This is a genomic window from Arthrobacter sp. P1_D12 (assembly GCF_056406175.1).
Genome location: NZ_JBFUAR010000022.1, coordinates 1 through 56,749, shown reverse-complemented (window position 1 = coordinate 56,749; position 56,749 = coordinate 1). Strand labels below are relative to the sequence as shown.

General features: G+C 62.5%; 51 protein-coding genes and 2 pseudogenes (1 of these 53 cut by a window edge). 21 read left to right on the top strand and 32 right to left on the bottom strand.

Annotated features, from left to right (window positions below; genetic code table 11):
* Positions 1–2,256 carry the 3' portion of a hydantoinase B/oxoprolinase family protein gene (locus tag AC1DZV_RS16375; RefSeq protein WP_476954125.1) on the top strand. 1,575 nt of this gene lie to the left of the window's left edge, so only the last 2,256 of its 3,831 coding nucleotides appear in the window; its start codon lies off the left edge, out of view; the stop codon is at positions 2,254–2,256.
* 35 nt (positions 2,257–2,291) lie between these two features.
* Entirely contained in the window at positions 2,292–3,656 is a 1,365-nt protein-coding gene (locus AC1DZV_RS16370; protein WP_476954124.1) for an MFS transporter, read from the top strand.
* Between the two features lie 210 nt (positions 3,657–3,866).
* Here the strand turns inward: AC1DZV_RS16370 and AC1DZV_RS16365 are convergent, their stop codons facing one another.
* Positions 3,867–3,989 (bottom strand): hypothetical protein, encoded by a 123-nt coding sequence (locus AC1DZV_RS16365; protein WP_476954123.1) that lies wholly within the window; start codon positions 3,987–3,989, stop codon positions 3,867–3,869.
* Positions 3,990–4,178: 189 nt separating this feature from the next.
* Between AC1DZV_RS16365 and AC1DZV_RS16360 the strand changes: the two genes are divergently transcribed.
* The gene (locus AC1DZV_RS16360) at positions 4,179–4,757 is read left to right on the top strand and encodes a GNAT family N-acetyltransferase (RefSeq protein WP_476954122.1); all 579 of its coding nucleotides are present in this window, start codon (positions 4,179–4,181) and stop codon (positions 4,755–4,757) included.
* A 549-nt stretch (positions 4,758–5,306) separates the two neighbouring features.
* On the opposite strand, the gene AC1DZV_RS16355 is transcribed toward AC1DZV_RS16360, so the two are convergent.
* Complete coding sequence (locus AC1DZV_RS16355) at positions 5,307–6,386, bottom strand: TRAP transporter substrate-binding protein (protein ID WP_476954121.1); 1,080 nt, start codon at positions 6,384–6,386, stop codon at positions 5,307–5,309.
* Between the two features lie 1,915 nt (positions 6,387–8,301).
* Between AC1DZV_RS16355 and AC1DZV_RS16350 the strand changes: the two genes are divergently transcribed.
* Complete coding sequence (locus AC1DZV_RS16350; RefSeq protein ID WP_476954120.1) at positions 8,302–8,592, top strand: hypothetical protein; 291 nt, start codon at positions 8,302–8,304, stop codon at positions 8,590–8,592.
* Between the two features lie 145 nt (positions 8,593–8,737).
* Here the strand turns inward: AC1DZV_RS16350 and AC1DZV_RS16345 are convergent, their stop codons facing one another.
* Both AC1DZV_RS16345 and AC1DZV_RS16340 read right to left on the bottom strand, forming a co-directional pair.
* Positions 8,738–9,079, bottom strand: a complete 342-nt coding sequence (locus tag AC1DZV_RS16345) for a transposase (RefSeq protein ID WP_476954119.1) — start codon at positions 9,077–9,079, stop codon at positions 8,738–8,740.
* Positions 9,080–9,114: 35 nt separating this feature from the next.
* The gene (locus AC1DZV_RS16340; protein ID WP_476954118.1) at positions 9,115–9,969 is read right to left on the bottom strand and encodes a hypothetical protein; all 855 of its coding nucleotides are present in this window, start codon (positions 9,967–9,969) and stop codon (positions 9,115–9,117) included.
* Between the two features lie 199 nt (positions 9,970–10,168).
* Between AC1DZV_RS16340 and AC1DZV_RS16335 the strand changes: the two genes are divergently transcribed.
* Positions 10,169–10,546 carry a hypothetical protein gene (locus tag AC1DZV_RS16335; RefSeq protein WP_476954117.1) on the top strand — a complete coding sequence of 126 codons (378 nt, stop codon included), beginning with the start codon at positions 10,169–10,171 and terminating at the stop codon, positions 10,544–10,546.
* Positions 10,547–10,828: 282 nt separating this feature from the next.
* On the opposite strand, the gene AC1DZV_RS16330 is transcribed toward AC1DZV_RS16335, so the two are convergent.
* Positions 10,829–11,194, bottom strand: coding sequence for a ClpX C4-type zinc finger protein (locus AC1DZV_RS16330; RefSeq protein ID WP_476951250.1), 366 nt, complete (start codon positions 11,192–11,194; stop codon positions 10,829–10,831).
* A 142-nt stretch (positions 11,195–11,336) separates the two neighbouring features.
* On the opposite strand from AC1DZV_RS16330, the gene AC1DZV_RS16325 reads away from it, so the two are divergent.
* Positions 11,337–12,599: an MFS transporter gene (locus AC1DZV_RS16325; protein WP_476951251.1), complete on the top strand. Its 1,263-nt coding sequence runs from the start codon at positions 11,337–11,339 to the stop codon at positions 12,597–12,599.
* Between the two features lie 353 nt (positions 12,600–12,952).
* Here AC1DZV_RS16325 and AC1DZV_RS16320 read toward each other — a convergent pair whose 3' ends face one another.
* The 4 genes from AC1DZV_RS16320 to AC1DZV_RS16305 all read right to left on the bottom strand — a co-directional run bounded on the left by AC1DZV_RS16320 (position 12,953) and on the right by AC1DZV_RS16305 (position 18,943).
* The gene (locus AC1DZV_RS16320) at positions 12,953–13,717 is read right to left on the bottom strand and encodes a DUF6994 family protein (protein ID WP_476951252.1); all 765 of its coding nucleotides are present in this window, start codon (positions 13,715–13,717) and stop codon (positions 12,953–12,955) included.
* 968 nt (positions 13,718–14,685) lie between these two features.
* Positions 14,686–17,310, bottom strand: a complete 2,625-nt coding sequence (locus AC1DZV_RS16315) for a GH32 C-terminal domain-containing protein (protein ID WP_476954116.1) — start codon at positions 17,308–17,310, stop codon at positions 14,686–14,688.
* Positions 17,311–17,596: 286 nt separating this feature from the next.
* Positions 17,597–17,890 carry a putative quinol monooxygenase gene (locus AC1DZV_RS16310; protein WP_028275207.1) on the bottom strand — a complete coding sequence of 98 codons (294 nt, stop codon included), beginning with the start codon at positions 17,888–17,890 and terminating at the stop codon, positions 17,597–17,599.
* A 54-nt stretch (positions 17,891–17,944) separates the two neighbouring features.
* On the bottom strand, positions 17,945–18,943 hold the full coding sequence (locus AC1DZV_RS16305) for a LacI family DNA-binding transcriptional regulator (protein WP_476951254.1): 999 nt from the start codon (positions 18,941–18,943) through the stop codon (positions 17,945–17,947).
* Positions 18,944–19,108: 165 nt separating this feature from the next.
* Between AC1DZV_RS16305 and AC1DZV_RS16300 the strand changes: the two genes are divergently transcribed.
* The 4 genes from AC1DZV_RS16300 (at position 19,109) to AC1DZV_RS16285 (ending at position 23,260) form a co-directional block, all read left to right on the top strand.
* On the top strand, positions 19,109–20,227 hold the full coding sequence (locus AC1DZV_RS16300) for a substrate-binding domain-containing protein (protein ID WP_476954115.1): 1,119 nt from the start codon (positions 19,109–19,111) through the stop codon (positions 20,225–20,227).
* A 115-nt stretch (positions 20,228–20,342) separates the two neighbouring features.
* Positions 20,343–21,389: an ABC transporter permease gene (locus tag AC1DZV_RS16295; RefSeq protein WP_028275204.1), complete on the top strand. Its 1,047-nt coding sequence runs from the start codon at positions 20,343–20,345 to the stop codon at positions 21,387–21,389.
* Positions 21,386–22,180, top strand: coding sequence for an ATP-binding cassette domain-containing protein (locus tag AC1DZV_RS16290; RefSeq protein ID WP_476951256.1), 795 nt, complete (start codon positions 21,386–21,388; stop codon positions 22,178–22,180). The genes AC1DZV_RS16295 and AC1DZV_RS16290 overlap by 4 nt, the downstream gene beginning before the upstream one ends.
* Positions 22,181–22,300: 120 nt before the next feature.
* On the top strand, positions 22,301–23,260 hold the full coding sequence (locus tag AC1DZV_RS16285) for a carbohydrate kinase family protein (protein WP_476944998.1): 960 nt from the start codon (positions 22,301–22,303) through the stop codon (positions 23,258–23,260).
* A gap of 383 nt (positions 23,261–23,643) precedes the next feature.
* Here the strand turns inward: AC1DZV_RS16285 and mmuM are convergent, their stop codons facing one another.
* Entirely contained in the window at positions 23,644–24,651 is a 1,008-nt protein-coding gene (gene mmuM, locus AC1DZV_RS16280) for a homocysteine S-methyltransferase (RefSeq protein ID WP_476954114.1), read from the bottom strand.
* A 322-nt stretch (positions 24,652–24,973) separates the two neighbouring features.
* Between mmuM and AC1DZV_RS16275 the strand changes: the two genes are divergently transcribed.
* Genes AC1DZV_RS16275 through AC1DZV_RS16265 form a run of 3 tightly spaced genes read left to right on the top strand, consistent with a single transcriptional unit; the run spans position 24,974 to position 26,980 of the window.
* Positions 24,974–25,423, top strand: a complete 450-nt coding sequence (locus tag AC1DZV_RS16275) for a hypothetical protein (RefSeq protein WP_476954113.1) — start codon at positions 24,974–24,976, stop codon at positions 25,421–25,423.
* The gene (locus AC1DZV_RS16270) at positions 25,420–26,172 is read left to right on the top strand and encodes a cyclase family protein (RefSeq protein ID WP_476951259.1); all 753 of its coding nucleotides are present in this window, start codon (positions 25,420–25,422) and stop codon (positions 26,170–26,172) included. Before AC1DZV_RS16275 ends, AC1DZV_RS16270 begins: the two co-directional genes overlap by 4 nt.
* Positions 26,173–26,203: 31 nt before the next feature.
* Complete coding sequence (locus AC1DZV_RS16265; protein ID WP_476951260.1) at positions 26,204–26,980, top strand: IclR family transcriptional regulator; 777 nt, start codon at positions 26,204–26,206, stop codon at positions 26,978–26,980.
* Here AC1DZV_RS16265 and AC1DZV_RS16260 read toward each other — a convergent pair.
* The 3 genes from AC1DZV_RS16260 to AC1DZV_RS16250 all read right to left on the bottom strand — a co-directional run bounded on the left by AC1DZV_RS16260 (position 26,977) and on the right by AC1DZV_RS16250 (position 30,498).
* Positions 26,977–27,777 carry an IclR family transcriptional regulator gene (locus AC1DZV_RS16260; RefSeq protein ID WP_476951261.1) on the bottom strand — a complete coding sequence of 267 codons (801 nt, stop codon included), beginning with the start codon at positions 27,775–27,777 and terminating at the stop codon, positions 26,977–26,979. The genes AC1DZV_RS16265 and AC1DZV_RS16260 overlap by 4 nt on opposite strands.
* Positions 27,778–27,814: 37 nt before the next feature.
* The gene (locus AC1DZV_RS16255) at positions 27,815–28,867 is read right to left on the bottom strand and encodes an alanine racemase (protein ID WP_476954112.1); all 1,053 of its coding nucleotides are present in this window, start codon (positions 28,865–28,867) and stop codon (positions 27,815–27,817) included.
* Between the two features lie 200 nt (positions 28,868–29,067).
* Positions 29,068–30,498 (bottom strand): amino acid permease, encoded by a 1,431-nt coding sequence (locus tag AC1DZV_RS16250; RefSeq protein WP_476951263.1) that lies wholly within the window; start codon positions 30,496–30,498, stop codon positions 29,068–29,070.
* 301 nt (positions 30,499–30,799) lie between these two features.
* Here AC1DZV_RS16250 and AC1DZV_RS16245 point away from each other — a divergent pair, with 301 nt between their 5' ends.
* Both AC1DZV_RS16245 and AC1DZV_RS16240 read left to right on the top strand, forming a co-directional pair.
* A complete protein-coding gene (locus AC1DZV_RS16245) occupies positions 30,800–31,852 on the top strand; it encodes a homoserine dehydrogenase (RefSeq protein WP_476951264.1) in 1,053 nt (350 codons plus the stop codon).
* Positions 31,845–33,257 (top strand): aldehyde dehydrogenase family protein, encoded by a 1,413-nt coding sequence (locus AC1DZV_RS16240; RefSeq protein ID WP_476954111.1) that lies wholly within the window; start codon positions 31,845–31,847, stop codon positions 33,255–33,257. The genes AC1DZV_RS16245 and AC1DZV_RS16240 overlap by 8 nt, the downstream gene beginning before the upstream one ends.
* 215 nt (positions 33,258–33,472) lie before the next feature.
* Here the strand turns inward: AC1DZV_RS16240 and AC1DZV_RS16235 are convergent, their stop codons facing one another.
* A complete protein-coding gene (locus AC1DZV_RS16235) occupies positions 33,473–33,940 on the bottom strand; it encodes an Lrp/AsnC family transcriptional regulator (protein ID WP_476850815.1) in 468 nt (155 codons plus the stop codon).
* 75 nt (positions 33,941–34,015) lie between these two features.
* On the opposite strand from AC1DZV_RS16235, the gene AC1DZV_RS16230 reads away from it, so the two are divergent.
* The gene (locus AC1DZV_RS16230; protein WP_476954110.1) at positions 34,016–34,777 is read left to right on the top strand and encodes an HAD hydrolase-like protein; all 762 of its coding nucleotides are present in this window, start codon (positions 34,016–34,018) and stop codon (positions 34,775–34,777) included.
* Positions 34,778–34,911: 134 nt separating this feature from the next.
* Here AC1DZV_RS16230 and AC1DZV_RS16225 read toward each other — a convergent pair whose 3' ends face one another.
* Together AC1DZV_RS16225 and AC1DZV_RS16220 are read right to left on the bottom strand one after the other, a co-directional pair.
* Positions 34,912–36,435, bottom strand: a complete 1,524-nt coding sequence (locus AC1DZV_RS16225; protein ID WP_476954109.1) for a glycoside hydrolase family 43 protein — start codon at positions 36,433–36,435, stop codon at positions 34,912–34,914.
* Positions 36,436–36,735: 300 nt separating this feature from the next.
* Positions 36,736–37,011, bottom strand: a complete 276-nt coding sequence (locus AC1DZV_RS16220; protein WP_476951270.1) for a hypothetical protein — start codon at positions 37,009–37,011, stop codon at positions 36,736–36,738.
* A gap of 255 nt (positions 37,012–37,266) precedes the next feature.
* Here AC1DZV_RS16220 and AC1DZV_RS16215 point away from each other — a divergent pair, with 255 nt between their 5' ends.
* On the top strand, positions 37,267–37,617 hold the full coding sequence (locus AC1DZV_RS16215) for a TRIC cation channel family protein (protein ID WP_476951271.1): 351 nt from the start codon (positions 37,267–37,269) through the stop codon (positions 37,615–37,617).
* A 70-nt stretch (positions 37,618–37,687) separates the two neighbouring features.
* Positions 37,688–38,974 (top strand): amidohydrolase, encoded by a 1,287-nt coding sequence (locus AC1DZV_RS16210; RefSeq protein WP_476954108.1) that lies wholly within the window; start codon positions 37,688–37,690, stop codon positions 38,972–38,974.
* A gap of 363 nt (positions 38,975–39,337) precedes the next feature.
* Here the strand turns inward: AC1DZV_RS16210 and AC1DZV_RS16205 are convergent, their stop codons facing one another.
* The 3 genes from AC1DZV_RS16205 to AC1DZV_RS16195 form a co-directional block, all read right to left on the bottom strand.
* The gene (locus AC1DZV_RS16205) at positions 39,338–40,027 is read right to left on the bottom strand and encodes a nucleoside/nucleotide kinase family protein (protein ID WP_476954107.1); all 690 of its coding nucleotides are present in this window, start codon (positions 40,025–40,027) and stop codon (positions 39,338–39,340) included.
* 983 nt (positions 40,028–41,010) lie between these two features.
* Positions 41,011–41,271, bottom strand: coding sequence for a hypothetical protein (locus tag AC1DZV_RS16200; RefSeq protein WP_476951274.1), 261 nt, complete (start codon positions 41,269–41,271; stop codon positions 41,011–41,013).
* A complete protein-coding gene (locus AC1DZV_RS16195; protein ID WP_476951275.1) occupies positions 41,268–41,474 on the bottom strand; it encodes a ribbon-helix-helix protein, CopG family in 207 nt (68 codons plus the stop codon). Before AC1DZV_RS16195 ends, AC1DZV_RS16200 begins: the two co-directional genes overlap by 4 nt.
* Here AC1DZV_RS16195 and AC1DZV_RS16190 point away from each other — a divergent pair.
* Positions 41,473–41,769, top strand: coding sequence for a hypothetical protein (locus AC1DZV_RS16190; protein WP_476954106.1), 297 nt, complete (start codon positions 41,473–41,475; stop codon positions 41,767–41,769). The two genes, AC1DZV_RS16195 and AC1DZV_RS16190, sit on opposite strands and share 2 nt — an antisense overlap.
* Positions 41,770–43,285: 1,516 nt before the next feature.
* On the opposite strand, the gene dprA is transcribed toward AC1DZV_RS16190, so the two are convergent.
* The 13 genes and pseudogenes from dprA to AC1DZV_RS16125 form a co-directional block, all read right to left on the bottom strand.
* On the bottom strand, positions 43,286–44,194 hold the full coding sequence (gene dprA / locus AC1DZV_RS16185) for a DNA-processing protein DprA (protein WP_476954105.1): 909 nt from the start codon (positions 44,192–44,194) through the stop codon (positions 43,286–43,288).
* A 328-nt stretch (positions 44,195–44,522) separates the two neighbouring features.
* Positions 44,523–44,951: a hypothetical protein gene (locus AC1DZV_RS16180; protein WP_476954104.1), complete on the bottom strand. Its 429-nt coding sequence runs from the start codon at positions 44,949–44,951 to the stop codon at positions 44,523–44,525.
* A gap of 713 nt (positions 44,952–45,664) precedes the next feature.
* On the bottom strand, positions 45,665–45,952 hold the full coding sequence (locus AC1DZV_RS16175) for a hypothetical protein (RefSeq protein WP_476951279.1): 288 nt from the start codon (positions 45,950–45,952) through the stop codon (positions 45,665–45,667).
* Positions 45,949–46,470: an HNH endonuclease gene (locus AC1DZV_RS16170; RefSeq protein WP_476954103.1), complete on the bottom strand. Its 522-nt coding sequence runs from the start codon at positions 46,468–46,470 to the stop codon at positions 45,949–45,951. The genes AC1DZV_RS16175 and AC1DZV_RS16170 overlap by 4 nt, the downstream gene beginning before the upstream one ends.
* A gap of 1,271 nt (positions 46,471–47,741) precedes the next feature.
* Positions 47,742–48,935 carry an IS110 family RNA-guided transposase gene (locus tag AC1DZV_RS16165; protein WP_476954102.1) on the bottom strand — a complete coding sequence of 398 codons (1,194 nt, stop codon included), beginning with the start codon at positions 48,933–48,935 and terminating at the stop codon, positions 47,742–47,744.
* 547 nt (positions 48,936–49,482) lie between these two features.
* Positions 49,483–50,056: pseudogene (locus AC1DZV_RS16160) on the bottom strand (recombinase family protein).
* Positions 50,057–50,330: 274 nt separating this feature from the next.
* Positions 50,331–50,969, bottom strand: a complete 639-nt coding sequence (locus AC1DZV_RS16155) for a DinB family protein (RefSeq protein WP_476954101.1) — start codon at positions 50,967–50,969, stop codon at positions 50,331–50,333.
* 121 nt (positions 50,970–51,090) lie between these two features.
* On the bottom strand, positions 51,091–51,459 hold the full coding sequence (locus AC1DZV_RS16150) for a VOC family protein (RefSeq protein WP_090582409.1): 369 nt from the start codon (positions 51,457–51,459) through the stop codon (positions 51,091–51,093).
* Between the two features lie 78 nt (positions 51,460–51,537).
* Positions 51,538–52,044 (bottom strand): MepB family protein, encoded by a 507-nt coding sequence (locus AC1DZV_RS16145; protein WP_476951283.1) that lies wholly within the window; start codon positions 52,042–52,044, stop codon positions 51,538–51,540.
* Between the two features lie 116 nt (positions 52,045–52,160).
* Positions 52,161–52,349 carry a hypothetical protein gene (locus AC1DZV_RS16140; RefSeq protein ID WP_414645509.1) on the bottom strand — a complete coding sequence of 63 codons (189 nt, stop codon included), beginning with the start codon at positions 52,347–52,349 and terminating at the stop codon, positions 52,161–52,163.
* A 19-nt stretch (positions 52,350–52,368) separates the two neighbouring features.
* A pseudogene (locus AC1DZV_RS16135) lies at positions 52,369–52,522 on the bottom strand (ParB/RepB/Spo0J family partition protein); the annotation flags it as partial.
* 235 nt (positions 52,523–52,757) lie between these two features.
* Positions 52,758–53,165, bottom strand: a complete 408-nt coding sequence (locus tag AC1DZV_RS16130; protein ID WP_216699090.1) for a YybH family protein — start codon at positions 53,163–53,165, stop codon at positions 52,758–52,760.
* 413 nt (positions 53,166–53,578) lie between these two features.
* On the bottom strand, positions 53,579–54,475 hold the full coding sequence (locus AC1DZV_RS16125) for a LysR family transcriptional regulator (protein ID WP_476954100.1): 897 nt from the start codon (positions 54,473–54,475) through the stop codon (positions 53,579–53,581).
* A 113-nt stretch (positions 54,476–54,588) separates the two neighbouring features.
* Here AC1DZV_RS16125 and AC1DZV_RS16120 point away from each other — a divergent pair, with 113 nt between their 5' ends.
* Together AC1DZV_RS16120 and AC1DZV_RS16115 are read left to right on the top strand one after the other, a co-directional pair.
* Positions 54,589–55,413 (top strand): alpha/beta fold hydrolase, encoded by an 825-nt coding sequence (locus tag AC1DZV_RS16120; RefSeq protein ID WP_476954099.1) that lies wholly within the window; start codon positions 54,589–54,591, stop codon positions 55,411–55,413.
* 495 nt (positions 55,414–55,908) lie between these two features.
* Positions 55,909–56,718, top strand: a complete 810-nt coding sequence (locus tag AC1DZV_RS16115) for a recombinase family protein (RefSeq protein WP_476954098.1) — start codon at positions 55,909–55,911, stop codon at positions 56,716–56,718.
* The last annotated feature ends 31 nt before the right edge of the window (positions 56,719–56,749 follow it).

Below are 56,749 nucleotides of genomic sequence, written 5' to 3'. Positions count from 1 at the left end.
CAACTCGATGCCGAGGATGTGCCAGCCGAACGCCGCAAGCTCGAATGGCTCGCCGACGCGCGCTACGAGGGCCAGGGGTACGAGATCCGCTTCACTGCGCCCGCCGGACCGGTTAACCAGGTCTGGCTGGAAAAGGCCGAGGCAGCCTTCCACGACGCCCACTTCGAGGAGTACGGCCACCGCTTCAAGAACGGCACCGTGGAAGTCATCAACATCCGCGTGGAGGCCAGCGCCCTGATGGATGACCTGCCCACGCCGGAAGCGATCAAGTCCGGTTCCCTCGAGGACGCCCTGGTCGAAACCCGCCCGGTGACCTTCGAACAGGATGGCAAGCCGGTCACCCTGGACACCGGCTTCTACGACCGCGACAGGATGGGCGTGGGAATCACCTTCACCGGCCCCGCCATCATCGAGCAGTACGACTCCACCACAGTTATTCCTCCGGGATTCTCCGGAGCGGTGGATGCAGCCGGCAACCTCGTCATCGACTGCCCGGCCGCCACCCAGAGCGCCGAGAAACTGGCCACCCCGATCCTGATGCGCGTGATCGGCGGCGCCCTGAACTCCGCAGCCAAGGAAATGGCATCGGTGCTCTTCCGCATGGCCTACTCCTCGATCATCCGTGAGTCCGAGGACCTCGGTGCAGGGCTCTTCGACAAGGACGGCAACGTGCTGGCCGAGTCCGACTCCACGCCAATGTTCATGGGCTCGATGCCCAAGATCGTCAAGGGTGTGATCTCGGTCCTCGGCGACGACATCCACGACGGTGACATCATCCTGCACAACGATCCGTACCTCGGCGCCACGCACTCCCCCGACGTCGCGATCATCGAACCGATCTTCCACGACGGGGAACTCGTCGGCTTCGCCGGCGCCTCGGGCCAGCTGATCGACAACGGCGGTGCGTACTCCGGACTGATGGTGGATATCCAGGACATCCAGTCCGAAGGCACCATCTTCCGGGCAGTGAAGATTTCCGAGAAGGGCGTCCGCCAGGAATCGCTGATCCGGCACATCCTCAACAACACCCGGACACCCACCTCCAACGAGGGCGACTTCCAGGCGATGATCGCCGCCTGCGAGCTGGCCAAGTCCCGCTACATCGCCCTCATCGAGCGGTACGGCTTCGGCGCGGTCCGCGAAGCCGGGCAGAGCTGGATCGACTACTCGGAGCGGATGCTGCGCCAGGAGATCGCCAAGATCCCCGACGGCGTCTACGAGACCGAGGTCGGCTACCTGGACGACGACGGCCGCAACTACGGCAAGAAGTTACCGATCGTCGTGAAGGTGATCATCGAGGGTGACGAGATTACCTACGACCTCACCGGATCCTCCGAACAGGTGCCCACTGCCTACAACTGCGCTTTCGAGGGTACGACGGTCTCGGCATTCACGTTCATCACCCGGATGATATTCCTGGACGAGGTTGCCTTCCCGGTGTTCGTGCCCCAGAACGAGGGCATGCTCAAGCCGCTGAAGGTCATCGCCCCGGAGGGCACCATCTTCAACCCCACGTACCCGGCCGCGACCTTCTCGCGGTTCTCCCAGGTACAGCGGGCCGTCGACCTGGCCCTGCGGGCCCTGGCCCCCGTCATCCCCGAGCGCGTCACGGCCGGCAACTCCGCCCACATCCACTTCATCTCCTACTCGGGATGGGACGAGAAGCAGGGCGAGTACTGGGTCTACCTCGAGGTCAACGAGGGCTCCTACGGCGGCCGCGCAACCAGCGACGGGCCGGACTCCGTGGACAACCTCATCGCCAACACCCGCAACAACCCGATCGAGGAGCTCGAGTGGCGGTTCCCGATGCGCACCGACCGCTACGAACTGCGCTCCGAGCCGGCGGCGGCCGGTGAATTCCGCGGCGGCATCGGCATCGTCCGGGAGAACACCTTCCTGACCGACACCGCGATCACCTGCGAGGGTGAACGCCACGAGTCAGACGTGCCGTGGGGAGCCTTCGGCGGCCATGACGGCCTCAACGGCTCGCTCGTGAAGAACGTCGGCCGGGCGGGCGAGGAGTCCTGGCCGTCCAAGGTCACCGGACGTCAACTGCTGGCCGGTGACTCCCTGCAGATCACCGTGCCCAGCGGTGGTGGCTTCGGCGACCCGCACAAGCGGGACCCGCTGAAGGTCCTCGAGGACGTGCTGGACGGCTTCACGACCGCCGAGGCGGCCGCCCGTGACTACGGTGTGGTCAGCCTGGAGCCAGCTATTGACGCTGGTCTCCAGGCCGCCCCCTTCGTTCCCTACTGATCACATCCCACCATCCCCGTGAATTAGGAACCGTTATGACCACTGCCCCAACCTTTCAATTTGTCGAGTCTGATGTCACGCCCAAGGACGTACGGCTGGCCACCTGGATTTGCTTCTTCGCCTGGACCTTCGCCGTCTATGACTTCGTCCTGTTCGGCAACCTCCTGCCGGTGCTGGCCGCAGACCTCGGCTTGAGCGCGGCCCAGTCCACGGGGATCAATACCTGGGTGACCGCCGGCACTGCACTCGTGGCCTTCGGGATCGGCCCGATCGTCGACCGGATCGGCCGCCGCAAGGGCATCCTGATCGCCGTCGTCGGTGCCGCCGTCGCCTCACTGCTGACCGCCACTGTCGGCTGGGTTGTGGGCATCGCGGCCGGCCTGGGACTCGTCTTCCTGGTCCTCGTGCGTTCACTGGCCGGCCTCGGCTACGCCGAACAGGCCATCAACGCGGCCTACCTCAACGAGATGTTTGCCCACAACAGCGATCCCGCCAAGGCCCGCCGCCGCGGTCTCATCTACTCACTCGTCCAGTCCGGCTGGCCGGTCGGCTCCGTCCTGGCTGCCGGGTCCGTCTACCTGCTGTTCCCCATCGGCGGGTGGGCGCTCTGCTTCGCCGTGGCCGCCATCCCCGCCGTCTTCATCGTCATCGCCGGACGCTGGCTCAAGGAGAGCCCCCAATTCGCCCACCGTCACCAGATCGACAAGATGATCAAGGACGGCAGGGTGGAAGAGGCGCAGCAGCTCGGGGAGAAATACGGAATCGACGTCTCGGAGAAGGCCAGTCCGCTCGTCTCGGTCTTCCGTGGGGAGTCGCTGCGGTCCACCCTGACGATCGGCGGAGCCTTCCTCCTGAACTGGCTCGGCGTCCTTGCATTCGCGATCCTCGGCACGTCGCTGCTTACCGCACCGGACGGCAAGAACATCGAGTTCGACAACGCGCTGCTGGTACTCATCATCTCCAATGCCACGGCCTTCGCCGGCTACCTGTTCCACGGCTGGCTCGGCGACCGGATCGGGCGCCGCAACGCGATCGGGATCGGCTGGATCCTGTGTGCCGCCTCCTTCTTCACCATGCTCCAGGCACCGAACGGGAACTTCCCGCTCATCATCGGGCTGTACAGCGCCGGGCTGTTCTTCCTCATTGGCCCCTTCTCCGCCCTGCTGTTCTTCACCGGCGAAAGCTTCCCCGTCCACACCCGGGCAACCGGAAGCTCCATCATCAACGCCTCCGGCCAAGTCGGGGCGATCATCGGCGGCCTGCTGATCACCGCCACCCTCGCCGCCGGCGCCGGCTGGATCAACGCCACCCTATGGTGGGGCGTCCTCCCCATCCTGGCCTCCGGCCTGCTCATCTTCGCCGCCCGGAACGTCGACCCCAGCAAGGTCCGCCAGGACTGACAGGGACGAACCCGCACCACAAACACCATCCGCACGGCGGGAACTCCCTGGGACCACGGAGTTCCCGCCGTGCAGATGACATTAATCCGTAGCCCTTATCGAGTGGACCGCGACGGCAAGGCCCGGTTGCTGCTGCCCACCTCCCCGCCTCAGGTGAGCAGGAGGTGACATGCCGAGTTGCCCAGAAGGCTGTCGGGCCTGCTCGTCCCGCTAAGGTTCTTTGCGCAGCCTTGCCTGTTCCACCAGTTCGGTCATCCAGGGCCGGTGCCCGCGGTGCAGCGCCATGCTCTTGGGCAGCCCTTGGACGGAGGTGGTGGAACCGGAAATGTCCATGGTAATCCGGCCGCCGGCCATGGGGCATTGAGAGGCCGTCCTGTATACCTCCCCGCGGACCAGGGCCTCCAGATAGTGGGTGACGGCGCACGAGTGGCAGCACTCCGGTTCCTCGGAGCGTGTCCAGCGACGGTAATCCGACCTGCCCGATCGGTGTGACGGGTCTTCCCCCGGTGCGAGAATGTCTGCATGCTCACCTTCCTGGAGACTGAACGACTTCTGCTCCGGCAGTTCACCCCCGACGATGCCGAGCTACTCGTGGAACTGGACAGCGATCCGCGCGTGATGCGGTACATCACCGGCGGTATCCCCACCCCCCGGGGCGAGATAGAAGGCGACTTCCTCCCGGCATTCCTCGACTACTACCAGCGCTTTCCCGGCTACGGGTTCTGGGCCGCGATCGAGAAGACGACCGGGGAATTCCTCGGCTGGTTCCACTTCCGGCCCGGCCCCGACGATCCACAAGATCAGCCGGAACTCGGCTACCGGTTACGCCACGCGGCCTGGGGAAAGGGGCACGCGACGGAGGGATCGCGGGCACTGATCGCCAAGGGGTTCACCGAGTTCGGGGTGCAACGGGTTGTAGCCTCGACCATGGCAGTCAACACGGCCTCCCGAAGGGTGATGGAGAAATCCGGCATGCGCCTTGTGCGGGCCTTCGTCGCCGACTGGCCGGTGTCCGTTCCGGGCGAGGAGCACGGCGACGTCGAGTACGCGATCACCCGAGATGAATGGGAGGCTGACGATTCCCGCCTTCGTCCCCAGTGACCCGCCCATATCAGCCGGCCGGACATAAGACACCGCAGCGAGGTCCGCGATCGACTCTGAGGCGATTCAACCAGGCCCGACCAGCGCGACCATCACAGCGGAGAGGGCCGGACTGAGACCGAAAGCACCCCCCTGCCCATCGCCCAGGTTGAATCGACCGTCTTTTGGGGCCGGCCAGCTCTTTTCGCCGCATGGAACCGAAGGGACGGCGCTGCGGAAGAGGATGGGGACTCCTGAACCTCGAGAGTTTGCCCGACCCGGATCTCAGCCTTGCGCGTCTCCGGGGAACTCGGGCCGTCTCGAGCGTTCATGGGGGTCATGGCCGGCGGGCGGCCGCCGAGTCTGCCTTGGCTTTCGCGGTCGCTTGGCCGGCCTTCGTGCCTTCGTGCAACCGCGGTCGTTCGTACGCTGCACGAGACGCGAACATGTCGAAATTTAGCTTCCGGTGCGATCTTGTTGTGTCCGGCCAGGGTTCGGTAGGTGACCGGAAACCTATCTCTCGACGTCCAAGAACCCAGACCCTTCGACTCCGGACCAAGTGGCCGCCCGCTAGCCGCCGGCGCTGCACGGGGCAATGGATCGAGGCGCAGGTTCGGCCGCGGCCAGATCCTTTATCTTGGCTATGCGGGCTTTGGTATCCGGGTCCGCCTCGAGTTTCGTGTAGACACGGGCACCGGCAGCTTTGAAGGCGACAACCTCGGCCACCGTCGCTACGACCACAGTTCCTCCGTCTTTGCAGAATTTCGCCGCATCGTCCGCCGTCTCGGTCATTGTTTCCACGGCCCACGTGCGGGTGGCTGCCGCCGCGTCTTTCAGGGCCTGCCGCTGATCCTCGCTCAAGGCTTGAAAAGACTTCGTGTTGATGACAAGGGAGTTTAACTTGGAGTAGAGGATCATGTTGCCGGTCGCGGTCGTGGCCTTCGGGAGCGACCCGGCCAACGCGAACGACGATTCCGCCGCCACCACCGTTCCCGCGGCCATACCGTCATAGAACTGTTCGCCCACAAGATCGTCCGGAGTGGCACCCATCGACTTCAGCAGATCGTAAGTCGTGTCGGACCGGGGAGCCCGTACGGTTTTCCCGGCAAGATCAGCCGGCGTCAGTATCGGTTCGAAGAAGGAGAAGAGCATTCGCGTGCCTTCTGGGAACAGGGCAAGACCGGACACACCGACCTTGTCCAGCCCTGCAAGCATTTCGTCCGCGACTGCCGGGGCGGAGACCTTCGCCATCAGGGCATTGGATGTCACGAGGAATGGCGCGTGAAGTGCCGAAAAGGAACTCACCCCTTCGGTGTCCCAGGCCCGGGCAGGGACGAGTCCCATATCGAAATCACCGGTAACCACTGCGCGTGCCACTGCTTGATCCGGGTCGTCCTTGTCCTCACCCACGGCTTTCCACACCGGTTCGATCAGGACCTTGCCCCCGGAGTGTTCCTTCACGTTGCGGGCGAATTCCTCAATTTGGGCGGCCGCCGGGCGGCCGGGCTCATCATCGGTGGCTATCCGCAGGGTCTTGCTCTGTTCTGCCGCCGGCGGCGGGCTGGCCGTCGTCGAGCTGCATCCCGCGGTGGTCAGAAGTGCTGCTAATCCGAACCCTACAGAAGTCATGAAGTTGAACGGATTTTTCATAACCACCCGCCTTCCGGACGATGAACCAGCGATGCAGACTTTGGGACGGGAGACTGGTGACGCAGCACAGCAGGAAACGTGCGTCTCCGCAAGCTACGCCCAACGCCGCAGCGAAGCAATAGGGGACGGCAACGCCGGACCGCCGTCCTGTTGCGCAGCGAATCTTCCGCTGTGCTGGCCCAACCGAGGACAGTTCGGGGCCCGTTTAACGGTGTGGACTATCTACACATCACGTACGGCCCCACATCCCAGCATGCTGAGGACCTACAGCCAAGGCGCCTGACCCCGCCACCCACAGTGGCTGGCGGAGACGGCAAATCCGTGGGTTAGGTGATCTCCTCGCATGGTGGTGCCGGCTGAGCGGTTACTACTTGGGTATTCGGATCGTACTCTAGGGCCGGCCTTCCGGCCACGATCACTGTAGCGCGCTCCCACGGCCGGTCTTCAAGTAGGAAGGGAATTTCTTGTTCTTCCCACTCCCTGTGCAGGTCTTCTTCTTCGTGGCCATCTCGTTCCAGGAGGCGACGGCGGGCTTCAAAGTTGTCGCACTGCACCCAGATTGAAGCGTCGACTATGTCGGAGAGAGCATGGCGTGATGATCCGCTCCCTTCCACCCACACCACAGAACGCCCGGCGGGTAGAGCTATGGCACCTGGACGTTCTCGGGCCACCCACCCCGGCGGACGGTAATGGACTGCCTCGCCTTGGAGCAGGGGTTCGAGGACACCGTCACGGAGTTCATCGGCCCAGTCAAAAAACGAGAGATGCCACGCTACATCGTCCGTGTGAACGACATCTGAGTCCGGCACCCAAGCTAACAGTCGATCGACCAGGGTGGTCTTGCCTGCCCCGCTCCTTCCATCTACCGCTACAATCCAGGGGCGGTTCAGACGTTGTCCTGCCGCGGGCAGTAACCGCCGCACGAAGCCTTCCAGTGACTCGGCTTGCCAGGGTCCCCCATCGGGTTCGCCGACTTCCGGTTTCATATCCATGGTTACCTCGACTTCGAATATCGGTCCGCCCAAAGCTGCCTTGTATGGAGTCTCGAGAGTTGCTCTGTTTAGCGCAAGCTCTTTTCGTGGCCGAGGATGGCTGGTGTGCTAATCTACGCGGGGCTGCCGTGTTGCGCAGTTCCGGGCCGGTGTGGCAATGGACGAGGCGGATGCTGCCAGCGGTGCTGTCATCAACAGTACGGAGGCGCTGATGAATGCGAAGATTGCCTTTTTCATGTTTGATCCTTCGTTCAACCGGCGGTAGGAGATACCGCTGAAGGATGCGTTTCCGGCGCCCTCGCCCTCACCCAGAAAGAGCGGGGTCGGGCTTCCGCAGCATCCGGACCGGGTTCCGCGATTGTGGAACGTGACTTTCATTGGCGGCACGTCATCCGGATCTGATGGACGTGGCCGGTTGCCGTGAACTTTCGGGACAATGCCCTGACTGCGGCGTGGCGATATGCCGCCAAGTGACCGGGTCTGCCGGCACAGCGGTCTGAGCCCAACCGAGCGAACCTGCCAGCCCCAGAGTGGGGACTACCTGTCTTAAGAGTGCTGGCTACCTGCTCGGGCGTATCCCCATTGTCCCGTCGCAGAGGTGGCGTCCAGACTTACGGAATTGGTTAAAGAAGTTTCGTCCAGAGAACGAGTCCGAGGAGCCTGAGGCGGATTGACGCTCGGCGAAAGTGCGATTGACCCCGTGTCCCCCAAGATCGCCGAGATCCGCATCGAATCCGCCGGCACAAAGCCAGTATGGACGACATCCCAGCAGTCAGTGTGGTCGCACCAGTGGCCCGTCGGGTCGTCCCGGGAAGACCGCCGAAGGACCAAAAGGCAGCAGGCTGAGGCATGGATCGGCCGACATGACGACACGCGCGGCGCAAGTTCCTCTCATTGTCGATAGCCGGTGCCACCATCGAGATATGAGCACTCCAACAGTGGAAGCAGCGATCAATGAGCTCATGGATTGGGAGTGGCACGCAGTCGAGGAGTTACTCGCGAAGCGCGGCCTCCTGGGCGACGGACTCCTAGTTGAGGACTACACCGGACTGATGTCATGGCTCGAATCAGTGACCCGGTACACCGTCGTGCATTTCGCGTCAGTGGCCGTCCTATTCGTGAACTCCTTCCCGGTCGATGCCATCTCCTTCCACCGCGACCTTCTTGGCTCCGACGATCCGAAGTCGTTCTTCACCCTCATGCCGCGGACGTAGAGGCTCAGCGGCACGCGGACAGGCGCGTCGACTGGCACCTTCGGCCGGTCATGCCTTACAAATGATGGCTATGACGACCACGACCGAAGCGCCGGCCTTTCACGGCTCTTCAAGGTTCATGGGGAAATTGATTCCCGGATGAGTGTCATGCCGCCGTCCGGACGGCACTTCTCATGAGAATAATCGATTTGTAGTTCCCTGCGTTGCGGTAGCCGCGAGCAGTGCGTTTGATGTGCTTGATTCCGGTGTTGTTAGATTCGACCTTGCCGGTGGTGGCGCCGGTGACGATGAGGACTTCGATCTCCTTCCACCACCGGCAGACCGTGCGATAGAGCTTGTTCGTCTCCGGCCGCCCCGCGGCCTCAACGAGGGCCTTGAGTTCCTCTTTCGCCGAGGCGGCGTCGGCCAGGGAGTTGGTGCGCAGCAGGGTCCGCAGCTGTTCCTTGCTGGTCAGATTCGAGCTTCTGCCGGGCGGGATCTCAATCACATGCGCCAGTAGCCAGCCCGCGTATGGCAACGGCGTTATGAAGCTTTGATAATGACATCGTCGACATAGCTGTCGCCCACCTGCCGGGGGTGCTCCGCCCCCAGCTGCACCCGGGTCAGCGTCGTGAAGCCTGTGCCCACCTGGTGGCTGGAGTAGAGGAGGCTGGCGTCGAACCAGACCTGAACGGTGGAGGCGGCACCGTTGGCCACCACGCGCATCACCACCTTGTGCCAGGAGCCGAGCTGTACCGCCAGTCCAAGGTTGGTGTATCCGTAAATGCCCGAAGGGGACGCTACTCGCAGCCACAGCTGGCCGTTGCCGTTGTCGCGGAAAACATCGGCCACACGGGTGCCACCATTGAAGAACCGGAAATACGGGACGTTGTTTCCTACGTTGCCCGCCGTCGTGATATTGAACCAGCCGTCGGCGTAGGCGCCCGAGGAGCCCGCCGGCAGGGTTGCTGACATCTTGGCCACCGAGCCTGAGTCATCCGTGACGTGCAGGAAGGCCGCGCAGCCCCCTGAATGGTGCTGGTCGGAGGTGACAGAGGCCGTCCCGGTCCCCGACGTGCTGGCAATAAACCCCTCCAGCGTTCGGGATTCGAAACTGGTTGCCACCACGGGTACGCCCGGGTACTGGCTGGAAGGTGACGGCGTGCCGGGCTGGCAGACCGGGGCCGGGGCCTTCTTGTTGTTCTTGTTTTTGTTCTTGTTGTTCTTGTTTTTGTTCTTGTTGTCGTTGTTGTTGTTTTTGTTCTTGTTGCTGTTATTGCTGTTGTTGCTGTTATTGCTGTTATTGCTGTTATTGCTCACTGTGGTGGCTGTTGCGGCCATCGGGGCGGCGAACATCAGTGCGATTGCTGTGGCGAACGCGAGCAGGGTTTTTTTCATGGTCTCTCCCCGGAAAATGTGTCACCGGTGTTTATTGGGGCTGTGAAGCCAGGCGCGGTGAGACCGGATCCTTCAGGCGCCGGATCTTTCCGGCGCCTGCATCATAGAACACGGTTGCTCTCTCTGTCACGAGTAGCGGGTACTCGCTCTAGAAAACCCATCGATGCTCACATTGGCCCCGGCAGTGAAACCGGAAAACTTGGAAGTCTCCAGAGTCTATGCCCGGCTGGCCCTTTTCCGGAACCTGGGAGCTATCGCCGATCCGGTTGCCGCGGGTGTATTCATCGCGGCCGGTTCGGTCCAGCGGGCTCTTGTCGCGGACGCCGTTTCCTCTGTCGCTTTGGCGGCGGTAATCCACCTGGCCCGGTTGCGTGCCATCCCGGAAGAGCTAGCTGCCCAGGGGCCGGTGACGGCTTCCCGCGGCGGCCGGTCAGGGGTGCGCAGGCTTCTGCAGTCTGGGGGTGGAGTCGGAGCCTCTGTGTGGATGCTTGCGATGGCCATCTTGTTCACCGCGGCGTTGCCAGTGGCACAAGCTCATTTCTTACTCAAGGACCTCTCCATGAGCCCGGCCCTCTAGGGTGCGGTCCTGGCAACCTATGCCGCCGGGCGGCTGGCCGCATCGATTCTTTCGTCCTTGGCTGCGCTCCCCGGACTAGCTGATACTCAGCTCGCGGGCGCGTGCCTTCTTTATGGGAGCAGCTCTCGCGTCGGCGGCACTTATCCCCGTAGTTCCAGTCGTCTTCGGCCTGTTCTTCCTCGCCGGCGCGGCCAATACACTGCAAGTACTCTCGATCAGGACCATCGTCCACGACCCACAGGCCAGCCTTGCAGCGGACGACGACACTCTGACGTCGGGCGATCATAGATGTTCCTTGAATCTCTCCCAGGCCGACTGACGAGTGATATCCAGGGCCGCTCCAATTTGGGACCAAGTGATCTTTCGTTCTCGGGCAGCGCGGACCCAGATGCGAAGCTGCTCTTCGACCTTGAGGCTTACCCGGGAAATTTCGGGCAGATGCTGCAGTATTTCCGCGTCTGACATTTGGTCCCAGACCGGCCCCATCGACTTGGACGGCCCCTCGGCGCTGGTGTCGTGCAGGATCTTCCCTGCCTCGGCAACGCACAGTTCGCAAATGGTGACTCCAGGCCCGGCTATGAGCCGGGTTCCGGAAGGCGGCGTCAACCCGCAGAAGGTGCAGAAATCGCGAGGGCAGATATTAGGCATAGATACGTTCTCCAGACAGGCGAGTTCCTACCATGAATGTCAGGTTAAGCCTGACTATAGTCAGGTATGACCTTACGACTCATGGCTTTCATCAAGAATACGGGCACCCGAAGAGGCGTCGGACGAGCGGGTTGGATTCGTCATGCCTGAGGCTTTCCGAAAGCTGTTCACAGCAAGCATTGGGGACGGAATCGGCGACGATGTGCTCCGGTCGATGTTGCCGGTTATCGCTGTTGCCGTCCTTGGCGCAGGGGCGTTCCAGACGAGTGTTCTGAACGCGCTGGGCATGGCGGCATTCTTGCTGCTCGGAGTGCCGGCCGGTGTTCTCGTGGACAGGTGGTCCAAGAAATCCACGTTGGTTCTGGCCAACGTTGTCCGTGCCGCCGCAGTTGCCTCGGTGCCGATTGCTTATGTCCTTGGAGCGCTCAGCATCTGGCACCTCTTTGCAGTCGCTGCCGTCGTCAGCGTGGCTGACGTCGTTTTCACGACGGCACAGTCCGCCATGATGCCGCTGCTGCTGAGGGGAAGCGAGCTGGGTGACGGCTACGCAAAAATGCAGTCCGTGCAGAGCGGCCTGGCCATAGCCACACCGGGGATTGTGGGTCCGATTGTCAAAGTAGTGTCCGCTCCGGCCATGCTCCTCATTGCCGGCGCAGCCTACTTGTTCTCAGCGGTCATGACCGGCAGACTCCCACAAGATCGCCCCTCCCGAGCAAAGACCCCGGACAAGTTCTGGTCCGAAGCACGCGATGGCCTCGGCTACACCTTGAGCCATCCCTTGATTCGCTCCTTGATGATCTCCGTTGCCCTGGTCAATGCCGCAAGCATGTTCGGCGCCGCCGCCAAAGTCATTTTCGCCCTGCAAATCCTGAACATCCCCATGGATCAATTCGTAATCCTGGGCGCACTGTCAGCAGCAGGGGGGCTGCTCGCTTCCATGACAGCCACTCCCATCACACGACGTCTCGGCGTCGGGAAAACCAAGATCGCCGCGAGCCTGGCCAGCGCCGGATTCGTCATCATCGTCCCTGTCGCACCTTTTCTGGGACTGGCTCCGGTCGTGTGGGTTGGTATCTCGGGATTTGGCTGGTCCTTCTTCGTCATTCTGTCCGGCCTGGCGGGGGCCGGCATCATTCCCCGGCTCGTTCCGCACCATCTCATGGGGCGAGTCATGTCCACCTACCGGCTCTTCACCCTTGGGATCATGCCCGTGGCCAGTATCGGCGGCGGAGTCCTGGCACTGGCAACCGGCGTCATTCCCATGCTCTGGCTCTGGGCGCTGGTTGCCGCCGCATCCGCCATCCCCATCCTTCTCTCACCAATTCGGTCCTGGACGGAATTTCCCGAGGCACTCGACGTCCACTCACAAGACAATCCGGAAGTCGTACCGGCTGCGGCACCGTAGTCCCACACCCGAACAAAACCCAAGGGCGCGCACGGTCAGCGCTGCTCGTTTTCGACGGTCATCATCTTCGTAAGGTGGGGCCAGCTTCAACCGTCCTTACGGGGCCAGAAATACTTGACACGATCACCGATCCGCTTGGCTGCGTCCGTCGGCCATAAAGCGCTGCGGAAACCACGCCTTTTACCGCTGCGATCCACATGGTCTTTTTCCGGCTTCCGCAACACGATTGGGCGAGGGTCTAAACACGATGCAACGTCGAGCTGCCGCACCGTCCCGTTAGTGGGATCGCCTGAGTGTCCGGAGGGTTAGGCGCCTTTTCCTCACAAGTCGTCAGGGGCTGGTGTAAACGTTGTTCATTGCCGGACGACCTTGATGTCGGGGTGGTTCTTCTCGACCCAGTCGGCCATCCGGTTGCCCCGCAGCGTTATGAACTTCAGCGAGGCCTCCCGAACCTTGACGTATTCGTCCTTCGTGGTCGGGACGCCGGGGCGCTTGAAGTTCTCGTCCTCCTCTAGGAAGAAGTCGATCTTTCCCTCCGGCGTCACGAGGTCCTGGAGGTGGAAGAACTCCACGAACTGCGTGAATGTGCAGAAGACTTTGAAGAAGTCCGCGTAGTTAGTGGTGACATCGGCGAGGGGACTGCCTGGCTCCTCGGCGTAGTGGCGCCGGATGCATTCCAGGGTCAGGTCCATCCGGTCCGCGATCCGTAGTCGCATTCCTCTGGCGGTGTTTAGGGTGGGCTGGTGTATTTTCCTGACGGGCCAGATCATGGCACTGCCGATCGTGTACGGCGGGTTGAAATAGCGGCGCTTCTGCTCCTCGCTCAACTCGGCCTTAGCCTCGACCAAGTTCCTCGGCTTCCCCCACTTGGTGTAGGAGTTCGTGATGGCGTCACTGCCGAACGTGAACCTTTTGTACGGGGTCTGCTCGAACATTAGGTAGTTTTTACGACGCTCCTTTGGCTCTGCCGGGACCTGCACTTTGAACAGTTCCCCGTCGCATAGCTCCTTGGTCCAGAGCAGCTGATGGTCAGCCTTGAGCACCGGACTATGGGAGTCCGGGTCCTTTCCTGGAGGGGTGTCGACCTTGTAGTTGAAGTTGATGTCGAAGACGCGCATGGAAGGGAGTATATGTGCGAGCCTATTTCGAACCGCGGAACCTACAGCTGAAACAACCGCAGTCGTCGCAGGCACTTGCTACTTCAGCACACGTCGCTGGCCGAACCGGACCGCCAGGCTCCGGACAACATCCACGCCTACGTCATTGATGGCGGCATCACACGTACACGGGTGTGTACAGTGTGCACGCCACCTTTGGCCGGACAAAGAGGCATCACCCGGTCCCCGCGCCGGCCGGGAGCGGGGCGATCCCCCCCGGAAACATCCGCAATCCAACAGATACCATTTGGCAGCACCGAGAGCGCTTCGATCGTCCGTTCCWACATTTCCCCCGGAGCCAGRGGTCGKTTCACGCCCTTCTACGGYCTCGCCCCTGGAAAAACGGGTGCGGAGTCCTAACCGGACGGCGCTGACTGCCACATTTTGCGGAGGACGGCGGGACCTCCCGCCGTCCTCCGTTGTGCTCTTGCGGCCGGAATCTCACACCTTCCACTCCTCGTCGACAGCAGCAAATCACGAAAAGGCTCGGCGTCACCGCCACTCCCCTGGATCAGGCGCTCAGCGAAACACTTCTCATCTATAGCAACCCGCAAGGCGCCCCAGCATTGTTATGACCATGAACCAGCCGATGCCTCGCCAGCCGTCAAAGCACAGCAGTTCCGCGACCCTCTCGCATCACCAGTMGAACCTCAGATGTTGACGGCAGCAGTTGCAGCGGCGCTCGGCAATCTTTCGGTAGCCGTGCTACCAGAAACCACGCGTAGATTCTTCGGGGATTGGTCTCCTACGGGGAGGACTGGCGCCCCCCAGCCTTCTGTTGTGTCAGCTGACCTGCTGGAGCCAGGTCAGCACTGAGATGTTTCGGCCGCCGGGGTATGGACGAACTGAAGGGATTGAGCCCGGTGCAATACGGGGCGCAATCCCTTCAGTTCCGGCTCCTTGGGGAGCCCGTCAGGCGGCGGGTTGGGTCACTTCTTTTCAGCCAGGAACATTGCCTTTTCAAGCGGTGTCACGGTGAGTGATTTGAGCTGGGCGGTACCGCCTTCTGCGAAGAGGGCCATCTTGTCGGCTCCGGCGTTGGGGAATACCTGGTCGGTGATGGTCCGCAGACCATCCTGGGCGAACACTTCAACTGAGGAGCGGTCGAGGAAGACCCGAAGGGTGACGTAGCCCTTCTTGTCCAGGGTGACGGGGGTGTCCTCGATGGAAGCGAAGGCCGGGTGGAACGCGGTGTTGCCGGAGTTAGTGCGGTCAACGAAGAGCTTCCCGGTCGTGGCGTCGTAGCCGATGACGGTGGACGCGGCTCCATCGCCCAGCACGGTGATGCCGGATTTCTTGGCCGTGCCCGGCGCGAAGGTGATGTCGACTCGTTGGACCTGACCGGAGGCGGCCGCGGGCAGCGGGGTTGTTCCCTCCTCGATCGGGATGCCCTTCGTCGTTGAGTAGCTTGGCTCTTGGGCCAGCTTGTCGACCTGCTTGACGGCGCTTTGGGTGAGCCGGGGCCCTTCCGGGGTCTGGGTCAATTTCACTTCGCGCGGCAGGGCCATGGCGCTGCGCCACGGGTTGGTGGGGATGTTGTTGGCGTAGTCCCAGTTGTTCATCCAGCCCAGCATGACCCGTTTGTTTTCGGGCATGTTGGCGAAGGACACGGAGGCGTAGTAGTCGCGTCCGTAGTCCAGCCAGTCATAGGTCTCCAGGGCCGACTGTGCCGGTTTCGAGGAGAGCATGAAGTCGTCCGCGAGAATGTGGCCCCAACCGAATCGGTTATTGTCGACCACTTTGATATGTGCTTGTTGGCCAACGAATTCTTTGACATTCCATGATGCCCAGTCAAGCTTTTCACTGTCGTTTCCGGTGGCCGTGCGGACCACTTGTCCGTTGACCACGAGGTTTACCGATTCCTCGTCAGACCGGGGAACGGCCGGGCCGTCAGTCAGCATGACGTGGTCAAGGGTCAGGTGTCCCCACCCGCCGGTGGCCTGGTCAACTACACGCAACTGTGCATTCTGTCCCGCGAACTCGGCGACATCCCAGCCTTTCCAGTTCAGGATTCCGGAATTGTCTCCTGCGAGGGAGCGGACCACCTTGCCGTTGACGAGCAACTGGGCGGCCAGGATCTGTCCGGAGTCCGCGGAGCGGTTGCCGCCGCCGACCAGCATGCTCATGAAATTCTTGGTGATGGGGAATTCCGGTGATGTCAGGGTGCCCTGCCGGTCATCGCCCGGTGCGGTGCCGGTCTCGAAGGTGTTGATCCGTTTGGCCCCGAGGTAGAAGTCCCCGCCGCTGGTGGAGGGCTGGAAGTTGGGGGTGAGGTCGCCGGTCCCGGTCCAGCCGGTGTCGGCCAGCGATGTCCCGGCGGGAACCTCGAAGCCGTCAAACTTGAGCTCCCCTTCGGGCGGGGTGTTGTCCAGCTTGTCGGAGACGCGGGGGTGCTTGCCACCGCCCACGAGGAAGTTCAGGTAGTCGTCGGTCACGGTGAAGTTAGGTGACTGCATGGACCCGAGCGGCCAGTCGCCGTCGTTGAAGGAGTTGATCAGGCCACTGCCGTCAAAGCCGGTCACGGGGCTCTGGCCGGGAAGGACTCCGTTTGCCGGAGTGCTGCCGAATGGGCCGTTCTTCCAGTTTCCTGGCTCGTTGTTGACGGTCCAGCCGTTGTAAGTTCCGTCGTTGAATCCGGCCAGGACCGTCCCGGGAGGGGGCGTGGCCACGGGTTTGGTGGTTTCGGAGGTGAAGGTGGTGCCGTCGAAGTTGCCCACGAAGTACTGGCCAGCGGAGCCGCCGGCCACGCCTCCGGGGTTGATGTTGACGACCATGACCCATTTAACGTTCTTCGGGTCGCCGTCCACGGCGAGGGGAAACAGGTCGGGGCATTCCCACTGCCCGCCGGTGGCATTGGCTGGTCCGAATTCACTCAGTGGGGTCCAGTCCTTGAGGTTGGCGGACTTGTACAGGACGACCTTGTGATCCGTGGCTTCGACGGCGGTCATGAGCCAGTAGCCTCCGCCGCCGGGTTTGTTGTACCAGGAGACCTTCGGGTCACGGAAGTTGGCGGAGTTTCGGTTCAGTACAGGATTGCCGGAGTACTTGGTCCAGGTCTGGCCGTCATCGAGGCTGTAGGCCAGGGACTGCGCCTGCAGGCCGCGGTGGGGCGAGGCGTCCTTGTAGGCGCTGGTGAAGATCGCGATCAGCGGTGGGTTCTCTTTCGTACCGAAACCGGTCGTGTTGTCCTTGTCCACGACGACGCTGCCGGAAAAGATGTCCTGCTCTGCATCGGTGGAGATCGCCAGCGGCTGCTCCTGCCAGTGAACAAGGTCCTTCGACGCGGCGTGGCCCCAGGACATGTTCCCCCAGGTGTTACCGGAGGGGTTGTGCTGGTAGTACATGTGGTAGACGCCCTTGTAGAAGACGAGCCCGTTGGGGTCGTTCATCCAGTTCTTTGCCGGCGTGTAGTGAATGGCCGGCCGGTAGGGTTCGTCCCCGGGGCCCGTCGCGGCCGACGCCGGCAGGGAACCTGCCAGTGCCGCGGCCAGCGTCAGTCCCGCGAGCGTCAGTGCAGAAACGGCATGCGTCCTGCGGGTGGTCGTGTTCTTCATTCGTTTGATTCGCCCTTCGTTGCGCGCGTCGTCGGTAGACAACGTTGTCAGTGCGAAGGACACTAAGTGATGTCCGTCAGACAAGTCAACGGTTTTGGCGGCGCGGGAATGAGGCCGCCCGCCGCGCGGCTGAGCCGGGCGAGGCGATGGGCGGGCAGCAGAAAATTCCCTCCCAGCGGTAGGGCTGGAAGGGTTATTTCCGGCAGGCGGCTCCGTTCAGCCGTCTCCGTGGGTCCTGGACGCAGCAGCTCCCGCCGACCGTGGATCGGCTGGATTTGGCTGAGGGCTATTCCAGCGGCAGAAGCCAGGTCAGTTCCGAGGCGTCGCCTTCGATATGGCGGGCCAGTTCCTCGTTGAATCTGGCGCCGTAGTCGGCGCCGATGTGTTCCTGGAACGCGGCTTCATCGCGGTAGACCTCGAAGACAAAGTACTCCCGGGGGTTCTCTTCCCGGGTGCAGGGAAGGAACAGCTCGTTGCCCGGTTCACGGCGCACATGCCGGGTCAGTTCGAGCATCATTTCAGCAACGCGGGCTTCGCTGCCGGGCTTGACGGTGAACTCGGCATACAGGGTCTTGGTCATCATGATCCCTTTCAGGTCGATGGGTTCGAAATATAGTTCAGGAGGCCACCCCTGTCAGGCCGGAGGGCGGAGTTCCCCGGAGCCTCGTTGTATGAGCTCAGACGGGACAACATAGGTATGCGGGGGCTGCTGGTCGCCATCGATCCTGGCCAGGAGCCGCTCTGCTGCCAGCTTCCCGATTCGCTCGGGGTGCTGGGCAATGACTGTCACGCCGGGATCCATCATGTCGGCAAGCGTGAAGTCATCGAATCCGATTAAGGCCACGCGTTTGCTCAGCCCGAGCTCTCTCAGAGCGCGCATGGCGCCGAAAGTGATGAGGTTCTGGCTGGAGAAAATCGCCGTCGGTGGTTCGGCAGCGGTGAGAAGTTCCAACACGGCCAATCTGGCCGATTCCTCATCGTGCAGGTTTTCACGAACGGGAATCGTGGAAGTGGGAATTCCCTGCCGGCCGATCTCCTCAATGAACCCCCGCCGGCGTTCCCGGGCGGTCTGGATGTCGGTGCGGTCCCCCAGATAGGCGAGCCTGGCGTGGCCGCGGCTGATCAGGTGAGCAGCTGCCCTCGCGGAGCCTGCGGCGTTGTCGGTCACGACGGCATCTGCTTCCACTCCTACCGGTTCACGGTCAATGAAGATCAAAGGCAGGTCACGGGAATGCTCCGGGATCACATACGCCTGGCTCCTGGCGATGGGCGTGAGGATGAGCCCGTCGACACGCCGCCCAAGAAATGCCGCCACGATGTCCTGCTCCCGCTGGGGGTCATCATCCAGGCTCGCCGCAAAGACCGCGATTCCCCTGGCCCCAAGAGCATCTTCTATGGCCCGGTTGATCTCGCCGCTGAACGGGTTGGAAACACTCGGCAGCAACAGCCCGACCGAGAGCGTCCTTCTGCCCGCGCGGCGCAGGCTGCCGGCGGCCATGTCCAGCTGGTAGTTAAGTTGCCGTGAAGCGCTGAGCACCTTTTCCCGGGTGGCGTCCGACACGCCAGGTTCGTCGTTGATCACGCGGGAGACGGTCTTTATTCCGACGCCGGCAAGGGCAGCCACGTGGCGCATTGTCGGACGACTGGCGGAAAGGGTCGGCTGGCTACGATCGGACATCGTTGTCAAATATATCGCTCCTTCTAAGTTGCATCTATTGACTCTCTAGTGTGATGCTGATTACATCGTACATGACATCGTTGTCGAGGCCAGTGAGGGCCTCAAACATCAGGAGATTCAATGTTGAGTTCCAAAGCACCCCGTTCAACGGCCACCCGCCTCTTCGCTGCAGGAGCAGTCCTGACTCTGGGAGCGCTCAGTCTTTCAGCATGTGGTGGAAGTTCCCCGTCCGCCTCATCAACGGGAGCCGCGTCCGGTGAAAAGGTCGGCGTCTCGCTGATCGTTAAGACCACGACCAACCCGTTCTTCGTCGCCATGGAAGACGGGGCGAAGAAGGCCGCCGCGGCCGAGGGCGTGGACCTGAAGCTGGCTGCCGGCAAGGCTGACGGCGACGAGGACACCCAGATCCAGGCCATCGAGAACGCGATCTCCAAGGGCGACAAGGGCATCCTGATCACCCCCAACGGCCCGTCTGTAGTGGATGCCCTGAAGAAGGCCAAGGATGCCGGCCTGTTCGTCATCGCCCTGGACACACCTCCGGACCCGGCCGACGCCGCCGACATCACGTTCGCGACCGACAACTTCGCCGCGGGTGAGCTGATCGGCAAGTGGACCGCAGCCCAGCTGGAGGGGAAGAAAGCGACCATTGCCCTCGTCGATCTTTTTGACGACAAGGTTGTCTCCGTGGACTACAACCGGGACCAGGGCTTCCTCACGGGACTCGGCATCGACACCGCGGACAAGAAGAAGAACGGTGACGAGGCCAAGACCGGAAAGTACACCGGCGGCAAGGGCGGCGAATACGAGATCGTCGGCAGCCAGGCCTCGCAGGGCGCCGAAGACGGCGGCCGCACCGCCATGGAAACCCTCCTGTCCAAGAACCCGAACATCAACGTCGTCTACACGATCAACGAACCCGCTGCGGCCGGCGCTTTCGAGGCCCTGAAGTCTGCCGGCAAGGAAAAGGACGTCCTGGTCGTTTCGGTGGACGGTGGATGCCCCGGCGTCAACAACGTCAAGTCCGGAGTCATCGGTGCCACGGCCCAGCAGTACCCGGTCAAGATGGCCGAACTGGGAGTGAAGGCCATCGTTGACCTCGCCAAGACCGGCCAGAAGCCGGCCAACTCACCGGGGCTTGACTTCTACAACACCGGCGTCGAGCTTGTCACGGACAAGCCGGTCGACGGCGTCAAGAGCATCACCACCACCGAGGCCTCCGACATCTGCTGGGGAAAGTAACCCACCCAGCTTCACTAAGGGGACGGGGAGGCCGGAGTCCGCTATCGGCCTCCCCGCACTTCATCTACCGAGCTAGCTCCGCCCTAGCAACCATCACCGAAGATCAGGACCAATCGTGACCCAGCAACAGACCGCCGGACCGCCCAGCGCCGGGCAGGCCGACCTGGCCGAGGAATTCCTCGACCGCCAGACACCGCTTAGCCGGATACGCAATATCCTCCACCGTTACCCCGCCGTCAGCCCCGCCCTCGTGCTTCTCATCGCGGTGGTGGTGTTCAGCCTCCTCAATGAGAGGTTCCTGCGGGTTGAAAACCTCTCCCTGATTACCCAGCAGGTCTCCGTCGTCGGCACCCTGGCCATCGCCCAGACCCTCATCATCCTTACGGCAGGCATCGACCTTTCCGTCGGGGCCGTGATGATCCTGTCGTCCATGGTCATGGCCCAGCTCGCCGTCAACAACGGAATACCCGCGCCTCTCGCCCTGCTCGCAGGCCTGGTGGTCGGACTCGCCGCCGGAGCCCTGAACGGATTCCTGGTCACCAGGTTCCGGCTCCCGCCGTTCATCGTCACCCTGGGCACGCTCAACATCTTCATCGCCCTGACACTGCTCTACTCCAACGGAGCGACAGTGCGCGGCTCGGCCATGCCGCCCCTGCTGACCTGGACAGGAACCACCTTCCCGGTGGGCCCGGTCAGGATCTCCACGGGCGTCGTCATGATGCTCCTGCTCTACATCGCGGTCGCCTTCATCCTGGGCAAGACGGCCTGGGGCCGGCACGTCTACGCCGTCGGAGATGACAAGGAAGCCGCCCGCCTGGCCGGCATCCCGGTAAACCGTGTCCTCATGAGCGTCTACCTCGCAGCCGGCGCCGTCCTGGCCGTCGGCGCCTGGATCCAGATCGGACGCACCAACGCAGCCAGCCCCAACGGCGGCGTGGACCTGAACCTGGACTCCATCACAGCCGTCGTCATCGGCGGAACCAGCCTCTTCGGCGGCCGCGGCTCCGTCTGGGGAACCCTCCTCGGCGCCCTGATCGTCGGGGTCTTCCGCAACGGCCTCTCGCTCGCCGGGCTGGACGTGCTCTACCAGACGCTCGCCGTGGGCGTCCTCATCATTGTTGCTGTGTCCGTCGATCAGTGGATCCGAAAGGTCAAGTCATGACCATGACTGAATTTGAAGCCTCCCACGTCGCCACGCGCGAGCCCATCCTGCAGGCCCGGAACCTCGTCAAGACTTTCGGCCGTGTCGTGGGACTGGACGGCGTCAGCCTGGACCTGTACCCGGGCGAAGTCCTGGCGATCATTGGCGACAACGGTGCAGGCAAATCAACCCTGATCAAGTGCCTCACCGGCGCCGAAGTTCCCGACACAGGAGAACTCTTTGTGTCGGGACAGCAGGTGCACTTCAAGCGGCCGCAGGACGCCAGGGTCCACGGCATCGAAACCGTGTACCAGAACCTGGCGGTCTCACCGGCGCTGGACGTCGCCTCCAACCTGTTCCTGGGCCGTGAGGAAAGGCGCGCGGGGCTCCTCGGAAGCGTGTTCCGGATGCTCGACACCAAAGGCATGCGCACCAAGGCCAAGGATGAGCTGACCCGGCTGGGCATCTCCACCCTGCAGGACGTGACGGTGCCGGTGGAGAACCTCTCCGGCGGCCAGCGCCAGGCTGTCGCCGTGGCCCGCGCCGCAGCGTTCGGTTCAAAGGTCGTTGTGCTGGATGAACCGACGGCGGCACTTGGCGTCCGGGAATCGAACCAGGTGCTCCAGCTGGTCCGGGACCTTCGCGACCGCGGCCTGCCGGTCATCTTGATCAGCCACAACATGCCCCACGTCTTTGACGTAGCGGATAGGATCCACATCCAGCGCCTGGGCAAGTGCGCTGCCACCATCACTCCGCAATCACACACCATGACCGACGCAGTGGCGATCATGACCGGCGCAGCCACCGCCTGAGGTCCGGCTAGTACCCGCCCGCTCTACCGGAGCCCCTTCTCCGTCCGCGGACCTCCCCCAGGTCSGGGGGCGGATCCATACCGGGAGTTCCCATCATCACCATCCCACGAGAGACAGACCATGGATTACCTCACAACAGCCCGGAACGACGCTCACCAGATGCTCGACGTCATGGTCATAGGCGAAGCGCTGATCGACGTGGTCACCACGTCGCACGACACGGTGGAACACCCCGGCGGCTCACCGGCCAACGTCGCCTACGGACTTGGCCGCCTCGCCGTCACCACAGGTCTGCTCACAGCCATCGCCTCGGACGCGCGTGGGATTTCCATCGAAAACCACCTCAGCAGCGCAGGCGTCATACTCCTGCCCGGATCAAAATCCCTCACCAAAACGGCATCGGCCACAGCAACCCTTGAACCCGACGGCTCCGCGAAGTACGACTTCGACATCTCCTGGGATCTTGCCCCGACAGCCCCCGCCTTCTTCCCAAAAATCCTGCACACCGGATCCATCGCCACTTTCCTTAATCCCGGCGCGGGCGCCGTGAAATCCCTGCTCGAACAAGCCCGCACACACTGCATGGTCACCTATGACCCCAATATCCGTCCAGCGCTGCTCGGCAGCCACAGGGAAGCTTTGGCCACCTTCGAAGAGCTCGTGCCCCTAACCGACGTCGTCAAACTCAGCGACGAAGACGCCCGCTGGCTGTACCCCCAAAAAAGCCTGGACGAAACCGCAGCACACATCCTCGGTCTGGGCGCCGGACTTACCGTCATCACCAAAGGCGCCGACGGCTCACAATTCACCACCCCCGCCGCTAACATCAGCATTCCCGCCGTGAAGTCCAAAGTTGCCGACACCATCGGCGCCGGGGACTCCTACATGTCCGCCCTGATCCTGGGCTTTCTCACCCGAGGAACCGAAGGCTTCGCCCCAGCTGTCCTGGAGCAGCTTGGACACACCGCAGCTGCAGCAGCGGCCATCACCGTGCAGCGCCCGGGAGCAAACCCCCCGACCCTGGAAGAACTCAACATCGCAATCGAAGCCCATTCCGGTGCCCAATACGGGGGTTCCTGAACCACCTAATCAAATGACGGTTGTCACACAAGACCGTTCACCAAATAAGATGGTTGCCGCCTATCTGAGGCGGCGCGCCGCGTTTCGTGATCCGTGTCCGCGAACTACGTAAAGGACACGGCGTTTGGGCTGCAGATCCAAGACCCAACGCGTCCCGGATACCGCTCCTTCAGCGCCACCCTCGCCCGCCCCCAGACCGGAAAATCCTCTACCGACGCCGGGATTCCGGATTCGCTTATGCCCCGCCGGCCAATCTGTTCCGCTTAGGCAGCTCACCGAAACGCAAAAAACGGCGGTGCTGCTGCACAGATCCCGATACATCGCTACTCAATAGGGGACATTGCCACTTAGGTTAACTGCGTATAGGCCAAGTTCGTGACGCGTCAGAAGTTTTTTGCGCCAGCAGCACCAACCGGTCGATATCCAGGTTTGTGAGTTTCTGACAGCGCCGTCACGGCGGCAATATCCTGTGGGGTCGTTCGACAGCACCCACCCACGAGCCGTGCACCAAGTTCACGCCAGATTGGCGTTCCCTCCGCAAGGCTTGCGGGCTGTTTGCTATCGGGGCCTGAAGTGCTCGCCGCGGCCGGACCCCACGTTTTGGTGACTGCGTCATAGCTTTCGCCCGAATTCGGATATGCGATCAGGGGCGTATCAGTGGCTCTGCCCAGGGCCTCCAGCGATGGGGAGACCAGCTCCAGCGGCACGCAGTTCACGCCGATAGCCGCCACGAGCGGCTCCGCCGAAAAGAGCTTTGCCGCCTGGGCCAGCGGCGTACCGTCGCTGAGGTGGCCGCCATCCCGTAACGTGAAGGAGAGCCAGGCTTCGACGTCAAACTCTTTCATGAGTGCCAGCAGGGCCTCGGCCTCCGGCAATGAAGGCAGCGTCTCACAGGCAAGAAAGTCCGCTCCGGCCGCCACCAGCGCTGCGATTCGAGGCCGGTGGAACTCCAAAAACTCGTTTTGGCTGAGGACATAGTCGCCTCGGTATTCCGATCCATCGGCAAGGTACGCGCCGTAGGGCCCGACCGATCCTGCAACCAGCAGGGGGCCCGCATCCGGTTTTTCCGCCAGGTACTCGCGGCGTGCCTCGTCGGCCAGGCGCACACTCAATGCCACCCGTTCCAAGGCCGCTTCCTCGCCGATGCCGCGGCGCGCAAATCCCAGGGGTGTGGCTTGATAGCTCGCCGTGATGGCGACAGTGGCTCCGGCGCGGAAGTAATCGTGGTGTACGCGCTTGACCAGTTCCGGTTGCTCCAGAAGGACTTTAGCCGACCACAAAGGGTCTTCCAGATCGCAGCCGTGCGCTTCAAGCTCGGTGGCGAGTGCACCGTCCACGGTCAGGTTCGCTCCGGCGTCGAGAGTGCGGGAAAGCAAGGTGTTACTGGGCATCGTTCACGGCTCCAAGCATTTCGGTTTGTTCTTTCCTGCCGGGCAGTTGCGGCGCCTCGCGGCCGGCAATGCACGGTAGCACAGCGTGCATTGCCAAAAGGCGCAGTGCAGCCCGTGGCTTGCAGATGACGGTCAGCAGCCGCTTGCTCTGACCGGTGTTCCGTGGCTCAGTCACGCCCAGAGTCTGGCGGATGTGCCGAGAGAACGCGCCCCCCTCCAATAGTGTGCGTAATAAGCATTTATTCATGCTTGTAATGCATATCACTCTATGCCACCATAGCCTTCAGACACCATTTGCGAACTGCCCAGGAAGAGGCTTCCCTTGAAAATTGCAATGAAATCAGTCCGCAAGCTGCGCGTGCATTGGCCCATAGCTTCGGAAACTTTCTCGCGGCTCGCCAGGGGCGACGCAGAAGCATTCAAAGATGAGGCCGGCATCGCGGCCCTGCTCCGGGCTTCGTCGGAATCCCCTGACTTAGGGGATTTTGGCAACTACAGGCATGTATTCGAATCCGGCCTGGGCTTCGAGGGTTTCACCTGCACTGAAGGCGCTAACCCTACGTTGGGGCAGGTGGGGCAGCGGACAATTTCGCCTACCTTGGTCTTCACGACGTATTTCGATGCGGCGCTCCCTGACGCCGCCGTGGAACGCTTCCTGCAGCACATCGTGGATATCCATCCCTGGGAGGTACCGGTCATCGAACTGACAGGCCCGGTCAGCGTCTCCAGCACAGCCCTTCCCGCACTCTTTGAGAGCGAGGCCGCATCATGATTGAAGCCACCACGGCCGGACTTTGGGACGGTCTGCAGGCGTTGCTGGCGGGCAGGTCATTCACCGATCTGACGCACGCCTTCCACCCCGGCCAGCCGCATTTCCCGGCCTTCCCCGACGAAATCAGGGAGGCGGTCTTTGACCTGGAGAAAGGCGACGGTTTCACCGCTCACCGCTATTCGATCATCGGCCAATGGGGTACGCACGTTGACCCTCCCTCGCATTTCATCCGTGGGGGACGGACCTTGGACCAGATTCCTGTGGAGGACATGGTCCTTCCACTGGCCATCCTCGACATCACCGCGCGGGTCACCGCAAATGCGGACGCCACTCCTACGATGGAGGACGTCCAGGCATGGGAGCGCCGCAACGGTGCCATCGCCCCCGGGGCCTTTGTGGCGTTGCGGACAGGGTGGAGCCATCGTTGGCCCGACGCCGACGCCATGGCAAACAGGGACGATAAGGGGGCCAGCCACACGCCTGGCTGGTCCCAGGAAGTCCTCTCCTTCCTGATCGAGGAGCGGTCGGTAACAGCCGTCGGCCATGAGCAGACAGACACAGACCCGGGACTGGCTACGTCCCGCCAGGATTTCAGCTTGGAGACCTATGTCCTGGCGCGGAACCGGTGGCAGATCGAGCTGATGGCGAATCTGGACGGACTTCCAGAAGCCGGCGCGATCCTCATTGCAAGCTGGCCGAAACCCCTGCACGGCAGCGGCTTTCCAGCCCGTGTCTTCGCCATCCACTAAGACACGGTCTCCAGTGACTAGAATCGGATCCATGTCTAAGACGTCCAGCATGGGCCGGGGAATCATGGCTGTCCTCGCGGTGGGCTCCCGCAACGCAGAAGGCCTGTCTGGCGGAACGGTCGCTGATATAGCAGCCGATCTGGGCAGGGACCGCAGCCAGGTTTCGCGCAGCCTGCGGACCGCCGAGCAGGAGGGGTTTCTGGCACGCGGAGACCACCGGTCCTACACAATGAACTGGTCGCTCCTGACAGACGCACAGCTGTTGACAGAGCAGCGGCTGCAGACCGACGGCGTAACCGCCCTGGAAGGCTTGGCCGGTGAAACTAACGAAGGATGCTTCCTTGGAGTTATGAGCGGAAACAGTACTGTCACCATCGGTGAGCGTGTTCCGGCAAGTAGCAACATGGTCGGTTCGTGGCTGGGCCGGCCCTACCCGGCGTATTGTAGCGATGCCGGCCAGGCCCTGCTGTGGGAAGCCTCGGACGCCGAAGTCCGAACCATTTTCTCCGGCGTTCCCTTCGTGCGCCATGGCCCCAATACACCGCTTGACGTCGAGGACTTCCTGTCACGACTGCGCGGGGCGCGAGCACGGGGGTACTCCGTTGTCGACGAGGAAGCCGAACCAGGACTTTACTCCCTGGCCGTTCCGATTCGCGACTTCAAGGGCGATGTGGTGGCAGCGCTTCAGGTCGTCGGCGCCAAGACACGCTTGGAGCCGCGCCTGGAGCTATGCGCTACGGCTCTCGTGTCCTGGGGAAAGTGGCTTGAGTCAACGTTGGGTCACGCGGCGCCGCAGAACCGGCCCTAGCTGGCAAGGCCCTTCCGGACTGCGTTGCCCCGGGGATGGCCCTCAAAGGACCCCAGCCGCTCGGCTGCTGCCGTAAGGGCCTTTGCAATGTCACTGGTGCTGGGTTTGATCTCGGCCCGGCTGCCGAGGACGCTGAGCGCGGCCAGAATCGATCCTTCAGCGTTGCGGACCGGAACGGCCAGTTCGTAGATTCCGTGCTCGAATTCTTCCTCCGCGACAATGAAGCCCCGTGCCCTGTCCCGGTCCATCAGTTCGGCGACTTCTTGCGGCGAATGGGCCGCCCCCGGACCGCCTACGCCGATAAAGTTGACATCCTGGAGAAGGACTTCCACGGCTGGCTGTTGGTCGTCCCACAGCAAGGCCCGTCCGGAGCCGGTGCACCACACGGGCGTCACCATGCCGGGTTTCACGAAGCTGCCGGGTACCGCATCGTTACTGGAGGCCCGCAGGAGAACGACCCGGAAGCCATCACGGACGGAAACTCTGGATCTAAGGCCGAAAGAAGCCACTAACGCCTCAAGTTCGGTTTTTGATTCGCGGACCCAGCCGGTATTCAGCGCTGCGGCCAGGCTGAAAAAACGTGGACCGGTTCGGAAGGGGCCGCGTTCGACTCGCTCCAGCAGTCCCAGCTCACACAATTCCTGCGTCAGCCGTGAGACGCGGCTTTGTTCCATATCCAGCTCGGATGCGAGCTGGGAAACGCCGAGAAGCCGCCTGCCCCGCTTCTCCCTGTCTGCGACCAACCGAACTATTCGAAGTCCTTGGGCCATGGACGACGCTTCCGAGGAAGAATCCATGCTCCGTGCTCCTTCCGCCCGATGACTACGCCTATTCTCACATGTCTTCATTGTTGACCAGGACGCGGTTTCCTTGCGCCCACACAGTGTAGAGGTCAGCGAGTATCGCTGAATTCGCTGCTTCCAGTTCTGCCGGAGCGATTTCTGCGCGTCCCTGCCGCCCGAACAGCACGACTTCGTCTCCAGGGGAAACTCCCGCCACGTCGGTGACGTCGACAACCATGGAATTCATCGAAACGATGTCGACTATGGCAGCGCGTCGGCCGCGGACAAGCACGCTGCCTTGGCTGGCCAGTGCCCGCCGGTAACCATCTCCGTAACCCGCTGTCACTGATGCCAGCCTTGAGTCCCGGTCCAAGGTGTGGGTTAGCCCGTAGCCGACTTTGGTACCTGCTGCATAGCTATTAATGGAAGCGGTCCGGGCTTTGAAGGCCAAACACCGTTGGAAGCGCCCTGTTGTAGGTTCCGAATCGCCGTAGAGGACTGCCCCGGCACGGACCATGTCCAGCCACGAGCCGCGGACGTGCAGCGCGGCGTAGGAGTTGGCACAGTGGAGCAGCACGTCCTCCCGGCGCGTTCCGGTCAGTTGGAGCAGCGTCAACGCCTGACTGCGGAAACGAAGTAGAGCCGTTTCGATATGGCCGGTATCGTCCTTGGGAAAATGAGTCATGATCCCGGCCAGTATGAGCCCAGGGTGGCTCACGATCCCTACCGCAGATGCCCGCCCAAGCGTGGACGAGACGTCGAGGCTGTGCCTGCTGATCCCGGAAGCGTTGATATCGAGGTGAATGCGGATCGCCGTCCCGGCCTCGGCAGCGATCTTGTGCATCTCCCAGGCGCTCTGCGGGTCGGCAACAAGTTCTTCGACTCCGTGACGCATGCCGGCCTTGATCTCCTGCGGAGCCGCGGCACGGACACGCAAAATCCGGCCCGCAAAACCGCAGCGGCGTGCAATGCCTGCCTCCTCGTTACTTCCTACTCCGACGAAGGGAACGCCTAGACGAACAAGGGAAGGGAGTAAAAGGTCAGCTCCGTGTCCGTATGCATGGGACTTGACCACTGCGCACAGGAGCGCCCGGTTATCGATCATAGACAGGAGGTTCCGGACGTTTGACTCGAAAGCTGCTGCGTCAATCTCCAGCCGCTGCCGGCGTCGAGGCCCGAACTGCGTACGCGTTGCCTCAGGTCTTGTGAATTCATGGTTTATCCGTTGGACGGCTTCTCGGCCGGGGACGAAAGTCCCCGGCCGAGTAGCTGGGTAGGCGATGGTTGATGGCGGCATTAGGACAGTTAGTTTGCGCGCGCCTTGCGTCCGTACTTGAAGTAGAAGAAGGCGTAGCAGGCGCCAACAAAGGTAACTCCGAAATAGAGGGCTGCTACTTGGTTGGGGTCATAAGCGATGCCGATGAGCGAAATTAGGCAGAGCGAAAAGGCCAGGATGGGCACCAGCGGGAACAGCGGGGCTTTGTAGGCAAGGGCGGCGACATCGCCGCCGTTCCTGACGAAGGACCTCCGGTGGAAAAAGTGCGAGGCCGTGATGGACATCCAGACCCCGACGACGGCGAAACCTGCCACTGAAACGAGAGCCAGGTAGACCGTTTCGGGCGCAACGACGCTGCTGATGAGCGACGCAAGGCCTCCGAGCATGCTGACTGAAAGCGCGATTAGGGGGATACCGCCCCGGGTCAGTTTCTTCAGCGCCCGGGGGGCGTGCCCCTCATCGGCAAGGGAGTAGAGCATCCGTGCGCAGGAGAAGAGGCCGCTGTTTCCAGCGGAGAGGAGGGCGGTGATGATGACGAAGTTCATGATGTCGGCGGCAAAAGGAATGCCTATGGATGAGAAGACAGTCACGAACGGGCTTTCATCCAGGCCTACCTGATCAAACGGGATGGTAGCTGCGATGACAGCGATTGCTCCGACGAAGAAGATCAGCAGGCGGATGACTGTGCTGCGCATCGCTTTGGGGATGCTGGTGGCGGGGTCAGCTGTTTCCCCCGCTGCCACACCGATGAGTTCCGAGCCGGAGAAGGCGTAAAACACTGCAAGTGCAGTGACTAGGACGCCGCTGAAACCGTTGGGGAAGAGACCGCTGGAGGTGTTGAAATTCTCAAACATGAACGGGTGGCTGCCTCCCTCACTGAGCGGGTGGATGCCGAACAACGCCGCGCCACCAAGAACGATGAGGACCACGATGGCGCCGACTTTAACGATGGCAAACCAGAACTCGGACTCGCCGAAAAACTTCGAGGAAACTGCATTGAATCCGAAGAGGATCGAGGCGAAGATGACGCACCAGACCCAGACGTCAACATCCGGGAACCAGCGCTGCATGAGGAGACCGGAGGCAGTGAACTCCGATCCGATGGCCACTGCCCAGCAGAGCCAGTACAGCCAGGCCGTGGCGAACCCTGTGGCCGGCCCGATCGACCTCGCCGCGTAAATGTGGAAGGCGCCTGAGACCGGATACGCGATGGCAAGCTCGCCGAGGCAGGCCATAACCAGGTACACAACGAAGGCGCCGACCAGATAGGCGATGACCGCGCCGAGCGGTCCGGCCTGGGAAATGGTGTAGCCCGAGCTCAGGAACAGCCCTGAGCCGATCACCCCGCCCATGGCGATCATGACCAGATGGCGTGCCCCCATGGACCGCCGGAGCCCAGTGTCGGTCGACGGGGGAAACGTGGGCTGTGTGTCTAGCTGGACAGGTGATGACGGTTCCATGGTTTCTCCCAGGTGAGTGGATAGGTCTGATGCGAAAGATGCGACACATCGCCCCGGCTTGGGGGCAGGGCGCCTCGGGCTGTGCAGTGGCGGTAGTGATGAAAGTAACACGAAAACGGCTTTTGGGTCATTAAAAACATTTCAACATGCTTATGTTGCACCTAAGTTACCTCGTGACTCTGCTGCCGAATCGGCACACAGATGGTCAGTTCGCCCGGTTGTTCGGTCACAATGACATGCACTGACGGACATGGAATGCGGTGAGCATTGGAGGACCGATGTATCTGACTTAAGGAGCACCATGACCACCTATGACATTGCGCTGATCGGCTTCGGGGGCGTCAACAGGACGCTGGCCGAACTGGTCGCAACACGCGGTGACACACTTCGTTCCGAGCTGGGCTTCGGCCTGCGTGTCGTGGCCATTACCGACCTGCGTCTCGGCTCGCTGGTCCAGCCCGAGGGGATCGACCTCGGCATCGCACTCAATTTGGACGGTGGAAGCGAAACCTTCGCCGCCCATGGCGGGTCCGCGGACACCAATAACGAATTAGTTATTCGTGACTGCACCGCCGACATCATCTGCGAGGCCACGTTCACGAATCCCGACGACGGCGAGCCAGCAGTTTCGCACGTACGCTGGGGCCTCGAATCCGGCAAGAGCGTTTGCACGACGAACAAGGGCCCGGTTGCCCTCCGCGGCGCCGAACTGACCGCCTTGGCCGAACAGAACGGCGTGCACTTCGAATTCGAGGGTGCCGTCATGAGCGGCACTCCTGTCATCCGCCTGGCCAAGAAAATGTTCGCGGGGCTGAAGCTGAACGGGTTCGAAGGCATCCTCAACGGCACCAGCAACTATGTGCTCGGGCGGATGGAATCCGGACTGGGCTTCGAAGAGGCCATCAGCGAGGCAAAGGAACTCGGCTACGCCGAAGCCAATCCCGCAGCAGACATCGAGGGATACGACGTTCAGCTCAAGGTACTGATCCTCGCCAACGAGCTGCTCGACGCAGGCATCGAACTAAAGGACGTTCAGCGGGAGGGGATTTCGACAGTGACGCCGGAGAATATCCAGAAGGCAACCCGCGAGGGACGCCGCTGGAAGCTCGTGGGTTCAGCGCGGCGGAACCCGGACGGGTCAGTGACCGCAGGCGTCTCCCCCGTAGCGCTCCCCCTCGGCCATGGGCTGGCCGGAGTTTCCGGCGCAACCAATGCCGTGTCCTTCGACACCGACCTTCTGGGCCCCGTAACCGTCTCCGGACCGGGAGCCGGCCGTGTGGAGACCGCCTACGCCCTGCTCTCTGACATCATCGCAATGCACGCAGCCAGCATGGAAGTAGCCGCAAATGTCTGAATCAACGCTGTGCTCGACGGAAACGGCGCTGCCGCAGTTCCGCGACGTGATGAGCCCCTACGACGGCAGAGTGGTCGGCGCGGTTTCGCTGACCGAAGCCACCGCCGGCAATGCCGTGATCGAAACGGCCCGCGTCGGCGCCCGGAAGGCACGGGCTCTGTCCCGCAACGCACGCGGGAAGATACTGGACGGCGCCGCAACGGAGATCGAGCAGCGCAACGAGGAGTTCGCGCAAACAATTGTGTCCGAGGCCGGTAAAACGATCCGCCAGGCGCGGAAGGAAGTACTGCGCGCGGTCAACACGCTCCGCCTCTCGGCTGCCGAAGCACGCCGGAACGCCGGTGAAGTCATACCCTTTGACTCCTACGAGGGCTCAGAGGACCGCACAGGATGGTACTCCCGCGAACCACTAGGCATCATTGCCGCGATCACTCCTTTCAACGACCCCCTCAACCTGGTGGCACACAAGATCGGCCCGGCAATCGCCGGAGGAAACGCCGTGATCCTCAAACCCTCTGCGCTGACTCCCCTGTCAGCCCAGCTGCTCACGGACGCCCTCGTGAGCTCCGGCCTCCCGCCGGAAGCCCTCACGATTGTTCACGGCGACCGGGAAGTGGCCGAAAAAATCATTCGGTCCCGGGACGTACGAATGGTGTCCTTCACCGGGGGGTTCTCCACTGGGGAGAGTATCGCCCGCACGGCAGGCCTGAAGAAGCTTTCCATGGATCTCGGCGGAAACGCACCCGTGATCGTCCTGGACGATGCCCACATCGAGAAAGCCGTGGAATCCTGCGTCTCCGGAGCGTTTTGGGCCGCCGGCCAGAACTGCGTAGGGGTGCAGCGGATCCTCGTGGCCGCCCCCGTGTACGGCGCGTTCCGCCAGCGCTTCCTGGAGGCAACGGCGCGGTTGGTTGCCGGAGATCCATCGGATGAACAGACGGATGTCGGACCCATGATCAGCCCCACAGCATTGCAGGAGCTCCAGTCCAAACTGGACGTGGCCCTCGTCGCCGGCGCCGTCCTGCTCTCAGGCAACGTCACGGACGGCAATGTGCTTCAGCCGACCGTCCTGGAAGCCGTCCCGGCGGACAGCAGCCTGTGGAGGGAGGAGGTCTTCGGCCCTGTGGTCATGCTTCGTAAATTCAACACCTTCGAAGAGGCCATCGACGTCGCCAATGCCATCGAGTTCAGTCTTCATGCGGGCATATTCACCGACTCCCTGGCCAGGGCCATGGATGCGGCCCGCCAGCTCGAAGCAGGCGGCGTCATGATCAATGATTCCTCTGATTACCGGTTCGACGGCATGCCATTCGGCGGGGCTAAGTACGGGAGCATGGGCAGGGAGGGCGTCCATTTCGCGTATGAGGAGATGACCCAGCCCAAAGTCATCTGCATCAAGAACTGATCGAACTGGAGGGGCGCGGCCGAGGGACTGCGCCCCTCCAGTTCCTCGGAGCAGCCGGCACAAAACTGCGCACCACGGAAGCCCTCCCGGACGGATCAATCATTCTGGACATCGTCACCAGAAAGAACCCCTTGGATCGGGACGCAGCTCGGTCACTGCTGGACTCCGCCGTGCTGCCTGTCAGAAATCCAAACATGACCGGAGTCTGATCACTTTCACTCCGTGGCGCGGGCACCTCCGGCGCCCCGCCTGATGAAACTGGAAAGCGTCATGGCCGTCACCGTGTCCGTGACTCCGGGAATAGCAGCGATCTGCTCCCAGATCTCCTGAACCCTCTCCAGCGACCGGGCCTCGAGCCTCACCAGAAGATCAAAGTCACCGCTCACGACATCGCACAGAACCACCTCGGGAATCGACCGCAACACGGAGATGACGTCCGCCCCCCGCACCCGGTCCTTCCTGTAAACCATCAGGAAGGCGGACACCGGGCCCTGGCCCGGAGGGCCGGCAACAATCGTGTACCCCTGGATATACCCTTGCCGTTCCATCCGCTCGATCCGCTGGCGCACAGCGTTCCTCGAAAGGAGGACTTTGGTCGCCAGCTCTGCATGGCTCATGCGAGCGTTCTTCGTAAGCTCCGCAAGAATCCTCTGATCAATCTGATCAAGACTCACTCGATCCATGCCTGCCCTTCACAGCAATAATCCCCCGGACCCAACCGGTACGGAAACAACTTCAAGACCGAAGGCCTCGAAAAAATGACACTTCATCAAGCCCGGCCGTCTCTCACTGGCATTAGCTGCATCTTGTTCGACATGGACGGCACGCTCCTGGATTCGGCACCGGGCGTTACAACAAGTGCTGCACAGGCATTGGCAGCTGTGGGCGCGCCGGTCCCCAGCATGGACGTACTGCGCCTATTCGTTGGTCCGCCCATGATCGAGTCCTTCAGATCAGTCTCACAACTGGACGAAAAGACGGCCCAAAAGGCCCTCCAACATTATCGCAAAGCGTACGCCGATCATGGCGCCGAACAGTCCAGCCCCTACGACGGGATCATCGATCTACTCGAACGCCTACATTCGGCCGGCATTCCGATGGCCGTAGCCACATCCAAGGTTGAAGATCAAGCAATACGACTGGCGCGAATGTTCGGAATTGATTGCCACTTCATCACCGTATGCGGAGCGTCAGATAGCGAGGGAAGAGCGAGCAAGGCAGACGTCATCGCCGAATTACTGCTTCGGCTCCATTCCACAGGCGTAGACATCTCCAGTCCCGCAATGGTCGGAGACCGAAGCTACGACGTCGCGGGAGCAGCTATCCACGGTATCCCCACAATATTCGCACTCTGGGGATACGGGGAGGCCGAGGAAGCCTCGCAGGCCGCCGCCGTTGCTGCCTCCCCTGCGGCCCTTCTGCCACTGATCCTGGAGAAGCGCCGGCGGTCAGCCGCGCAGCATCCCTCGTGCGATGAGTCCACGAATGCGACCAGCAGTCATTCACATTCCACTGTTTGACGAGCCGTCGAAGCCGGCGTTTAGGGTTCGCACGCATTCCTCCCCGGCTGTGGAGCTCCCGCACTGGCTGGGAGAGCGCAATCGTGCCTTAAATGGGGCCGGAGACTCTCAGGGATGGACGAACTCGAGCGGCGCTAATCGTGATGGTTGTATTCGAACCGTTCGATGACAATGCTGCCGCTGGTTGCCGCCAGTCCGACAACGCGGCCGGTGAACCCGCCGGCGACCTCTGTGGACAGATACCGGCCGTCCATCCGCGCGAGCGTCGTCAGCTCGCCGTGCTCTCGAAAGCCCAATGTGACTTCGTCCGGCCCAGTATTTATGCCCGGTTGGCCCGCCAAGGGTGAGTCGTTGCCTGCGATTTCCAGCTGAAATGGTCCAGGGGCTGGGTCGATTTCCGCTGTCGCTACCACCTGTTGAAGGGGGCCGATCTGGGCCACGACCCGGATTTGGCGTCCGGAGGCTTCGATGCCATACCAATGGAAGTCGTCCATCCTCAGGAGGAACCTGACCGCCTCGTCACCCGAGAGTAGAACTGACGCGCGTGCATCCCAAACGTGTCCGAGGACCCTGGTTGCCAAGATGGGAACGCTGCCAGTCTGGCTCTGCCTGATAAGGAGACCTTCAGGGGTTTCGGCCGTAAACGAAGCCGGGTCCTGGCCGGGTGAAATCCACCGCGGGTGAAGGCTGTCTGAAGAGAAATCGTCAATAAACGAAGACCCGACGACGGGAACCTGATAACGGTCCTCATCGAACCGCGGCCAACCCTGGTCCCAGGAGATACCCGCAACATAAGTTTCTCGACCCAGGACGTGAAAGCCGGGAACAACGCCTCGGGGACGAACACCGAGGTAAACCGCGGCCCAATCACCATCGACCGTTTCGACCAGGTCCGCGTGGCCGACACTCTGGACGGGCGCCGCCATGCTGCGATGACGGAGGATGGGGTTGTTCGGATGCGGTTCGAAAGGACCTGCGGGACTGCTGCCACGGCTGACAGAGACGGCATGACCGCGTTCCGTGCCGCCTTCGGCCAAAACCAGATACCAGCAGCCGCCCGCCTCATACAGGTGCGGCCCCTCCGGGTAGGCCAACCCTGTTCCCTGCCACACCTTCCTGGGAGATTCCAAGAGGCGGCCAGCGTCGGGATCCAGCCGCGCCTGGACGATACCGGACTCATTCTCGCCGGGGCCGAACCCCACCCAGGTGAGGTAACAACTTCCGTCGCTGTCCCACGCGATATCCGGGTCGATGCCCAGCGTTCCCGGTATCTGTACTGGGTCGCTCCACGGGCCGGCAGCCTCCTTGGACCGCAACAGCAAATGACCGCCACCGAAGTCGCTCATGTTCGTGGTGACGAACCAGAATTCACCGTTGTGATGCCTGAGCGTTGAGCCGAAGATCCCGCCTGAAGGACGCCCGTCCCCAACAGCGAACTGGCTCCGCCGGGTGAGGATGTTCCCGATCTGATCCCAAGTTACGAGGTCCCGGCTGTGGAAGATCGGCGCTCCGGGGAAGTACTCAAAGCTCGACGTTGCCAGGAAATAGTCGAAGCCGACCCGACAGATTGTGGGGTCAGGGTGGAAACCCGGAATAACCGGTGTGATGGCTGCGGGAGATGTTACTTGCCGAACCTGCTCGACTGCAATGTCAACCAATGGGGCTCCGTCCGTTGCTGGCATTGACTACCCGGTCTGCGGGAGTAGAGGAATTTCAACCCTAGGATGTCCCGGCTTGCAGTCCCACCTGGACTTTCACTGGTTGGAACACCTTCCCTGCCTCACACCCGCATCACAGCCGGGGACGCCACGTCATTCAGCGCTGCCGCTGCATGGTCCAGAGCGTTGCACTAATTGGCCACGATGCCTTCAAGGGGCGCGACGGTATGTGCCCGGCTGCCTTTCGATCACATGGAAACGCCCCGGACCAGCGTGGTCCGGGGCTTGCGTGGGCGTCTGCTAGCGTCCGATGCAGACGGTGAGATCCAAATAAATATCGTTATCAGCGACAAAGCGATCCTGGAGGTAGCGGGCGAGGCTCGCGTCCGTAGCGGTGTGAACGCTTTGAGCGATCGCTCCTCGCAGCAGCGCCTGGGTGTCGGTGGATTTGACGACATCCAGCGGCGCCCACCCGCGATGACCGCCGGTAAGACGTTCTATGTCCGTGCGGAAAGAGCGCTTGTGGTCGTCGCGGACAGTAGCGCGCACGGTGAACGGGATAAAGGGAGTGGGCAATGAGGTCCTTTCACGAGGCAGCCGGTTGTCGACGCCCCGGTTAGAACAAGACCGCCGCAGCCCCCGCTATTCCCCCGAAGCAGCCAAGGAGTCCAGCATCACGGCGCCGGGATGGCACCTCCGCTATCGGCCATGGGCCACTCTGCAGGGCGAGAGTTGATAGCGGATCTTATGTAAAGCTACCACCTATTTGGTCTGTCCTCGGGCATACGAAATCCCAACCGCTTTAGGTCAACTTCGGGAGCGAGGAGACTGATGGCCAAAGACGGAGCCGCCGCTCAGGCAGTCACGGCCCTGGACGCGGGCATCAACCCCGTTTCGGCCGCCCTGCTGGGCGTCACCACAGGGGTCGGCGGGGGGTTGCTGCGTGACGTCGTCGCCAACCGGGGCCCGCAGCTCTTCAACCCCCGGGACATCTACGCGGTCCCGGCCCTACTGGGAGCGGCCCTGATCACTGCCCTGTGGCAGCTGAGCCTGTTCAACGCCGTGACAGAACTCTGCGTCGCGGCCGTGGTCTTCACCCTGCGGGTGCTCTCCCTGCAGTTGCGGTGGCGGGTTCCCCACGCTGCCCGGTCCCGGCACGGCGCGCGACCGGGCAAGACCTAGCAGGTCGGACCGGCCCGGCGTAGGTTGGGGGGGCAGGGCAGGACGCTCGAGCCGGAGGAAAGGAGACCTTGTGGCCGCGACCGAACAGATATTGCAACACTACGAGTCAATCCGCCCGGAACAGGAGGACTTCTACAAGGACCTCCACCAAAACCCTGAGCTCTCACACCAAGAACACCGCACCGCCGCCAACGTGGCGCGCAGCATGGATTCCTACGGCTTCCAAACGGAGACCGGGATCGGGGGAACAGGAGTCACTGCGGTGCTGCAAAACGGCAACGGGCCAACGGTTTTACTCCGGGCCGACATGGACGCGCTGCCCCTGCAGGAACGGACCGGCGCGGACTACGCAAGCACCATCACAGCCCAGGACCAGGGCGGGGACCGTGTGCCCGTCATGCACGCCTGCGGACACGACGTTCACGTCGCATGCCTGCTGGGCGCCTCCAGACTGCTCGCCGAGCACCAGGACAAGTGGCGAGGCACGCTCGTTGCCCTGTTCCAGCCAGCCGAGGAAACCGGCGACGGCGCCCGCGGCATGCTCGCCGACGCTCTCCTTGATCGCATCCCCCCGCCCGACGTCGCACTCGCCCAGCACGTGCTGCCCGGAGTCTCGGGCCACGTCGCCACCCGGTCCGGCCCGGTCTTATCCAGCGCCGACAGCCTCCGCATCACAGTCCACGGCCGCGGCGGCCACGGCTCAATGCCGCAGAACACTATTGATCCTGTCGTGCTAGCCGCCATGATCGTCCTTCGCCTGCAGGCAATCATTCCCCGCGAAACCCCGCCCACCGAACCTGCCGTCCTCACCGTCGGGAGCCTTCACGCCGGGACCAAGAGCAACATCATCCCCGACCACGCGGTCATGGAACTGAACCTGCGCACCTACACCGACGCCACCCGGCAGCGGATTCTCGACTCTGTCCGACGTGCCGTCCAAGCCGAGTGCGCCGCCAGCGGCTCCCCCAAAGAACCGGACTTCGAAACCTTCGACAGTTTTCCGCTCACCGTCAACGACGAGGCAACAACCACGCGCGTGGCCGGGGCCTTCAGCACCTACTTCGGTGACCGGGCCGGCAGCCTCGAGCTCCAGACCGCCAGCGAGGACTTTGGCGATATTCCGCGGACCGGCAACATCCCCTACACCTACTGGGGCATCGGCGGAACGGACCCGCAGACCTACAGGGCTGCCGTACGGGACGGCCGGGTGCTGGAGGACGTTCCGGCCAACCACTCGCCGATGTTCCTACCCGTCCTCCAGCCGACCCTGCAGACCGGCACCGAAGCCCTCGTCACCGCAGCCATGGCCTGGCTGGGCCCGGATAATTCACCACCGGCCAACGCGGCGGCCTCCTAATCAGACGAGGACGGGACAGCCGCGTCCGTGGCAGATGTTGCGTATTCAATAAACCGTGCAATCCCCCGTCGGCCCTGACAGCAAGACCCAAAACACCAGCACCAACCCGTGCACAGAACTGCGGCTTGCCTGCATTTCGCAAGACGGGAGGAATGCGTTCACAACACCGGAAGTCTGTCACTACCGCAGCCTGAGAGTCTGCCTACGCCGCCGATACCCGAGACTATGACAAGCCGCCGCTCAGAAGGGGCTACGAAGGCACGTTAGGGTGGGCACTCATCAAAGAAACTCGGGGGCATTCTGTGTTCCAGGCAGTGAGTAACGCCGCAGTCCCGCTGAAGCCGCGGCTGGGTTTCTGGCCGCTTACTCGCGGCCGGGCGCCGAGACGGTTGCGGGTGTGTGCTCGATGACGAGTGTGCTCCGGAGACTTCCTGGTGCTACCAGGCGGGCATTGCGTTCGTCATTGCCGGTTGCGCGCCATTCGGCGATGGCGGCGTCGTTGTCGAACTTCAGGTGCCGGGCGGTGAGCCGGCGCAGCCGTTCGCCCTGTTCGAGTTCCACGAACCAGGTTTCATCCAGGAGGGCTGCGACCTCGTTCCAGGGGGCCTCGTCCAAGAGCAGGTAGTTGCCCTCGGTGATGATCAGGCGTGTTTCTGGCGGGACGGCGATGGCCCCGGCGATCGCGTCGTTGACTTCACGGCGGAACACCGGTGCGAAGGTCTCCCGCGAGGTCTCTGTGCGCAGCCGGCGGAGCAACGCGACGAAGCCGGCACCGTCGAAGGTGTCCGGAGCGCCTTTGCGGTGCTCCAGCCCGCGGGACTCGAGCAGCGACTGCGCCAGGTGATATCCGTCCATGGGGACCAGGGCGACCTGCCGGGGATGGTCGGTGTGCAGGTGCTCCAGCAGCCATTCGGAGATGGTGGATTTTCCGGCACCGGGCGCCCCGGCGATTCCGAGCAGGCACCGTCTTCGCCGCTGGAGCAGCGCTTCGGCCCGGGCGAGGAGCTGCTGCTGGCCTGATTCGTCCCAGCGCAGGTATGGAGGGGTGTTCATCGCTTCTCCTTTCCGGCTCTCGCCTGGACCAGGCAGGAGGTCACCGGTGTTCTACGGCATCACGTTACATCGGCGTGGACAATGTCCACACACCCTTTGCCGGACAAACACCCGTCCACCTCTCCCCGGCCCAAGAATATGGAACGAATCGAGGACCAGAAAATCTCCCAGAAACTTCCCTCAGGTCATGCCGTCACCACAACTCCGGGACACGAATAGGTACAAGGCCGACCAGGTCCGACACCAACAGCAAGACGGGAGGCCCGAGTGATCCCAAGTCGCAGCAGGTCATGCAGTTCCAAGCGCTCCCGCCCATGAAGGAGCATGCAGCACCGCTGTCCAAGTCCAGGGAAGGAGCCGCCAGACCGCAACGGCCACCAACAAAAATGGGCCCCCGCAGGGGCCCAGAAAAGATTTGTACACGTTCAGCGGCCCACAAGCCCCTGAACAGGGAAAACACGTGCCCGAGGTGGGACTCGAACTGCATTCCTGCCCCTGCAAACACTGGGAACTCCCGGAAACATGCGGAATCCCGCCCGATCCGACCCACATACGACCCGATCCGAAGTCCAAAGCGTGTACTTTGTACACACCGCAAATTGGCCGCTTCGAAGCGCTCAGTCCAACGACCGCACCCCGCAACAAAGGCATGCGGTCCTTCTTTGTCCTGGCAGATTCTGCTCAGCTTGAGGCAGTTCTGGGGTTTCAAAATCCGAGGTCGACGGGACGCCGCAAAAGAGCCAGACGATTGCCCAGCTTCCCGGATCTTCATGATCGCTGCCACCTCCCTTCAGCCACCTCATGACCCAGCCGGCACAGATTCACATGACGGGTCAGGAAAGCAGCCAACCGGCAAAGCCCACGGACCCGGCGTCCAGCTAGCGCCGGACGAGATGCGTGGCAATAAGCCCGGCGCTGACTTCAAGCGAGACATCGCCGGCGGCCACCCCACGACGAGATCAAATGCCGCATCCGTGCTGAAGTCATGCCGGTAGCCGTTGATCCAGAGCATCAGAACCATCAGCGTTCACGCCCTTTGTTTGTTGCCGTCGATCCGAGGATGGAACCGCGCCACCGACTCCAGTAAGGCAGCTGCCTTCATCGGCAACTGCGGATGGGCTTCCGCCCAAGACCGTTGCTGCCGGCCGGGCCAATGCCGCGGCCAGGAGTCCGATGTCGCGGATATGGATCCCGTACCGGTCTAAAATCTGCAGTGCATCCTCGATTTCGAAGTACGCGGTCATGCATCCTCAAGGCGGTTCAGGAGCTCCGCGTCATGGCTCATGACGAACTCCAGACCCTCGCCGATGTGACGGCTGCGCCGGTGACGCTGGAGCACAAGCAATGCACCCTGAAGCAGCAACGCAGACTTGGAGGTGTGTTCCTCGGCAGCCAGCTGGTCCAGGCGCCGGTCCAGCTCTTCAGGAACACGCAGATTCATAGCCATGCGTTCTGGGAAATATTGGGGACGATCACGCCATCACGTCTCGGACCCGCGCGCCCTTATCGTGCAGATCTTCACCTACTTCCCGCTCTCCGCCCCCGTCACCGCCATGCTCCGCACCGGCTTCGGCACCCTCAGCCCGCTCGAGGCAACCATCGTCATCGCCGAACTCTTCATCATCGGATTCCTCATCCTCCGGCTCGCCGTGCACCTCTTCCGCTACGGGTCCATCCAATACTCGAGCAAACTCTCCATCGCCGGAACCTTCCGCAAACGCGCCCCAGCCACCGGAACATAGCGCTATCCCTGTCTGCCCCGCCGCAAAAGATGAGAGCCCCAACTAAGCGACTGCCGACAGCGAAGAGTGTCGAGGATTCTCGGGCTAGGGAAGGTTGAGCGGAATCGCGGCGAACTCAGTGATCGCCTGAGCCCATGCAGAAATCCGGCAAGGATCCCACCCATTGGACGGTGGGTCCTTGCCGGATTTGGAATTATTGAACCGAAAGCGGACTATTTCAGATTTTGGTCGTCTTTCAATGCACTCTTTCCATGAGCACCCGAAAGGAGAGCCTTAGACCTCACATTTCGGTATGCCTTGGAGGCATAGTAATAAACTATTCCCAAGGCAGCGAGGAGGAGTAGGACGAGCGGCCCGAAAGAAAGCACCGCTTCCGAAAACGTTGGGACTAGAGGGTTCATAACGGTAAATCACACGCATCCGCAGGAGACTACTCCGGGGCCGCTTGTTACGAGCCGGAGATTCCCGGACCTAGTGGAGTGGTTCCAGCCAAAGATAGTCCGAGTCACTATGACTGTAGTCTGAAAATAGCCCCTCCCGCCAGAAACGTAGTGGCTGAAGTTGCTGAAGGAGGCGCTTGTCCCGGGTTCGTAGGAGTACATGACGTATGCACTCGCATTGTTGGTGCCCAGCACCACACCGCTTCCCGTGACATACGAGCCGGTCAGGCGGACCTTGGTCACACTGACTCCCGCGAAAGTGAAGTCTGCGTCGCAGTTGGCAGTCACGTTGTACGTGGCCTGAACTGCAGCCATCGCACTCACTCCCTTAGCGGGTGACAGGCAGTCGCCGCTTCGCAGGACCTCGACGCCGCTGCCAGGACGCTGAGAGGCTTCAATGACTCCTTCACCCAGGATGATTCTGGCTAGTTCTGATTTCTTGTCTTTCCTGAGAAGGTCAAGAGCATCCAACGAGCTCTTGGCAGCGCTGTCGCCGGCGTGCGCCGCAGAAGCAATCTTCTGCCGTAGCTCAGCCAAGACCTGCCGCTCTGCCGCTCTGCCGCCGCACCCGTGGGAGCACTTACCCGGTTCGCAGAGGTTTCAGCAGGCGCATCGGCGTATGAAGGAGCGACTGTACCAGCAACCATCAGGGTTGACAGCGAAACGGCCATAAGACCGATTTTAATATGTTTCAACAAAATAACTTCCCCCAATTTTTTCGGATTGTACGTAGATATTCAAGCTCAGACTCAGGAAGCTAACCAAACGCACTCGGAAATCGTTATTACTTAGTAATTTCAAAAATACTGAGTCGCAACAGCAAAACAATGTGACTGGAATTCGGATAATTCTTCTGACATCATTTCAAAATCGATTTATACAATAACTATTTGAATAAATGCCTGCTCCGCTACTGCATTCCTGTCCCACCGTGTCGAATACCAGCCGAAGCTGTGGCCAATAGAGCGAATTGCCATTTCGGATGCGTTGGCAAGGGTCCTTCGTCTAGCTCGGCCGAAAAGTGCGCAGCTTTTCCGGAGCAGACTCTTGAAGGCGTTGTGACCAGCGCCTAGGGACTAGTCTGCGAGAAGTTCGGCCAGTTCGGCCGCATCGGACACCAGCACCGCCGCGCCTTCTTTCAGGAGCCGGTGGCATCCTTCCGAGTTGGCGCTTTTTACGCTCCCGGGGACGGCCGCGACAGGCCGGGCAATGGTTTCGGCGTGGCGTGCGGTGTTCAGCGCCCCTGAGCGCCAGCGGGCTTCCACGACACAGGTAACGCCTGCGAGGGCGGCGATGATGCGGTTTCTCTGCAGGAACCTGTGCCGGGTCGGGGCGGAACCGGGCGGGAGCTCTGAGAGCGTCAGGCCGTTGCCGCGGATCGCGGCCGCAAGGTCAGTGTTACCTGACGGGTAGTCACGGTCAAGGCCTCCGGCCAGTACCGCGAAGGTTGCCAGTCCTTCTCCCTGGCTTCCGGCTAAAGCGGCCCGGTGCGCGTGCGCATCGATGCCGTAGGCCAGCCCTGAGATCACGCAGATTCCGCGTTGGGCCAACCCGTATGCCATATCTCCCGTAACGGAGGCGCCGTAGCTGGTCGTGTCCCGGGATCCGGTCAGGGCGACACACTTCGAAGGCGCTGGGATGCCGTTGTCGATGTTGCCCTGGTACCACAGTTCGTACGGGGCGTCGGGCAGATCGTCCAAGCCTTCCGGCCAGCGTTCATCTCCTCGGATGAGGAACCCGCTGCCCAGGCGTTCGATGGTGGCCAGGTCCTTCTCCGGGTCGACCTCCGGAACCCGCGGAGCCCACCGTCTCAACCCTTCTGACAGTTCTTCGACTATGGCCTCCGGAATGGCGTGTACGGGCTGGGCGCCGGTGGCAAGCCTCAACGCGGCGTACGCGCCGAGCCTGCCCGCGAGGGTCCGACCGACACGATCGCCGGGTTCGAAGAGTCGGGTCAGGGCTGCGCGTGCAATGCGATCATTCATGGTTTCTCTCGTCCTTTGCTGAGGATCCGGCGGGTGGGGCGGCTTTGGTGACCGGCCAGCTTTCCCTCTCCCCCGGTTGTTTTTGCCTGCTGGCGGAGCAGCGCTTAGCTGTGCCCGACGGAGCCGGGGCAACCCGCAGGGCCAGCAGTGGATGGGTTGTGGGAGGAAATATGCGAAGCGCCGACACAAGGCATCGGCTGCGCAGCCGTCCGCAGGACGGTTGAGCCGGTGGAGCGGGCACGTACGATCCGGAGGAATCTCAATGATGTTGTCAACGGATGTTGGCGGGTGTCCGGGCCAGTGGCGGCCGGGACACCCGGGGGTGTTTCTAGTCCGTCCAGCCGGGGTAAGGCTTCCGGTCCTTGGCCGGCAGTTCGGCGGCGGCGGCTGGGAGTTTGTCCGGGCCGTCGGACTGGCCTGAGGCCCAGTGGAAGAAGGCCTCGGCAGTGATCGCTTCGAAGCAGGCGTCCTGGGACCGGAACCAGTGCATGGCGGTGTCGCCCTCGACGTAAGTGCCGTAGCCGAACAGTTCCCCGTTCCGATCGCGGGTGCGGGCGACGGCGAAGATGATGTAGGGCCAGGATCCGGCGTCCCAGCCCTCGCTGCCCCAGTTCGGCAGCACGGACCAGGCGGTGCCGTCGAGGGTATCCATCCAGTCGTACCCGTCCCCGGCCCGGTCGTCGGCGGGAAGGACCGGGGCGGTCACCGGTTCCGCGGTGTCGGCCGTGGCCGTGCGGGTCATGGTTTCTGTGCTCATGAGGTGATGCTCCGTTTCGCTCGGGCGGGGCGGGCTCCGAAAGTACCGGCTTCCCTCTCCCCCACCATGTTTTTTGCCTGCTGGCGGAGCATCGCGTAGCTGTGCCCGACGGAACCGGGGCAACCCGAAGGGCAAGCACCGGATGCGTTGTGGGAGGAAATAAGCGCAGCGCCGACCCAAGGCATCCGGTGCGCGGCCGTCCGCAGGACGGTTGAGTCGGTGGAGCGGGCACGTATGATCCAACGGACAGCAGCAAAAGAGAATAGAAGAATGCTTGTGCTGTCCGAGCGCAGCGAGGCCCTTTTTGGTCTAGTTCCGGAACCCTTACCCGGGCAGATTCGCCGCAGGGTGGGTGATTATGGCAGTTTGAGTTGGGACCGGTTCTGCAGTCTGAGTTGGGCCCACTTCGCTGCTCGCCGGTTGATGAATCGCAGTTTCAGTTGAGCCCACCCCACCGTTGATTCCATCAGAGTGTTTTTCCCGACGGTGGAAGGCAGTGATGGAGTCAAGCGTGGAGCTATTCGCGAGGATCCGCCGGGATGCCAGGGTCAAGGGCTTCTCGATCCGGACTCTTGCCCGGGAATACCGGGTCTCGAGGAGGACGGTCAGGCAAGCGTTGGTGACGAGACGATAGATCTCCGTCGATCAACTCAACGCTGGCAATGGTCGTACTCGAAGAGCACGACCGTTGAGCGCGACGAAGAGCAGGCGTCCTAGAAGTCGGACCGCAGCCATGGCTCCCCAACCGCTTCACGCTCGGCTTCTTGATTCGGGCGAAGATCAAGCACCTCCGCCACCGACGGGTCGTAATCGATAACGTGTCCGATCCCGACGACACGGAAAGAGCTCGCGTCGTCTGGATGATCGCCACCGCAAAGTGCGCACCAATCACCGTCCGGGCGAGTCACATACAGCACCGGCCGGATCCGATCGAAGACGTGGATGCACACATACAACTTCGTCTCGTATGGGAGTTCGGGCTGCGATGTCGGAATCGTCACGGGTATCCATTCCATTCGTCGAGGGTTTGCGCGCCCTTCTGACGGTTGCACGTTCGACAGAGCTCCCAGATGTTGTCGATGTCGCGGCCGCCACCGCGGGAGAGCGGGAATATGTGGTCGAACTCCCGCGAGTTTGTTGCACCCGAGCGAGGGATCATCATAGTGTCGCAGGCTTGGCATCGTAAGACACCGTTCGCGTCCGTAGCAGCTTCGTCCGCGGCCTGCCGGACCGCCGCAGTGGGCCGCCGCCCAACGCTGGACACGACACTGAGACTGTCGACCACCTCGTCTGCCGACTTGGCGGCAATTCTGCTCATCGCGCCGAGGCCGAAAGTTCCGCCAGCGACAAGCAGGGCGCCTTCGAGGACGGCTCCGGCGCATCCGCCCTTGCCGGAGATGCACTGCCGGGTGTTGTCGGAGGTTCCCCCGGCGACGGCCCCGGCGATGAGCGTGATCGGGGCTGTGATGACGTCGACTTCGGCGCAGAGCAGGTCCGGCCGTCGAGTCTGACGACGCAAGAGGACGAATGACGGCAACGTACGCCTGCTGAGGCTGCGGGACGTTCGACGGCCAGCCATGGACCACAAAGACACCGCACAGCCGAAGCCAGCCAGCCTACGATGTCGTGATGCCGCAGACGATGAATAGCCCAGTTGAAGCGGCAATATCCAGGCAACTGTGTTGGCTTGCCTTGGCCCCGCAGTCTTGAGCGTCCTCGGGGCTGCCGCGCAGGAGCCCGGCGTAGTAGGCGTTGCCGGCGGCCACGACCCGTCGCCAGTAGTCCCTATATGGATGCCGGTCAGGTCGGAGAGCACCACGGAGTTGCTGGGCGAGGGATGTGAATGCCGTCGCGCGGGGCTGGCGCTATGTTGACCCCGACGGCGGCGAGACGGCGGATGAGGGCGCTCGGAGTGAGCGGCACTCCCACGCGGGTACCGGGCCGTAGGACAACGCCCCCGACACAAGGTGGTCCCGAATCAGGCTGCTATTAAACGCCAAGCGGGCTCAAAACAGATTGACATTCTCAGGTGGGCTTATCCCGCGCGATCCTGGATCGGGACATGGCGAGCCTCGTTGACCGTGTGGAGCCGGCAGGGCAGGCTGAGGGACCATCGATGACCAGGGGGAGCATCATGACTTACCGCCGCACGTCGGCCGCCATAGCGGTCCTGCTTGGGTTGGCCCTTTACGGGTGCCAGCCTGCTGCCGGGCCGCTCCCGGTCGAATTCTCCGCAGCAGCTGTGCCCAGCCCGTCGTCCGCCGAGCTCACGGCCATCATCCAGACTGCTGTCGAGACCGAAACGACACCGTCCTCGACAATCCCCCGACTCCACGCCTGGCCGAAGGGCAGGGGACGGCGGCCTACCTAGCCAAGCGCGCGCGGGACCTTCCGGTGGTGGCCCGGTCAAAGGCCGGGTTCAAGTCAATGGGCTTCTGGTACACGGACTTTTCGACGACGATCACCGTGGAGACTGTGGAGGTGACCCGGCCGACGGCAAGCGTCCATTTCAAGGAATTGACCGAAGAACACCAGGCCTCGGCGGCGAATGGGCCCAGCAACGTCCCGTCGGGCTACTCGGTGCCGCAGACCGCTACGTTCCAGGCATCCGCGGATGGATGGCAGCTGGACAGCATCGCCCCTTCCGTTCATGGGGCGGCTTGCCTATGTCCATCGTCGAGGACTGAGGACGACTCGGTAGGCGGTGGCGCTGGAGTCAGTCCGCCGCCTAACCGCGACCAAGGCGCAGCACATCACTCGTACTTGCGCCGCGTCCTCGCCTTTGCCTAGTCAGGCGATTATCGGTGCAAGCGCGGGGACCGGGGTGTAGGTGGTTCCGTCGCGGAGCATGGCCCAGAGGACATTCAGTCGGCGCCGGGCCAGGGAGAGCATGGCCTGGATGTGGGTTTTGCCTTCGGCGCGTTTGCGGTCGTAGTAGGCCCGGGAGGCCGGGCAGCTTTTCAGCGCCGAGAGCCCGGAGAGGTAGAAGACGCGCAGGAGCCTGCGGTCGTAGCGGCGGGGGCGGTGGTGGTTGCCGGTGATCCTGCCGGAGTCCCTGGGGGCGGGGGCGAGTCCGGCGAAGCGGTCCGCGGACTCGAAGACTGTGAGGTCTCCGCCGGTGGCGCCAAGGAACTCGGCGGCCAGGACGGGCGCGAATCCGGGCATGCTCAGCAGCACCTGTGCGTGCCGGTGTTCGGTGACCTTCTCACCGATCAGCGCATCGAGGCTGGCCAGTTCCTCGTTCAGGGAGAGGATTTCCCGGGCAAGGGCGGCGACGATCTGCTCGCCCATGTGCTGGGCGGGGACGGTGGTGTGCTGGGATTTCGCCGCTTCCACTGTCGCTGCGGCGACAGCGGCAGAGGAACGGGCGCCGTGCTTCTTCAGCCAGGCATGGATCCGCGCCTGGCCGGCACGGCGGATCCCGTCCGGGGTCCGGTGTCGGGTGAGCAGGAACAGGGCGGCTTTGGAACGGCTGTAGTCAAAGGCCCGTTCCAGCGCGGGGAAGTATTCGAGCAGCTGGGCCTGCAGCCGGTTGATCGCCCTGACCCGGTCCGCGGATTTGTCCGCCCGGCGTGCGGTCAGGAGCCGCAGCCCGGTGCTGATCTCATCCCCTGCCCGCAGCGGCTGCAGGTCCCGGCGCATCCTGGCCTGATCGGCGATCACAGCAGCGTCTTTGGCATCTGTCTTGCCGTCGCCGCGGTAGAGCTTGGAGGCGTGGTGGACGATCCGGCCCGGGATGTACGGGATGTTCTGGCCGTGGCCGACGAGCATCGCGATCAGCAGCGCCGGTCCGCCGTGGTTCAGGTCCGTCGCCCAGACCACCTCGTCCCCGTCCCCGAGTTTCAGGACGTTGGCGATGAGTTCGAGCAGGGCCGGTTCGTCGTTGGGGATTTTCTGCGAGAGCAGACGGTTTCCGTCGGCGTCGATCACGACGCAGTGGTGGTGGGCTTTGCCGGCGTCGATGCCGGCCCACAATTTCGCCAAAACAGCCTCCAGTCTGTCGGATGGTTGGAACCCGGCAGATAACCGCGCCGTCGTGTCCTTATCCGGCGTTTCAAGTCGCGTCTCTCAATGAGCGGTCGAGTCATCGCGGGGAGCGCGGGCGGCCAATCCTACGGAGCCGTCACGACACGGGACGTCCGGCCACAGCAACAAAGCCATACCCGCCTCCCCCGGGTAGCCACGACCCTACAACGGCCGCGGAAAACTACCCGGCAACAACATAAGGACCGCAGCAAAAACAGAAAAGCGCTTCTACAGCCCGAGCGAAGCGAGGTCCGTGCAGTAGACCTGGGCGCTAGCTGGGCGAGGGCCGGAAACCGGAGTCTCCAGGCAGCGCGTGGTTTCCGGGCGAGGTTGTTGTGCTCTCGCTTGCAGCACGGGCTTGCTGGTGGCGGTAGACGTTGTGCGGCTCCAGCCAGCGAGACGCGCGGCGTCCTCGGCGGTGCGCCCCTTGGCGCGGGCGTCCTGGGAATGGCGGTCTTTTTGCAGCGCTAAGTGGCACTCTTAGCAGGGGGCGCCGCATCGGTCTTCACCTGATGCGCCTTTGGAGCTCGCGGTACACCGTCGTCCGGGATACCCGGAACAGTTCGGCCAGTTCGGCCTGCGTATGCTCGCCGGCGTCGTGCAGTGTCAGGAGATGCTTCCGCTGCGTCTTGGACAATTTTGGCTGCTTGCCTTTCAGTCGCCCCTTCGCTTTTGCGACCGCCATGCCCTCGCGCGTGCGCGCCCGGATCAGATCTGCCTCAAACTCCGCCACCGTTCAGGACGTTGAACAGCAGCCGGCCTACGGGGTCAGTCCGATCGTGGGTGCTGCCGCCGAGACTGAGGACTACCCCTTTGGCCGTCAGCTCGTCAGCTATACCCCGGGCATCGGAAAGGGAACGCGCCAAACGGTCCAGCTTGGTCACCACCAGCGTATCGCCGGCTCGGCATGCCGCCATCGCTTCACGGAGTCCAGGGCGAACCCGGTTAGATCCCGTCAGTCCGTGATCGACGAAGATCTGCTTCTCTTCAACACCAAGGGCAAGGAGAGCGTTTCGTTGTCCGGTAAGGTCTTGGTCGTTTGTCGAGACTCTGGCATAACCGATCTTCATTCCAGTCATGAGGAACAGGGTTGCAGTAATCCCCCCGTCACCGTGCATTTGATCGTGCGGGTCTTACGTACATGGCCTAGGCCAGTAACTGCAAGGGACGTGCGGCACGTTTCCTGGGCACGGTGATCGACCGGCTTGCGGGCACTATGCACCGATGCGGACGTAATCCTCTTTATCATCTCGTGCACGAGATGACGTTAAATTATGACGCGGGACACATTCATGGAATTGCCGACTTCGTAGAGACTCCGCCAGCTGAGCTGTCCGCGGTGCATGCTCGTCGCTACTGAGCGTGGTGAACGTAGAGGTCGCGGAGCAGCGCGATCTCGGCTCCGTGGTGCAGGATCTCCTGGTTCTCCCACCACACGATCGACGGAAACGTCTCCTCGGCATCGCTGCCGTATGGGTAGCTGCTTAGCCCGGTCCGGTCATAGTCGGACTCATCGACACTGAGTAGTACCCGGCGCCAGTCGGCTGCGGCCTGACGGAACCTCTCGATAGCGCCGGCTGCATCTGGTCGTGATTCGTACGTCGCTCTATCGAACGTTCGGTCGCCCCCGAGGTGGTTGGCTCGGCCCAACAGCGTCTCGGAGATGTGGTCAAGCCGCCAGGCGATCGTCGTGAGGGGCGGAGGCCACGGACTTTCGGGGGCGCCGTCTCGCCCCCACTCACCCGCGCCGATGAGCTTGATGGCGCCCGGTCCGGGCCCATCGGCGCGCCTCCGCACCGACCAACACGCGTCGACCGGTTCCCAGAGGTACTCGGCGTCCGTCAGTACCGGTACGTCGACGTCGCTGCCATCACCCGAGTTGCTGGTGGGCCCGGCGAGGCGAGTGAGAAGTCGTTCCGTCGCCCAGTCGTACTGATCGAGCAGGGGCTTGAGGCGCTCGTTGGTCATCATGGCATGTAGCCTATACTCCACGAGATGCCGTTAGACGCCTACGCGCGGTCGATGTTCGTACTTCGGAGCATCCGCTGGCTGTCCACGACCAAGTGCCCGCCAAGGGATCCGCTGACGGGCGCCCCGTGGTCTGTCCGAACTTTCAACTGTCGGTACTGGCCTTCTTTCGGGCTCCCAGAACGCAGAACTCGTTGCCTTCTGGATCCTCAAGTACAGTCCACGGCCGCTCGCCTTGACCAACATCGACCCTGCGGGCACCCAGAGCGACCATCCGCTCGACCTCGGCCGCTGGATCGTCCGGCCGAAAATCGAGGTGAAGACGATTCTTTGTTACCTTCGAATCTGCCACCGGCACGAAGACCAACCCTGGCAACCGGTCCGGTGCAGAACGAATTTCGAACTCATCGTCAGCTTCCAAAGTCACGACCCAACCCAAAGCTTTGGCCCACCAAAGTCCAAGCTCGGCCGGTCGTGCCGAATCGACAATTACTTGTTCCCATTCAAGACTCATGCGTTCCACTCTACTGAGCCGGACCCCTGCCCGGTGAAGAATCCCTGCGGTCACCAGGGCGTCCGCTGAACCACCGGCTTACGGGCGCCGTTGAAGGGCACGATCGTTTTCAGTTACGGTCCGCGACGCGTTACTCGGAGAAAGCTCGGAGAACGCAGCCCCCTGCGCGCCCTGAGTGCGTGACGCTTGAGGATTCAGGTCGGTGCACCATGCGGGATAGACGCGGAAACCGCGCTTGCCAGGATGCAGCTCGGAGCTGACGCATCCGAGCGAGATCAGGTGCGCCGTGGTGAATTGGAAGACCCCGAACCGTTCCTGCTCCTCTGCGAAGACGAGCAGTCCAGACATCGACTCGTCAGCCGTGAAGGGCCTGGTCGATCCGCCTTCGTCGCGCTTCCAGACCGCGACGAAGGCGCCCGGCTTCGTCGGTGTGATCCGGGCGGTGCGGATTCGCCACTGCTCCTTCCCGATGCGTGCAACCCCAGATTCGTAGTCGCTGTTCTGTTCTTCAACCTGGATGACAGGCTGTGCATCGGCAGGAGCAGGCGCAAGATCGATGAAGCGTTTGAATGCGTGGAAATTCACTCTCAAACTGTAATCGCTCAAGAATCCGGGCCTGAAACCTGTCCGGTTGACGATCCTTTACCGGACACCACCTGAACCGTAATCAAACCGAAGCCCGGCATGCTCAACCGGTGCTCCTATTCCGGGTAAGGGTCTGCCCCGGCAACCTGGGATCGGGCCGGTTCTGCGGTGGCATAAAGGGCGTTGAGCTGGCGGTAGAGCGTTCGGGCGATGTAGCGCTTGAGGGATCTGCGGATTTCGCGGTAGCTGCGGCCTTCTTGGGTGCGTTTGGTGACGTAGTCCCGTGTTCCGGGGTCGTGGGCCATCCGGGTCCGGTCTCTCCCCCCGTCTTGGCTCCGGCCATCTCGGCGGCGACGGTTCCCTCGTACCCGCTGGCCGTTTCGGGGTGATGGGTGATGGCGTGGACGGTGAAGTGCTGCCAGCCCTTGGGCGGCTGCTTCGTCGCCAGCAGCGACTTCACGAATTCACGGCGGACCACAGAGCTTCTCTGCACTTTTCAACCTCGGCCGGCTGGAGTAGCAACATTGCTACCGCAGCGTCATTCGAATCGGGCGGCGGCCGACCGGAGGTTCGGCTGATCCGCTCTGCGACCATGACGATGATTCCCTCCTGGCCGCGGACGCAGCAGAGCGGATCCGTCCCAGTTCCTTAGACGTGGAACACGAGTGGCGGGACGCCGACCGGACCTGTCCGGTGCGGCACGGATCCCGGACCTAAACCTGGACGATGGACTCGATTGGCCGCGGGGAAGTGATCGGATCTGCGTGACGATGGAGAACTTTCCACTGTCCGTCCTCCAGGCGGAAAATCGTCGTCACGCGAAGAGAAATCGGGGATACTTCATCGGATCCGCCAACCTTGGCCCGGGCACGTTCAATTTCGACAGTGTATGCGAGTTCCGTCCCGACGTACCCCGAGATTCGCTCGAAGTTGATGGGCTCGCCCTCCCTCAGTTGAGAAACCGCCCGCTCCATCGTCTGCTCAACTGCACTCCAGCCCCGAGCCGGCAGGCCGAGCGGATTGGCCAGTGAGACGTCGTCCCGCCTCGAAAACAGCTTCTTCTGCAGCTCCGGGTCTCCCCTGACGAACGCATCGAGCGCTCGGTGGTACTGCTCAACCACACGATCTAGATCGGACCCCGACATTGGTTCCTCCAGCCTCGCATCTGCGCCGGCGCGGCGCGCCAGGCCCTGTATTCGGCCATCGTGGCACCGTTCACGAATGATGTCTACGTACGATTTCCTGGCGCCGAGACCGATCAGGAATGCAGAAGCGCTGGCACAGGCCGCGCCTAGGAAGCTAGCGACAACTCCGCACAGCGACCACGCCAGCCCACAAATGCCTGACACAAGCAACCTCCTTCACCGCAGCCGTATGCAGCCAAGATGCGTGATTTCGTGTCCATTGATGGCAAAGGCGCCTAGATTCGCCCCATGGGGACGCAGGAAACGTTGGACCGGCATTGTTGACTGGCTGAACATTAGGATCCGTTTACGTCTGGTTGCTGGGGGCAACCAGCCACCGCAGCGACGCCTTACAATTTTTTCGCGACGTACCACCGGGCGTGAGCGACCAACTGGGTGGTCAATGGCGAGGCGCCGTTCCGGAGCCAGACCAGTACGGTCGGCATGGGGAGAGACACCCCAACAAACGGGCGCCACACGACGCCGGGAGGATCACCTGGTACCACCTGATGCGGCGTTTTGAACGACACGCCAAGGCCGGCAGCCACCAGGCTCATGGTGGTGGCTATGCTCGGCGACCAGCGGTGCGGGCCCGGAATCATCCCTTCATCCACCAGCAAACCCAGTACCCGCTCGCGAACATCCGGGTCGCCGTCGCGCTGTAACCAGATCAGAGCCTGGCCATTCAGATCCAGGGGACTGATTGCTGCCAGCTTTGCCAGCCGGCTGCCGGATGGAAGGGCAACCCCCATCGGCTCGGTTTCCAGGGTCAGCACACCGAGCCGTTCGTCGGAGGGTGGCACGGCGTGAATGAAAACAGCGTCAAACTCGCCCTCAAGAAGTTTTTGGACTCCTTCCCTTGCTGCCGCAGGTTTGACGTCTACCTCCGGTGCAGTTTCGCCTGGACCCAGACCGCTGAGCAGTTCCGCCAGAAGCGGGTACGCCACCCCAACAGCCACACCCAGTTTGAGCGTGCCGCTCGGAGGACTGCGTAGTTCGTCCATGGCTGCCGCTGCGGCGTCGTGGGCCTGAATGATTTGGACAGCTTCCTCCCGGAGACGCCGACCCGCGTCCGTGAGCGCAACGTGATTGTGGGTCCGGTCCAAGAGGCGGAGTCCCAAGGCTCTTTCCAAGGCTTTGAGCTCCTGGCTCAGTGCAGGCTGGGCGATGTGGAGCCGGGCAGCGGCTTTGCCAAAGTGCAGTTCCTCAGCCAGGACAAGGAATCGCCGGAGTTGGCGGATCTCCATGGCCCATCATAAGAATTTGTGATCGTCCGAGTCCATAGCGGCCTTGGACGGCAGGTCCCGCACGGGCGTCCAATGAAAGGGAAAGGTATACCGCTCTCGGAAAGGTGAAGGCAATGAGCACAATTGACGGGGCCGCTCTGGTGGAGGCCAACGGCACCACGTTTCACGTTGAAGTGACCGGTCATGGGACGCCGGTGCTTCTGGTCCCCGGCGCTGGAGGCGACGCCCGGCAATACGCCGAACTGGCCCAGGTGTTGGCCCAAAACCACGCAGTCATCGCCTATGACCGTCGGAACAACGGACGCAGTTCACAGCAACCGGACTGGGCGGAAACGTCAGTGGACCAGCATGCCGGCGACGTTGTTGCCCTGTTGGAAACGCTCGGGACCGTGCCATGCGTCATGTTCGGCAACAGCACCGGGGCGTTGATAGCGCTGGCCGCTGCCCTGAAGGCCCCCGGGCGTTTTACCGGAGCCGTGCTGCACGAGCCGGCGCTGCTGGGCGTTCTGTCCAATCCCGACGACGCAATGGCCACCGTGCAGCCGGTGATTGCGGCAGGCGTGGAGGCCGGCGGACTTGCCGGCGGTGCCGAGGCCTTCGTCCAGTTCGCGGCAGGAGATGCCGCCCCGTTGTTGCCGCCAGAGTTTCTCGACGGACTCCGGACAAACGCCAGGGTCCTGCTGGAAGCGGAGTTCGGAGCATTCGCGTCCTGGCGGCCCGAGCCGGTGGCATTGTCAGGAATGAGCGTGCCGCTGGCCGTACTCAGTGCCGAGCAGACAGCGCCATTCTTCGTGGAGGCCGCCGAGTGGGTAGCTTCCCATGCGGGAGTCAACCGCCGGACGGTAACGGGCGGCCACATGGGCTTCCTCAACCACGCCGGGGAACTGGCTAAGGAAATCGACGCGATGTTTAGGCAGTCCGCAAATGCGGCCGGTTAAAGGGGGTCCGGGGTACCGTCCTGAATCAAACTGCCATACTCACCAAAATCAGGATTTGACGCCTATAGAAGCATCATGGGCGCGCACGCCTTGGGGGCAGCCGCGTATGCCGCGAAAGCGGCCGGACTGGCGGCGCCTATCGGCCCCAGACGGTCGACGACGAGGTCCACTGGCAACTAGAGCACATGAGTGCCGAAGCCCGGTCCGCGCTTCGGCGCTTGCCACCGCTGGGGGGAAATTCCGCCGGTCCGCTGGGTCAGGACTTCTCGCGTCCGGAATCCTCGCCTCGATCATCCGCGCGCTCCGGGCCGACTTGGGTCGCCCTGACCAGCCTGCCTCCTCCAGCTGAATCTGCCGCCCGCAAGCCGGTCCCCCACCGCGACACCATCCGCCCGCACTGCCGCTGCGAGAAAATCCGATACAGATACCGGAATCCTGGAATCGCGGGTACCCCGGCCGCAAAACTGTCCCGCTCAGGTTGGACAATCGCGACAGTTGCACCCGCCCGCGCAGATCAGCGGCTACGCCCGGGTCTGCACCAACGAACAGGACCTGGCGACGCCGCGCAAGGCGCTTACGGGTCTGGGCGACCGCAAGGGCCTGATCAATGGTGACCGCGGCGTGACCGGAAGGAACAAGCAACGGCCGGGACTGAACGAAGCCCTGGCGGCTGTCCGGGCCGCCGGCGCCCTGGTCGTCACCAAACTCGATCGGTTCGCCCGGCCCTACCCGATGCTCGAGAACATCATCGAGGTCACGAGGACGTGTATCCCACGGGTTCCGGCTGGCGACAGGGATGAACAAGAGGATTTGATCCCCAAGTCTCAGCAAGTCATGCAGTTCCAAGCGCTACCGGCCATGAAGGAGTACGCAGCAACACCGCTGCCCAAGCCAAGAGAAGGAGCCGCCAGACCAGCCGCCACCAACAAAAATGGGCCCCCGCAGGGGCCCATAAAGGAGATTTGTACACATTCAGCGGCCCACAAGCCCCTGAACAGGGAAAACACGTGCCCGAGGTGGGACTCGAACTGCATTCCCTCCCCTGCAAACACTAGGCACCCGCGGAAACATGCGGAATCCGGCCCAATCCGGGACTGGTACGGCCCGATCCGAAGCCGAAATTGTGTACTTTGTACACACCCCAAAGCGGCCAGCTCCAAGCTTCGCAGCCGCCAGCCCCGTTACATTTATTGGGTCCCCGAAAGCCGGGGATTTGGTCGCGGGGCCCGGTATGACTTTCTCGCCCTGTCATTGATGATCCGGGGGGTGTTGTCGCCGGGCTCGGAGACACGCGTTGACTGCTGATAGGGACCACGCGTTGACTGCTGATAGGGAC

What these genes read in the sequence shown, in the direction of transcription:
- AC1DZV_RS16310 (WP_028275207.1), bottom strand. Translation starts at nt 17,890, where the DNA reads ATGACCAAGACCCTGTATGCCGAGTTCACCGTCAAGCCCGGCAGCGAA.
- AC1DZV_RS16200 (WP_476951274.1), bottom strand. Translation starts at nt 41,271, where the DNA reads ATGACCGCGTACTTCGAAATCGAGGATGCACTGCAGATTTTAGACCGG.
- AC1DZV_RS16265 (WP_476951260.1), top strand. Translation starts at nt 26,204, where the DNA reads ATGTCTAAGACGTCCAGCATGGGCCGGGGAATCATGGCTGTCCTCGCG.
- AC1DZV_RS16290 (WP_476951256.1), top strand. Translation starts at nt 21,386, where the DNA reads ATGACCATGACTGAATTTGAAGCCTCCCACGTCGCCACGCGCGAGCCC.
- AC1DZV_RS16325 (WP_476951251.1), top strand. Translation starts at nt 11,337, where the DNA reads ATGCCTGAGGCTTTCCGAAAGCTGTTCACAGCAAGCATTGGGGACGGA.
- dprA (WP_476954105.1), bottom strand. Translation starts at nt 44,194, where the DNA reads ATGAATGATCGCATTGCACGCGCAGCCCTGACCCGACTCTTCGAACCC.
- AC1DZV_RS16260 (WP_476951261.1), bottom strand. Translation starts at nt 27,777, where the DNA reads ATGGATTCTTCCTCGGAAGCGTCGTCCATGGCCCAAGGACTTCGAATA.
- AC1DZV_RS16125 (WP_476954100.1), bottom strand. Translation starts at nt 54,475, where the DNA reads ATGGAGATCCGCCAACTCCGGCGATTCCTTGTCCTGGCTGAGGAACTG.
- AC1DZV_RS16240 (WP_476954111.1), top strand. Translation starts at nt 31,845, where the DNA reads ATGTCTGAATCAACGCTGTGCTCGACGGAAACGGCGCTGCCGCAGTTC.
- AC1DZV_RS16350 (WP_476954120.1), top strand. Translation starts at nt 8,302, where the DNA reads ATGAGCACTCCAACAGTGGAAGCAGCGATCAATGAGCTCATGGATTGG.
- AC1DZV_RS16360 (WP_476954122.1), top strand. Translation starts at nt 4,179, where the DNA reads ATGCTCACCTTCCTGGAGACTGAACGACTTCTGCTCCGGCAGTTCACC.
- AC1DZV_RS16365 (WP_476954123.1), bottom strand. Translation starts at nt 3,989, where the DNA reads ATGGACATTTCCGGTTCCACCACCTCCGTCCAAGGGCTGCCCAAGAGC.
- AC1DZV_RS16140 (WP_414645509.1), bottom strand. Translation starts at nt 52,349, where the DNA reads ATGGCCCACGACCCCGGAACACGGGACTACGTCACCAAACGCACCCAA.
- AC1DZV_RS16305 (WP_476951254.1), bottom strand. Translation starts at nt 18,943, where the DNA reads ATGCGCCACGTGGCTGCCCTTGCCGGCGTCGGAATAAAGACCGTCTCC.
- AC1DZV_RS16235 (WP_476850815.1), bottom strand. Translation starts at nt 33,940, where the DNA reads ATGGATCGAGTGAGTCTTGATCAGATTGATCAGAGGATTCTTGCGGAG.
- mmuM (WP_476954114.1), bottom strand. Translation starts at nt 24,651, where the DNA reads ATGCCCAGTAACACCTTGCTTTCCCGCACTCTCGACGCCGGAGCGAAC.
- AC1DZV_RS16215 (WP_476951271.1), top strand. Translation starts at nt 37,267, where the DNA reads ATGGCCAAAGACGGAGCCGCCGCTCAGGCAGTCACGGCCCTGGACGCG.
- AC1DZV_RS16285 (WP_476944998.1), top strand. Translation starts at nt 22,301, where the DNA reads ATGGATTACCTCACAACAGCCCGGAACGACGCTCACCAGATGCTCGAC.
- AC1DZV_RS16195 (WP_476951275.1), bottom strand. Translation starts at nt 41,474, where the DNA reads ATGGCTATGAATCTGCGTGTTCCTGAAGAGCTGGACCGGCGCCTGGAC.
- AC1DZV_RS16190 (WP_476954106.1), top strand. Translation starts at nt 41,473, where the DNA reads ATGCGTTCTGGGAAATATTGGGGACGATCACGCCATCACGTCTCGGAC.
- AC1DZV_RS16180 (WP_476954104.1), bottom strand. Translation starts at nt 44,951, where the DNA reads ATGAGCACAGAAACCATGACCCGCACGGCCACGGCCGACACCGCGGAA.
- AC1DZV_RS16255 (WP_476954112.1), bottom strand. Translation starts at nt 28,867, where the DNA reads ATGATCGATAACCGGGCGCTCCTGTGCGCAGTGGTCAAGTCCCATGCA.
- AC1DZV_RS16250 (WP_476951263.1), bottom strand. Translation starts at nt 30,498, where the DNA reads ATGGAACCGTCATCACCTGTCCAGCTAGACACACAGCCCACGTTTCCC.
- AC1DZV_RS16150 (WP_090582409.1), bottom strand. Translation starts at nt 51,459, where the DNA reads ATGAGTCTTGAATGGGAACAAGTAATTGTCGATTCGGCACGACCGGCC.
- AC1DZV_RS16120 (WP_476954099.1), top strand. Translation starts at nt 54,589, where the DNA reads ATGAGCACAATTGACGGGGCCGCTCTGGTGGAGGCCAACGGCACCACG.
- AC1DZV_RS16355 (WP_476954121.1), bottom strand. Translation starts at nt 6,386, where the DNA reads ATGAAAAATCCGTTCAACTTCATGACTTCTGTAGGGTTCGGATTAGCA.
- AC1DZV_RS16320 (WP_476951252.1), bottom strand. Translation starts at nt 13,717, where the DNA reads ATGCGCGTCTTCGACATCAACTTCAACTACAAGGTCGACACCCCTCCA.
- AC1DZV_RS16315 (WP_476954116.1), bottom strand. Translation starts at nt 17,310, where the DNA reads ATGAAGAACACGACCACCCGCAGGACGCATGCCGTTTCTGCACTGACG.
- AC1DZV_RS16230 (WP_476954110.1), top strand. Translation starts at nt 34,016, where the DNA reads ATGACACTTCATCAAGCCCGGCCGTCTCTCACTGGCATTAGCTGCATC.
- AC1DZV_RS16205 (WP_476954107.1), bottom strand. Translation starts at nt 40,027, where the DNA reads ATGAACACCCCTCCATACCTGCGCTGGGACGAATCAGGCCAGCAGCAG.
- AC1DZV_RS16300 (WP_476954115.1), top strand. Translation starts at nt 19,109, where the DNA reads ATGTTGAGTTCCAAAGCACCCCGTTCAACGGCCACCCGCCTCTTCGCT.
- AC1DZV_RS16330 (WP_476951250.1), bottom strand. Translation starts at nt 11,194, where the DNA reads ATGCCTAATATCTGCCCTCGCGATTTCTGCACCTTCTGCGGGTTGACG.
- AC1DZV_RS16340 (WP_476954118.1), bottom strand. Translation starts at nt 9,969, where the DNA reads ATGAAAAAAACCCTGCTCGCGTTCGCCACAGCAATCGCACTGATGTTC.
- AC1DZV_RS16245 (WP_476951264.1), top strand. Translation starts at nt 30,800, where the DNA reads ATGACCACCTATGACATTGCGCTGATCGGCTTCGGGGGCGTCAACAGG.
- AC1DZV_RS16270 (WP_476951259.1), top strand. Translation starts at nt 25,420, where the DNA reads ATGATTGAAGCCACCACGGCCGGACTTTGGGACGGTCTGCAGGCGTTG.
- AC1DZV_RS16370 (WP_476954124.1), top strand. Translation starts at nt 2,292, where the DNA reads ATGACCACTGCCCCAACCTTTCAATTTGTCGAGTCTGATGTCACGCCC.